This is a genomic window from Sphingomonas sorbitolis (genome assembly GCF_036663875.1).
Taxonomy (GTDB): Bacteria; Pseudomonadota; Alphaproteobacteria; order Sphingomonadales; family Sphingomonadaceae; genus Sphingomonas.
On the sequence record NZ_JAXOJS010000011.1, the window covers coordinates 1 to 56,177 of the forward strand.

The 56,177-nt window shown below is 63.1% G+C and carries 56 protein-coding genes (1 of these 56 running past the window's edge); 27 read left to right on the top strand and 29 right to left on the bottom strand.

Annotated features, from left to right (window positions below):
- The first annotated feature begins 116 nt into the window (after window positions 1–116).
- Window positions 117–917: a serine hydrolase domain-containing protein gene (locus tag U1763_RS21155; protein ID WP_443026946.1), complete on the top strand. Its 801-nt coding sequence runs from the start codon at window positions 117–119 to the stop codon at window positions 915–917.
- A 255-nt stretch (window positions 918–1,172) separates the two neighbouring features.
- Here the strand turns inward: U1763_RS21155 and glsA are convergent, their stop codons facing one another.
- From glsA to U1763_RS19850, 7 genes are all read right to left on the bottom strand, one after another.
- Window positions 1,173–2,084, bottom strand: a complete 912-nt coding sequence (gene glsA / locus U1763_RS19820) for a glutaminase A (RefSeq protein WP_332756649.1) — start codon at window positions 2,082–2,084, stop codon at window positions 1,173–1,175.
- Between the two features lie 108 nt (window positions 2,085–2,192).
- Window positions 2,193–3,227 (bottom strand): potassium channel family protein, encoded by a 1,035-nt coding sequence (locus U1763_RS19825; RefSeq protein ID WP_443026947.1) that lies wholly within the window; start codon window positions 3,225–3,227, stop codon window positions 2,193–2,195.
- Window positions 3,228–3,345: 118 nt separating this feature from the next.
- Window positions 3,346–3,564: a hypothetical protein gene (locus U1763_RS19830; RefSeq protein ID WP_332756651.1), complete on the bottom strand. Its 219-nt coding sequence runs from the start codon at window positions 3,562–3,564 to the stop codon at window positions 3,346–3,348.
- A 247-nt stretch (window positions 3,565–3,811) separates the two neighbouring features.
- Complete coding sequence (locus U1763_RS19835; protein WP_332756652.1) at window positions 3,812–4,636, bottom strand: TauD/TfdA dioxygenase family protein; 825 nt, start codon at window positions 4,634–4,636, stop codon at window positions 3,812–3,814.
- Between the two features lie 23 nt (window positions 4,637–4,659).
- Window positions 4,660–5,088, bottom strand: coding sequence for a DUF2147 domain-containing protein (locus U1763_RS19840; RefSeq protein ID WP_332756653.1), 429 nt, complete (start codon window positions 5,086–5,088; stop codon window positions 4,660–4,662).
- A 145-nt stretch (window positions 5,089–5,233) separates the two neighbouring features.
- A complete protein-coding gene (locus tag U1763_RS19845) occupies window positions 5,234–6,379 on the bottom strand; it encodes a sensor histidine kinase (protein WP_332756654.1) in 1,146 nt (381 codons plus the stop codon).
- Window positions 6,364–7,059, bottom strand: a complete 696-nt coding sequence (locus U1763_RS19850) for a response regulator (protein ID WP_332756655.1) — start codon at window positions 7,057–7,059, stop codon at window positions 6,364–6,366. The genes U1763_RS19845 and U1763_RS19850 overlap by 16 nt, the downstream gene beginning before the upstream one ends.
- A 177-nt stretch (window positions 7,060–7,236) precedes the next feature.
- Here U1763_RS19850 and U1763_RS19855 point away from each other — a divergent pair, with 177 nt between their 5' ends.
- From U1763_RS19855 to U1763_RS19870, 4 genes are all read left to right on the top strand, one after another.
- Entirely contained in the window at window positions 7,237–7,911 is a 675-nt protein-coding gene (locus tag U1763_RS19855) for an outer membrane protein (RefSeq protein ID WP_332756656.1), read from the top strand.
- A gap of 83 nt (window positions 7,912–7,994) precedes the next feature.
- The gene (locus U1763_RS19860; RefSeq protein ID WP_332756657.1) at window positions 7,995–8,507 is read left to right on the top strand and encodes a DUF2141 domain-containing protein; all 513 of its coding nucleotides are present in this window, start codon (window positions 7,995–7,997) and stop codon (window positions 8,505–8,507) included.
- A 452-nt stretch (window positions 8,508–8,959) separates the two neighbouring features.
- On the top strand, window positions 8,960–9,475 hold the full coding sequence (locus tag U1763_RS19865; RefSeq protein ID WP_332756658.1) for an amidohydrolase family protein: 516 nt from the start codon (window positions 8,960–8,962) through the stop codon (window positions 9,473–9,475).
- Complete coding sequence (locus U1763_RS19870) at window positions 9,472–10,614, top strand: hypothetical protein (protein WP_332756659.1); 1,143 nt, start codon at window positions 9,472–9,474, stop codon at window positions 10,612–10,614. The genes U1763_RS19865 and U1763_RS19870 overlap by 4 nt, the downstream gene beginning before the upstream one ends.
- 443 nt (window positions 10,615–11,057) lie before the next feature.
- Here the strand turns inward: U1763_RS19870 and U1763_RS19875 are convergent, their stop codons facing one another.
- On the bottom strand, window positions 11,058–11,519 hold the full coding sequence (locus tag U1763_RS19875) for a PaaI family thioesterase (protein ID WP_332756660.1): 462 nt from the start codon (window positions 11,517–11,519) through the stop codon (window positions 11,058–11,060).
- Complete coding sequence (locus tag U1763_RS19880) at window positions 11,516–12,100, bottom strand: TetR/AcrR family transcriptional regulator (RefSeq protein WP_332756661.1); 585 nt, start codon at window positions 12,098–12,100, stop codon at window positions 11,516–11,518. The genes U1763_RS19875 and U1763_RS19880 overlap by 4 nt, the downstream gene beginning before the upstream one ends.
- Before the next feature lie 105 nt (window positions 12,101–12,205).
- On the opposite strand from U1763_RS19880, the gene U1763_RS19885 reads away from it, so the two are divergent.
- The 5 genes from U1763_RS19885 (at window position 12,206) to U1763_RS19905 (ending at window position 17,686) form a co-directional block, all read left to right on the top strand.
- Complete coding sequence (locus U1763_RS19885; RefSeq protein WP_332756662.1) at window positions 12,206–12,985, top strand: SDR family NAD(P)-dependent oxidoreductase; 780 nt, start codon at window positions 12,206–12,208, stop codon at window positions 12,983–12,985.
- 36 nt (window positions 12,986–13,021) lie between these two features.
- Window positions 13,022–14,122, top strand: coding sequence for an alkene reductase (locus U1763_RS19890; protein ID WP_332756663.1), 1,101 nt, complete (start codon window positions 13,022–13,024; stop codon window positions 14,120–14,122).
- Window positions 14,119–15,123 (top strand): NADP-dependent oxidoreductase, encoded by a 1,005-nt coding sequence (locus U1763_RS19895; protein WP_332756664.1) that lies wholly within the window; start codon window positions 14,119–14,121, stop codon window positions 15,121–15,123. The genes U1763_RS19890 and U1763_RS19895 overlap by 4 nt, the downstream gene beginning before the upstream one ends.
- Window positions 15,124–15,208: 85 nt before the next feature.
- A complete protein-coding gene (locus U1763_RS19900) occupies window positions 15,209–16,063 on the top strand; it encodes an alpha/beta fold hydrolase (RefSeq protein WP_332756665.1) in 855 nt (284 codons plus the stop codon).
- Between the two features lie 591 nt (window positions 16,064–16,654).
- Complete coding sequence (locus U1763_RS19905) at window positions 16,655–17,686, top strand: GGDEF domain-containing protein (RefSeq protein ID WP_332756666.1); 1,032 nt, start codon at window positions 16,655–16,657, stop codon at window positions 17,684–17,686.
- Between the two features lie 360 nt (window positions 17,687–18,046).
- Here the strand turns inward: U1763_RS19905 and U1763_RS19910 are convergent, their stop codons facing one another.
- A complete protein-coding gene (locus U1763_RS19910; RefSeq protein WP_332756667.1) occupies window positions 18,047–19,246 on the bottom strand; it encodes an MFS transporter in 1,200 nt (399 codons plus the stop codon).
- 14 nt (window positions 19,247–19,260) lie between these two features.
- On the opposite strand from U1763_RS19910, the gene U1763_RS19915 reads away from it, so the two are divergent.
- Together U1763_RS19915 and U1763_RS19920 are read left to right on the top strand one after the other, a co-directional pair.
- Window positions 19,261–20,229 carry an alpha/beta hydrolase gene (locus tag U1763_RS19915; protein ID WP_332756668.1) on the top strand — a complete coding sequence of 323 codons (969 nt, stop codon included), beginning with the start codon at window positions 19,261–19,263 and terminating at the stop codon, window positions 20,227–20,229.
- On the top strand, window positions 20,226–21,230 hold the full coding sequence (locus tag U1763_RS19920; RefSeq protein ID WP_332756669.1) for a LacI family DNA-binding transcriptional regulator: 1,005 nt from the start codon (window positions 20,226–20,228) through the stop codon (window positions 21,228–21,230). The genes U1763_RS19915 and U1763_RS19920 overlap by 4 nt, the downstream gene beginning before the upstream one ends.
- On the opposite strand, the gene U1763_RS19925 is transcribed toward U1763_RS19920, so the two are convergent.
- Window positions 21,227–22,246, bottom strand: a complete 1,020-nt coding sequence (locus U1763_RS19925; RefSeq protein ID WP_332756670.1) for an alpha/beta hydrolase — start codon at window positions 22,244–22,246, stop codon at window positions 21,227–21,229. The two genes, U1763_RS19920 and U1763_RS19925, sit on opposite strands and share 4 nt — an antisense overlap.
- A 96-nt stretch (window positions 22,247–22,342) precedes the next feature.
- On the opposite strand from U1763_RS19925, the gene U1763_RS19930 reads away from it, so the two are divergent.
- From U1763_RS19930 to U1763_RS19970, 9 genes are all read left to right on the top strand, one after another.
- On the top strand, window positions 22,343–24,592 hold the full coding sequence (locus U1763_RS19930; RefSeq protein ID WP_332756671.1) for a TonB-dependent receptor: 2,250 nt from the start codon (window positions 22,343–22,345) through the stop codon (window positions 24,590–24,592).
- Complete coding sequence (locus tag U1763_RS19935; RefSeq protein WP_332756672.1) at window positions 24,585–25,541, top strand: alpha/beta hydrolase; 957 nt, start codon at window positions 24,585–24,587, stop codon at window positions 25,539–25,541. Before U1763_RS19930 ends, U1763_RS19935 begins: the two co-directional genes overlap by 8 nt.
- Window positions 25,538–27,175, top strand: coding sequence for an AMP-binding protein (locus U1763_RS19940; protein ID WP_332756673.1), 1,638 nt, complete (start codon window positions 25,538–25,540; stop codon window positions 27,173–27,175). The genes U1763_RS19935 and U1763_RS19940 overlap by 4 nt, the downstream gene beginning before the upstream one ends.
- A complete protein-coding gene (treF, locus tag U1763_RS19945) occupies window positions 27,172–28,773 on the top strand; it encodes an alpha,alpha-trehalase TreF (RefSeq protein WP_332756674.1) in 1,602 nt (533 codons plus the stop codon). Before U1763_RS19940 ends, treF begins: the two co-directional genes overlap by 4 nt.
- Window positions 28,774–28,976: 203 nt before the next feature.
- On the top strand, window positions 28,977–29,969 hold the full coding sequence (locus tag U1763_RS19950; protein ID WP_332756675.1) for an alpha/beta hydrolase: 993 nt from the start codon (window positions 28,977–28,979) through the stop codon (window positions 29,967–29,969).
- A gap of 2 nt (window positions 29,970–29,971) precedes the next feature.
- Window positions 29,972–31,603 (top strand): AMP-binding protein, encoded by a 1,632-nt coding sequence (locus U1763_RS19955; RefSeq protein ID WP_332756676.1) that lies wholly within the window; start codon window positions 29,972–29,974, stop codon window positions 31,601–31,603.
- Window positions 31,600–33,294 (top strand): acyl-CoA dehydrogenase family protein, encoded by a 1,695-nt coding sequence (locus U1763_RS19960; RefSeq protein ID WP_332756677.1) that lies wholly within the window; start codon window positions 31,600–31,602, stop codon window positions 33,292–33,294. The genes U1763_RS19955 and U1763_RS19960 overlap by 4 nt, the downstream gene beginning before the upstream one ends.
- A 71-nt stretch (window positions 33,295–33,365) precedes the next feature.
- On the top strand, window positions 33,366–34,520 hold the full coding sequence (locus U1763_RS19965) for a lipid-transfer protein (RefSeq protein ID WP_443026950.1): 1,155 nt from the start codon (window positions 33,366–33,368) through the stop codon (window positions 34,518–34,520).
- Window positions 34,521–34,581: 61 nt separating this feature from the next.
- Window positions 34,582–35,382: an SDR family NAD(P)-dependent oxidoreductase gene (locus U1763_RS19970; RefSeq protein ID WP_332756679.1), complete on the top strand. Its 801-nt coding sequence runs from the start codon at window positions 34,582–34,584 to the stop codon at window positions 35,380–35,382.
- Here the strand turns inward: U1763_RS19970 and U1763_RS19975 are convergent.
- Together U1763_RS19975 and U1763_RS19980 are read right to left on the bottom strand one after the other, a co-directional pair.
- On the bottom strand, window positions 35,339–35,689 hold the full coding sequence (locus U1763_RS19975) for an SDR family NAD(P)-dependent oxidoreductase (protein ID WP_332756710.1): 351 nt from the start codon (window positions 35,687–35,689) through the stop codon (window positions 35,339–35,341). The genes U1763_RS19970 and U1763_RS19975 overlap by 44 nt on opposite strands.
- Window positions 35,690–35,948: 259 nt before the next feature.
- The gene (locus tag U1763_RS19980; RefSeq protein ID WP_332756680.1) at window positions 35,949–36,803 is read right to left on the bottom strand and encodes an acyl-CoA desaturase; all 855 of its coding nucleotides are present in this window, start codon (window positions 36,801–36,803) and stop codon (window positions 35,949–35,951) included.
- Window positions 36,804–36,964: 161 nt separating this feature from the next.
- Between U1763_RS19980 and U1763_RS19985 the strand changes: the two genes are divergently transcribed.
- On the top strand, window positions 36,965–37,282 hold the full coding sequence (locus U1763_RS19985) for a metalloregulator ArsR/SmtB family transcription factor (protein ID WP_332756681.1): 318 nt from the start codon (window positions 36,965–36,967) through the stop codon (window positions 37,280–37,282).
- Between the two features lie 244 nt (window positions 37,283–37,526).
- Window positions 37,527–38,513: an amidohydrolase family protein gene (locus tag U1763_RS19990; protein ID WP_332756682.1), complete on the top strand. Its 987-nt coding sequence runs from the start codon at window positions 37,527–37,529 to the stop codon at window positions 38,511–38,513.
- A 190-nt stretch (window positions 38,514–38,703) separates the two neighbouring features.
- Here the strand turns inward: U1763_RS19990 and U1763_RS19995 are convergent, their stop codons facing one another.
- The 5 genes from U1763_RS19995 to U1763_RS20015 are packed head-to-tail and all read right to left on the bottom strand — an operon-like array spanning window position 38,704 to window position 43,307.
- Window positions 38,704–39,315 (bottom strand): DedA family protein, encoded by a 612-nt coding sequence (locus U1763_RS19995; protein ID WP_332756683.1) that lies wholly within the window; start codon window positions 39,313–39,315, stop codon window positions 38,704–38,706.
- Entirely contained in the window at window positions 39,312–39,689 is a 378-nt protein-coding gene (locus U1763_RS20000; RefSeq protein WP_332756684.1) for a hypothetical protein, read from the bottom strand. The genes U1763_RS19995 and U1763_RS20000 overlap by 4 nt, the downstream gene beginning before the upstream one ends.
- Window positions 39,686–40,936 carry an arsenic transporter gene (locus U1763_RS20005; protein ID WP_332756685.1) on the bottom strand — a complete coding sequence of 417 codons (1,251 nt, stop codon included), beginning with the start codon at window positions 40,934–40,936 and terminating at the stop codon, window positions 39,686–39,688. Before U1763_RS20005 ends, U1763_RS20000 begins: the two co-directional genes overlap by 4 nt.
- Window positions 40,933–42,012 carry a metallophosphoesterase family protein gene (locus U1763_RS20010; RefSeq protein WP_443026948.1) on the bottom strand — a complete coding sequence of 360 codons (1,080 nt, stop codon included), beginning with the start codon at window positions 42,010–42,012 and terminating at the stop codon, window positions 40,933–40,935. The genes U1763_RS20005 and U1763_RS20010 overlap by 4 nt, the downstream gene beginning before the upstream one ends.
- Window positions 42,013–42,056: 44 nt before the next feature.
- Window positions 42,057–43,307 (bottom strand): MFS transporter, encoded by a 1,251-nt coding sequence (locus U1763_RS20015; protein WP_332756687.1) that lies wholly within the window; start codon window positions 43,305–43,307, stop codon window positions 42,057–42,059.
- A gap of 692 nt (window positions 43,308–43,999) precedes the next feature.
- On the opposite strand from U1763_RS20015, the gene U1763_RS21160 reads away from it, so the two are divergent.
- Together U1763_RS21160 and U1763_RS20020 are read left to right on the top strand one after the other, a co-directional pair.
- The gene (locus U1763_RS21160; protein WP_443026949.1) at window positions 44,000–44,536 is read left to right on the top strand and encodes a J domain-containing protein; all 537 of its coding nucleotides are present in this window, start codon (window positions 44,000–44,002) and stop codon (window positions 44,534–44,536) included.
- A gap of 414 nt (window positions 44,537–44,950) precedes the next feature.
- Window positions 44,951–45,412 (top strand): VOC family protein, encoded by a 462-nt coding sequence (locus U1763_RS20020; protein ID WP_332756688.1) that lies wholly within the window; start codon window positions 44,951–44,953, stop codon window positions 45,410–45,412.
- Window positions 45,413–45,459: 47 nt separating this feature from the next.
- Here U1763_RS20020 and U1763_RS20025 read toward each other — a convergent pair whose 3' ends face one another.
- The 4 genes from U1763_RS20025 to U1763_RS20040 all read right to left on the bottom strand — a co-directional run bounded on the left by U1763_RS20025 (window position 45,460) and on the right by U1763_RS20040 (window position 50,500).
- A complete protein-coding gene (locus U1763_RS20025) occupies window positions 45,460–46,893 on the bottom strand; it encodes a S41 family peptidase (RefSeq protein ID WP_332756689.1) in 1,434 nt (477 codons plus the stop codon).
- Between the two features lie 90 nt (window positions 46,894–46,983).
- Window positions 46,984–48,063 carry an AraC family transcriptional regulator gene (locus tag U1763_RS20030; protein WP_332756690.1) on the bottom strand — a complete coding sequence of 360 codons (1,080 nt, stop codon included), beginning with the start codon at window positions 48,061–48,063 and terminating at the stop codon, window positions 46,984–46,986.
- Window positions 48,064–48,486: 423 nt separating this feature from the next.
- Window positions 48,487–48,981, bottom strand: a complete 495-nt coding sequence (locus U1763_RS20035; RefSeq protein ID WP_332756691.1) for a nucleoside deaminase — start codon at window positions 48,979–48,981, stop codon at window positions 48,487–48,489.
- A gap of 58 nt (window positions 48,982–49,039) precedes the next feature.
- A complete protein-coding gene (locus tag U1763_RS20040; RefSeq protein ID WP_332756692.1) occupies window positions 49,040–50,500 on the bottom strand; it encodes an aminotransferase class I/II-fold pyridoxal phosphate-dependent enzyme in 1,461 nt (486 codons plus the stop codon).
- A gap of 203 nt (window positions 50,501–50,703) precedes the next feature.
- On the opposite strand from U1763_RS20040, the gene U1763_RS20045 reads away from it, so the two are divergent.
- Window positions 50,704–50,910: a ComEA family DNA-binding protein gene (locus U1763_RS20045; protein WP_332756693.1), complete on the top strand. Its 207-nt coding sequence runs from the start codon at window positions 50,704–50,706 to the stop codon at window positions 50,908–50,910.
- Between the two features lies 1 nt (window position 50,911).
- Here U1763_RS20045 and U1763_RS20050 read toward each other — a convergent pair whose 3' ends face one another.
- The 4 genes from U1763_RS20050 to U1763_RS20065 form a co-directional block, all read right to left on the bottom strand.
- A complete protein-coding gene (locus tag U1763_RS20050; protein WP_093401120.1) occupies window positions 50,912–51,262 on the bottom strand; it encodes a response regulator in 351 nt (116 codons plus the stop codon).
- Between the two features lie 91 nt (window positions 51,263–51,353).
- The gene (locus U1763_RS20055) at window positions 51,354–52,844 is read right to left on the bottom strand and encodes an HWE histidine kinase domain-containing protein (RefSeq protein WP_332756694.1); all 1,491 of its coding nucleotides are present in this window, start codon (window positions 52,842–52,844) and stop codon (window positions 51,354–51,356) included.
- A gap of 118 nt (window positions 52,845–52,962) precedes the next feature.
- Window positions 52,963–53,397 carry a response regulator gene (locus tag U1763_RS20060; RefSeq protein WP_332756711.1) on the bottom strand — a complete coding sequence of 145 codons (435 nt, stop codon included), beginning with the start codon at window positions 53,395–53,397 and terminating at the stop codon, window positions 52,963–52,965.
- A 29-nt stretch (window positions 53,398–53,426) separates the two neighbouring features.
- Complete coding sequence (locus tag U1763_RS20065) at window positions 53,427–54,527, bottom strand: histidine kinase dimerization/phosphoacceptor domain -containing protein (protein WP_332756695.1); 1,101 nt, start codon at window positions 54,525–54,527, stop codon at window positions 53,427–53,429.
- 392 nt (window positions 54,528–54,919) lie between these two features.
- Here U1763_RS20065 and U1763_RS20070 point away from each other — a divergent pair, with 392 nt between their 5' ends.
- Complete coding sequence (locus U1763_RS20070; RefSeq protein WP_332756696.1) at window positions 54,920–55,105, top strand: hypothetical protein; 186 nt, start codon at window positions 54,920–54,922, stop codon at window positions 55,103–55,105.
- Window positions 55,106–55,188: 83 nt separating this feature from the next.
- Here U1763_RS20070 and U1763_RS20075 read toward each other — a convergent pair whose 3' ends face one another.
- The 3 genes in view from U1763_RS20075 to U1763_RS20085 are tightly spaced (at most 26 nt apart) and all read right to left on the bottom strand, a layout consistent with a single transcriptional unit that may run on beyond the window.
- Window positions 55,189–55,479, bottom strand: coding sequence for a DUF1488 family protein (locus U1763_RS20075; RefSeq protein ID WP_332756697.1), 291 nt, complete (start codon window positions 55,477–55,479; stop codon window positions 55,189–55,191).
- 5 nt (window positions 55,480–55,484) lie between these two features.
- On the bottom strand, window positions 55,485–55,772 hold the full coding sequence (locus U1763_RS20080) for a hypothetical protein (RefSeq protein WP_332756698.1): 288 nt from the start codon (window positions 55,770–55,772) through the stop codon (window positions 55,485–55,487).
- A 26-nt stretch (window positions 55,773–55,798) separates the two neighbouring features.
- Window positions 55,799–56,177 carry the 3' portion of an SOS response-associated peptidase gene (locus U1763_RS20085; protein ID WP_332756699.1) on the bottom strand. Its footprint extends 293 nt past the window's final position, so only the last 379 of its 672 coding nucleotides appear in the window; its start codon lies beyond the right edge, outside the window — the gene reads right to left on this strand; it ends in the stop codon at window positions 55,799–55,801.

Below are 56,177 nucleotides of genomic sequence, written 5' to 3' on the forward strand. Positions count from 1 at the left end.
CCATCGGCAACATCCCGCCTGCCGAAGCTGAAGATCAATATTATGCTGCCGCGGACAATATCGATATGGCAGCGTGACTCACAACCCAACGCCTCCGGTAGACCCGGCGCGGTTCAGTGGGCCTCACATGTTCGAAGGCGGGCGTATCGGGAATTATCTCGCAGGGCGAAGATGGCGCGATTCTCGATCCGTCGTTCCGTTGGCACATCGGTTCTAATACCAAGGCGATGACAGCCGCCCTATACGCTCGCTTGGTCGATCGCGGGCGGTGCCAATGGGGCATAAGCGTACCTAGTCTCTTCCCGGCAATCGCATCGCATCCGGCCTGGGTCGACATACGTGTCGAGGAACTATTAAGTCATTCAGCAGGCCTAACTGATACCTTTGTTGACCCTCGGTGGTTGGACGCGAGGCGCGCCGATTCAAAATCTGCCAATGAACAACGGCGCGATCTGGTTAAGCGCGTTCTTAGCAGTGCTCCGCCGGAACGGCGGGGTGTCTATCGCTACGGCAATCTGAACTACGTGATGGTGGGCGCAGCTATTGAAGAGGCGGTCAATGTTACGTGGGAGGAGGCACTGCGGGGCGAAGTTTTTGGAGCTCTGCGTATTGCGGAAGCGGGGTTTGGGGCACCTCCTCGAACGGGGCCGTGGGGGCGGGAAACTAATGGTGGCATCTTGAAACCCATTGACCCGGCCCTTGGTGAGGCTGACAATCCGGCGGTACTATGGCCATCCGGCGGCGTACACATCAGTGCCTCGGGTTACGCGCAATTCCTGGCCAGTTATTTGGGCGGCGGGCCACCTTTTCTTCGTACAACGACGCTAAATCACTTGCTTACACCAGCCCAGCCGGATTTGGCTACGCCGGGGGCTGGAGTCTTGACGGACCATCCGACTCTCCGGCCAGCAGACTAACGCACGATGGGTCGAACACCCTATGGTTTGCGAGTGCGATTATCGACCGCAAGTCCGGTCATGGGTACGCGGCGCTTACCAACTGCGGCGGCGAACGCGGGCGCGCGATTACATCGCAGATCCTCGAACGCATCTCCCTTAGACCACCAAGCACCTAGCCAGATCAAAGGGCGGGCCGATGAATGAGCGTCCGAAGATGGGAACCGTCTTCGTACCATTGAATGGCGGCTTGTGGGTCAGGTCGCGTTCTTCGGTTCAAGCGGAAGCAGGTCCGAACACAGACCAGCCTGTCCGTGCTGCCAGCATCTCAAGTGCTCGAACACCAAGGATCGAGTTGCCGTGCTGGTCAAGGTTCGGCGACCATACTGCAACGGATGCCCGCTCCGGGACGATTGCGAGGATTCCACCGCCAACGCCGCTCTTGGCGGGAAGGCCAACCCGAACTGCGAAGTCGCCAGAGCCATCATAATGGCCACACGTCATCATCAAAGCCAGGATGGTACGCGTGCGCTGGGCACGTTCCGCCTGATTGCTACCTCTCTTGCCGATCTTCGTTTTCGTCAGGAATAAACCGGTTAGCGCGAGGCCGGCGCAGTCGATGCTGATCGCACACTGTTTGGCGTACGCGTCCATGATGCGGTCGATGGGTGAAACGATGTTGTCATGATGTTTCATAAAACTAAGCATAGCTCGATTCAGGTCGCCGCCTTGCGCCAGTACCTCGTCGTCGAGTGCGACTGTGCCGCCCTTAAGCTGAGCGCGCACGAATTTAACGACAGCATCATCATCGTGCGCGCCCGCTATCACTACATCAACGACGACGAGAGCGCCGGCGTTGATGAAAGGGTTACGGGGAATGCCGCGCGTCCGCTCGAGATCGATAACGGAGTTGAACGGATCACCAGAAGGCTCGCGACCGACCCGCTTGAACACCGCGTCGCCGACGCAATGCATCGCAACTTCAAGTGCCAATACCTTGGAGATACTCTGGATTGGGAAGGCGGTGGTCGCCTCTCCGGCGGTGAGGACGGCGTCCTCGGTCGCGATCGCTATGCCGAACGGTCCCGGCCGAACACTCGGGTCCTTGGCGTCCGCTGCCTGCTCGATTCCAACGGCGTGCTCCGCAATCTCGGCTGCGATCTCGTCAATTATATTCTGCAAATCCATTACACGTGAACGCAGCGCTTCAGTTGTGTTTCCCTCGTTCTTTCAGGCTCAAAGCGGCCCGCAGGCTAACGTCGGTGACTTCCCCGATAATCCGTTACAAAATGTTGCTTAAGTGGCGGGTTCGGCATGAACCCGCCGCACAGCCTCAACGATAAGATCGCCCGGTTCGAGCCGCTGCGTTTCTGCCTCCCAGAACCCAAAGCTTCGATTGCCCCGGTAGATCCGGTGACCGAGGCCGGTGCGGATTTCCGACAAGGGGATGCCCACCTCTGCCGAGGTTACCGCTCGTTCGTGTAAGACGACCTGACCGTCGGCCGCAGCAAGATCGACCAGATATGACGCGATATGAGCGCCGTGGGTCGATCCTGCCAACAGGACCCCGGCAAGGCTTGCGGGATTGATCACGGTATCGGCCCCGGCTTGCCGTGCAATCGCTTCGTTGTCGTGCGACTTTATGACGACGCTAATGGGCACGCGTGGGGCCAGTCTTCGCGCGGTCAGGACAATCAGGATTGATGTGTCGTCTCGCCCGGCCGCGACGATCATCGCACGCGCACGAGCGAGTTGCGCGGCTTCCAGCGCCGCATTGCGCGTCGCGTCGCCCTGCATGACGGTTGCGCCCCGCGCTTCAGCGGCGTCGAGCGCGACAGTCCGATCGTCGATGACAACGATAGTCTCGGGATCAGCACCACGCTTGACGAGCTCGTCGACGGCTTCGGCGCCACTGGTGCCGTACCCGGCGACGACGACGTGACCATGGAGATGACGCTGGATGATGGTCATGCGCCACTTGTCCCAAACATTTTTGAGCAGGAAGTCATACGCCGTCCCCAGAAAGATGATCCATACAAAGAGCCTGACCGGTGTGACGACGAACGTGTCGAACATGCGCGCCTGGGTGGTCACGGGCACGATGTCGCCATAGCCGACGGTAGTGACCGTGATCATCGTGAAGTAGAGCACATCGAGGAAGCTGATCGCGCCGTCGATGTTGTCGCGCAGCCCATCACGGTCGAACCAGTGACCGAATAGCGCGATAGCTATGAGCGCGGAGGCAAGCCCCACCCGCCATAGCAGCCTGAGCCAGACCGGCATTCTGCCACGCCGTCTCAGGGTAAAGCTGGGTCTATGTGGACGGGTCATAGCTTGGTCTACGCGCCGTACCGATCGACCGGAAGGGTTGCCGATCACGTTTGAGCATCGCGGTTGCGAGCCAAGGCCAATGGATCAAGCGTGCATGAGTGTCAGACGTCGTGTCGGCCTACCGGACGCCGAACCCCGCAGTGCTGTTTTCGCCATCATCGGTCCGCTCGCGACCGGCGAGGACGTTTTCGAGTTCCGCTAATGAATGAGGTACGTCGAGGTGTTGCGCGCCAATGAACAACCGTGACCCATTACCTTCGGGCACCGCATGGGTCAGCTTGTCGATATCCACCAGCGCCTTGCCCTGCGGCAGTATCTCGATCTGAACAAATCGCATGTTATTTCTCATTTTGCGTCTGACGGCCGGATTGCCACGCGGTCGGTAACGAACCGCTGAGCCCTGAGGGTGCGGCATCAACTCGCGTCATCTGATAGCGTGGCCGAATTTTGCTTCGAGCGAGATGAACGAATGGCCGAAGTTAGGGAACGAAAAGTGCAGTCTGAATGTCAGCAAGTGGGTCATCGGCCAGACGCGCCATGGAACTTGGTTCAGAATAAACCATGCGCGAATTTACCTCGTAATATCAGGCAAATGGTTCGTCACCCTCAAGCTTCGTGCGAAGCATCAGGCGGCCGCATGCGGAGTCATAAGGTTCGGCGCGGTGCATGGTGCCGGTGTTGTCCCACATGACGAGGTCACCGGTCTTCCAGGCATGGCTGTAGCTGAACTCGTCGCGCGTCGCCCATTCGCGCAATCCGACCAGGAGCGCGGTGCTGTCCTTCGGGTCGAGCCCGACCACGTTGCGGGCGGTGCAGCCGAGGATGAGCGACTTGCGTCCCGAGGCGTGCGTCCACACCAGGGGCAGGTCCTTTTCGCCGAGCGCCTGCATCGTCTTCAGCATGTCGAGGCTGGGCTCGGGGCGGTAGTAGAACAACGATGCCCAAGGTGCATGCACGACTCGCAGAGGGTCGTACTCAGCCTGTCGGGTGGCGGGCAGGGCGTCATAGGCCGCATAGGTATTGCAGAAACCGGTGTTGCCGCCGCTCGGTGCCGGCACCACGCACGACAGGAGCGAAGCGAGGATCGGGACGTCGCTGTTTGTGCCGTCGATATGCCAGTAGAGCGAACCTTTCAGGAACTCCGCCGTCGCCGGGTTCTGCTTCGCATCGAGCGAGATCTTCGCGGTAGTCCTGCCATCGCTTCCTTCCGACGCCGGCATGCCGAGCGTCCGGGTGAATGCGACTTGTTCGGCTTCGGTGAAGTGAACCTCGGGAAAAATCAGCACGCCACGGGCCTCAAGCCGCGCGCGGATATCCTTGGCGAGATGGCCCGCAAGTAGGTCGGTCTTGTCGTTGAGGACGCGGCTGGCAATGGCGTCCTTCACGATCTCGGTGCGTAGCGTCGTCATGTCATGCTCCTGCGATGCGGGGGTCAGCGGGCGGGCTGCCACGTCGGTCCGCGGCACAGGAATGCGACGCATCCCTCGACCTTCAGCGTGCCGTCGGGGTTGCGGGCGAGCTTCGCCGTGTAGGTCTTGCCGCTGTCGGGATTATAGATCTTGCCCTTCCAGACCGATCCCGCGTCGGTGAACCCGGTCAGGATGAAGCTGCCTTCGATCGGGTTGCGGCGTTTGGACGGGTCGGGGTTGGCGATGTCGGTGGTCGGCTTGCCGGGCTCGTGCTTGAGGATCTTGACGATCCTGCCGCAGACCGCCGGGCCGCACGGCTCGATCCGGACCAGCGCCTTGCCCTCGTCGGTGATCCAGGTGCCGGTCACCGGCGTCGCGGCGATCGCGCCGGTAGCCGAGCCGATCAGGAGCGCCGCGAGCATGCCTGCGCCGAGCGTATGGAATTTCGCCATCATTCTATCTCCCAAGCGCCGCCGCCCGGACTAGCCAAAGCGAGGCGCGCCGTTTGTCGACCGGGACGATCCCGGCGGTCCGTACAAAGCAGTGGGTGATGGAGGCGCGATGGAGCGACGATGTCGAAACCGCGAACGCGTCAGGTCAGAGGGGTAGCCATACCGAGAAGCAGGCGCCGGATCGGTCGACGCGGTTCTTCGCCATGATGCGCCCGCCATGCGCCTCGGTGATCTTCGCGGCGAGCGTCAGGCCGACGCCGCTGCCGGGGCGACCGGCCAGCCTGTCGCTGCCGGCGCGCCAGAACGGCATGAACATGCGCGCCTCGTCGTCGATCGCAAAACCGTCGCCCTCATCGGTCACGCTGACGATCGCGTGGCCGGACGCGCTGAAGACGGCAACGTCGATCCGGCTGCGATCGGGGGCGTGCTTGATCGCGTTGGTAAGGATGTTGGTCATCACCTGCATCAAACGGACCGGGTCGCCGTTCACCAGCACCGTTTCGCTGGACTCGACGATGGCGACGTCGCGCTCGCTCGCCGATCCGCGCAGGTCGCCGACCGCTAGTCCCAGCAACACCGCCAGATCGACCGGGCGCCGGTCGAGATCGAGTTCGCCCGCATCGGCATGCGCTAGAGTCCGCAGATCCTCGACGAGATGCGACAGGTGCTCGACCTGGCGGAGCAGTCGGTCGGCCTCGCCGGTCGCGGGATCGATCACGCCGTCGGCCAGCCCGTGCAGCCGCCCCTTCAGGATCGTCAGCGGGGTGCGCAGTTCGTGGGCGATGCCCGCGGTCAGGACGGTGCGTTCGCGTTCATACGCGTCGATGTCCGCGGCCATCCGGTTGAAGCTCTCGATCAGCTCGCCGGTTTCGCCCGAGGTGCTGCCGCGCTCCACCCGCACCGACCGGTTTCCGGCCGAAACGCGCGCGGCGGCGTTCGCGACGGCGGTGATCGGTCGGCTGATCCGACGCGCGAATACCATCGCCACCCCGCCGCCGACCAGGATCGAGACCAGCGCGATCGTCGCGACGAACCCCAGGTCGGTGAGCGCGGGGGCCTTCGCGCCATAGCGATCGAACAGGTCGAAATAGCGATCGCTGCCCTCCTGATGCGTCCGCACCAGCAGCTCCAGCTGCTCGCGTGCCTTGGGCGGCATGTGGTGCGTCGTGACGCTCAACCGGTAGCGGATGGCGGCAACATAGGCGACCATGCCGAGCAGCATCGTGATGATCGTCGTCGCCGCGGCGAGCACGACCATCCGCGTTACGATGCGGTTCAGGAGGCGGGCCACAGGCGATATCCCATTCCGCGCACCGGTTCGATCATGTCGATGCAGCCCGCCGCCCCCAGCTTCTGGCGCAGTTTAGACAGATGGCTGTCGACCACCCGGTCATAAGCGTCGCTGTCGGGCGACGCCGCCTCGAGCAGTTCCGCGCGCGAGAAGGCGCGGCGCGGCTGGCGTGCCATGTGCGCGAGGATCTCGAACTCGCTCGGGGTCAGCGGGATGCGGACGGGCTCGTCGCCGTCGGCGTTGCGGCAGCTGACGACGCGCGCGTCGAGTTCGATCAGCAGCGTGCCGACCGACAGCGTCCGCCGGTTGGTCGCGCCCTGCGCCCGACGCAGTACCGCACGGATGCGCTCGACGACTTCGGACGGGTTGAACGGCTTCACGACGTAATCGTCCGCGCCGATCCGCAGCGACGACAGCTTGGTCACTTCGTCGTCGTGCGCGGTGATCATGATGACCGGCGTGTCGGCGCGGCGGCGGATCGTCGTCAGCACGTCGAGCCCATCGCCACCCGGCAGGCCGATATCGAGCAGCATCAGCACCGGGTTAGACTGGGCATGCGCGCGGATCGCGTCCTGTACGGTACCCGCCTTCACCACCTCGAAGCCGGCGCGCTCGACATAGGCCGCGAGCAGCTCGGCGATCTCGCGCTCGTCCTCGACGATCAGGATACGGTCGGTCACTCGGTGTTCCTCGGCTCATTCGATTGTCAGGGCTTTTGCCGCGAAGTGTGGACGAACGATGGAGGGGGCGCTCCATCGTTCGTCCATCATACCCACGACGCGTCTTCATCGCCGTCCGCCATCAGCCTGTTCGACCCCGCCAGCCCAAGGCGGGAACCACTCGAAAGGCCTTATCCCATGACTCGTTTCGTTTCCGCCAGCCTGATCGCTCTTGGCGCGGCCGCGTCGCTTTCGTCCGTCGCGCAGGCGCAGGACGAACCCGCGCGCGGTATCTACGCGGTGGCGCGCGCCGGTGCCTCGGTCAATTCCGAGCAGAAGTTCGACGTCGACTCGCTGCCGTCGCAGTTCGACAACAAGACCAAGTACAAGACCGGGCTGACCGGCGAGATCGGCGGCGGCTACGACTTCGGGATGTTCCGCGTCGAACAGACGATCGGGTACAACGGCAACAGCCTCAACCTGAAGAACCTCGGCACGGACAATCTGCCGGCGTCGGGTCGCACGCGATCATACAACGTCAGCGTGTCGGGCTATGTCGACATCCCGCTCCATGCCGTGTTCGTGCCGTATCTCGGTGGCGGCATCGGCGCGTCGCGGGTCGACGCAAACCTCTCCCGGACCGGCGCGAACGGTCTGAGCAGCAGCTATGCCGGCAAGGACTGGGGCATGACGTGGCACGGCGACGCGGGCATCGGCATCAACGTCGCGCCGAAGACCACGATTGAGGTCGGCGGCCGGTATTCGCAGACCAGCAAGCTCGCGTTCGAGGGGCAGGATGCAGGCGCGGCCACTCGTTACGAACCCAAGCTGCGCACGCTGTCCGGCACGATCGGCGTCCGCCACATCTTCTGAAATACCGAAGGTCTCGCCCGGCTCGCAATCGAACGCGAGCCGGGGGCCGTCGTCCGTAATATTCGATTTGAAGGATCAGGCGTATGCTGATGCCGATCCTGCTCGCCTTGACGGGTGCGCAGCAGGAGCCCGTAGCGACGATCCCGAACGCGGCCTCGCTCTACGACTGCGCAGCGTCCGAGCCCATTATCCGTATGACGGTATCGGGCCTGCGCGATCAGAGCGGCCGGTTGAAGATGGAGCTGTATCCAGCGGATGAGAGCGATTTCTTCGCCAAGGACGATGCACTGCTGCGCGCTGGCAAAGTGTTCCGCCGGGTCGTCGTCGCCGTACCGCCCCACGCACGAGGTCTATCGCTCTGTGCCAACGTCCCGCGACCCGGTCGCTACGCAGTCCTCTTCATCCACAAGCGTAGCGGCAATCGAAGCTTCAGCATCGACGATGATGGCGTGAGCCTGCCCGGCAGCCAGCATATCGGTCGTCGTCGCCCACCGTTCGGGCAGGCGATCGTCACCGTGGGCGACGAGGTAACGACGGTCGCAGCGCCGATGCAGTATCTGCACGGCCTTGCCGGCTTCGAGCAGATGTTACCGTGAAGCGCAGGTCGGTCGGTGTAACAACGCTATCGGTGCGGCGCGGTCACCGCCAGCGAACAGTAAATGCAGTTTGTATTCTCGCATCTCTCGCTACTGCGATCATCACGGAGAATTGGTTGGCAGAGCTGTTCGACGATCATTTGGTCGCAACAATGCTCATGCTCATCGCCGGTATCGTCACAATTGCACTAGTCTTGCCATTCGTCACGCGCGCCCGGTAATCACCGTCATATTGAGTCGCGCGTCGATGTGAACGAATGGCCGGAACCGAGCGCGCGGACGAACGCTGCGAACGACCGGTTGTGGGTCACTCCAGCCCGCGGTTGTGAGAGGCGCGAAGGAGGCTGGCCGCTTTTACAGGTCGCGCTCCGAAAGTGGTACGACTGAAAAGCCAGCGGACCTAACTCGTGTCATGCCAGTTCCCGTCTCGTCACTGTCCGGAGAGCAAATCCATGCGCCTGATCGCAATCGAAGAACGCATCCTCCCGCAGGAGGTGCGCGACGGATGGAGCGCCGCGCCGCTGCCGCTTGATCCGGTGTCGGCCTTTGCGGATGGCGGGGACAACGGAGCCCGCCTTGCCGATCTCGGCACGGGCCGCCTCGCGCTGATGGACGAGCAAGGCGTCGACGTGCAGGTCCTGTCACTCACTACGCCCGGGCTCCATAATCTGGCTCCTGGCGTCGCGGTCGAATTCGCGTACCGGGTAAACGACCGGATCGCCGAGACCTGCGCCCGCCATCCTGATCGCTTCCAGGAGTTCGCGGCGCTGCCGACGCCAGATCCCGAGGCCGCGCCGCGCGAACTCGAGCGCGCTGTCCGTGACCTTGGCCTGAAGGGCGCGTTGCTGTGCGGTCGGACGCGCGACCGGCACCTCGATCATTCCTCCTTTCGCCCGATGCTGGCTAATACCGTCGTCACCAATGAAAAGGGTCATGTCGTGACGGTGATCCCGGGGCGACAGCGATGAGCGTTGCGGGCGCTGCAATCCTGTCGAAAATGGAGTCCGCCCTACGCCGTTTCATCCCCGATGAGGCAGCCGTCACGACCGAACTGCTGCTGCGCCTGAGGGACGCCCTGGAGCCGGGCGACGAGCAATGGTTCGATCAATTCGACAGCCATGTCATGACGCTCGACGGCGCCAGTACCTATCAGCCGCAAGGCAACACGGAGCGATTTGCTTTCGCCCACGCCCTGCAAGCTGCGTTGCTCGCGCTGCATGAGCTTGTTCGCCGACGGCGCGAGGGTGAGGTGACGAAGCCGCCTTCGAATACCGACGAAGGCAATCGTACCGACGTTGCCGGGCGGGGGCCGTCCGAACGCGACCGGCTCCTCCACGCTGTGCAGGACACCCTGTTCATACTTACCCGGACGGCTCGCGCACCCGCCCGTTTACTCAACGACGTCGAGGATCGTTCGGACTGGAAGGATCTGGTTCTATGGTTCGTCGAGGCGCTAATCGGGGAAGGTCTCGCGACGATCGAGGGTGGAGATCGTACGTCGACATCCCACCTCAAGCATCTTCGCGACCATCCATACGATAGGGGTGGCGATGATCAGGCGTGGGAAACGCTGCTCGTGTCGCTCACCGGACTCGGTGTCCTGTTTACAACCGAGATGGGGATCGTCACTCTGGGCCAGCCGCTCAGTACCTCATTTACCGCGAAAGCGGAGGGGTGGGGTATCGGTGAGTGGACGGCGCCGGCGCACCATGTCGATGCCGCGCCGTCCCACGGCACGTCGTCGGACGTTTCGGCTGCGATTGCGGATGGGCGGTGGACCATCAACACCCGAGTGCTTCTCGATGACGGCGGACAGTTGGTAGTCTTTCTGTCGGACAATGCGAACGACCCGACGGTATCGGCGATTGTCGGACGCGAGGTATTCCGCTGCGACTTACGTGGCGCGCCTATGTGGCAGATCGCAGCTGAGGCCGGGACGACCGATTCCAGAACGCATCCTTTCGATCACGCGACCGTGACCAACGAGCCTTTCGTCAGCGTGTTCGAGGCGGAAGGAAACTATTACGCCAGCCGCTGGAACGGCGACACATTCGTGATTGATATGTCTAGCGGAAAGGCATCGTACTCGGGTTGGGCTCGGACGTGATGACGGTCGCGGTATATCTGGTGTGAATTTATAATCCGGCTTCTTGTGCGCTGATCGCGGCCGCGTCTCAAGAATACCTAAGCGACGTTGCCGCAACTGACGATTTTCGACCCTTAGTCGCGACAGATGCAACCAAATTTGACGTTGGCACGCTAAATTTCGGCGCGAACCAGAAAGCGCATGCCATCTTCTTGATGGTACGGAACAAGTCACGCCGCCTTGATTTGAGGTCTGGTTGCGCGTTGCGACGTTCCCTGATCGGGCTCCCCGTTTTCTCACCCAAATCCGCCAAAAAAATTGTCCAGCGTACTGAGTGCGGCCGTACGAACGAGATGAACGAATGGCCGAAGTTGGAAACATGAAAAGTGGTCGCTAATGGCCGAAACTGGGGCATTTGGAGCCGCTCTGTTTTCAAGTGCGGTCGTCCCTTCCATCCGCCAGCGTCAGCTGGCGGTGGCGTTAAGCGGAAAGATCAGCAACGTCGACGTCGCCGAAGCGCAAAGCCGCCCCTGTGCATCGATCAGCCGACCTTCCGAGAAGCCAACACGACGCCCTATGGAGACGATCTTGCCCTCGGCACGTACGGGGCCACTCGTGTCGGTCAATGCCCGGTGATACGAAACCTTGAGTTCCAGCGTCGTGTAGCCCTGACCGGCGGGCAGGCTCGAATGGACGGCGCAGCCGCATGCGCTGTCGAGCAAGGTCGCGGCATAGCCGCCATGTACCGATCCGATCGGATTGAAGACTTTGTGCGACGGCGAGCCTTCGAATACCACGCGGCCGCGTTCCAGCTCGACAAGCGAGAACTCCAGCGTATCGCCGATCGGCGGATTACGGTTGGTCGCCATCAATGCGGCCAGCTGGTCATGGCCATCAAGGCCTGCATGATCAGTCAGCACGTTCATGCGCGTGCATCCTCTTTTTGATCGACTTGAACAGCGGGCTGCATTGCCGCGATCCACGCCCGGGTTTCCCGCAACAGCTCGTCCGACAATGCGGTGTCGTCGATGGCGCGTGACAGTATGACGGCACCGACCATCGCCGCCCACCGGCCGATCGCAGCCTGACGCCGCTCAGCATCGGTGTTACCCGGCAGGCTGCGCGCGAAGCGATCGATATGCATGCTCAACCCATGCGTCATGGCAGCGCGCGCCTCAGGTGTTTGGTGGCGCATCAAGCCGGCGAGACTAGCCATCGGACATCCCTGGTCCGGATTCTCGCGGTGCAGCGGTGATAGATAGGCGTCGGTCCACGCATCGATATCGTCCATGCCGGCGCTCTCGCCCGCCAGAGCGTCAGCGACCGTCGCGACGATCAGGTCGTCTTTGGAGGCGAAGTGGCCATAAAAGCCGCCATGCGTCTGCCCAGACGCCTTCATGACATCGGCAACCGTCACCGCCGCGAATCCGCGATCGCGGAAAAGCCGGCTAGCCTCCTGCAGAATGCGACGACGGTTCCCGACCATCTGCTCGCGACTGACCTTCATCGAAATAATCTCCGTCTGCCCGTTGACGTTTCATGACGGCTATCACATTTAGCCATTCATGATGCATGTCATCAATATAGCGATGCGTTTCGAAAGGGCAATCCGATGACCAAACCTGCAGTTCTTATTACCGGCGCTTCCACCGGCATCGGTGCCACCTATGCGGACCGCTTCGCCCGCCGCGGCCATGACCTCGTTCTGGTGGCCCGCGATGCTGCGCGTCTCGATGCGCTGGCGTCGAAGCTCAGAGGAGAGACCGGCGTCGCGGTGGACGTGCTGCCCGCCGACCTGACGAACCTCGACCAGATGGCCGTCGCCGAGGCGCGTCTGCGCGACGACGACCGCATCGGCATTCTCATCAACAATGCAGGCGCGGGGCTCGGGGGCAGCTTCGTTGATCAGCCGACCGAAGCCGTCGATCGCCTGATCGCGCTCAACACCACCTCGGTTGCGCGGCTCGCCAGTGCGGTGGCACCACGCCTTGCCGCACGCGGGGATGGGGCAATCATCAACATCAGTTCGGCCGTAGGATTGGCGCCGGAATACGGGATGACCGTCTACGGCGCTACCAAGGCGTTCGTGCTGTTCCTGTCGCAGGGATTGGCGCTCGAACTGGGGCCCAAGGGCGTTTACGTGCAGGCTGTGTTGCCAGCGGCGACCCGCACCGAACTCTGGGGCCGCGCCGGTGCCGACGAGGCATCGCTGCCTCCGATGATGGAGGTGGGCGAAATGGTGGACGCAGCGCTTGCCGGCTACGACGCCCGCGAAGGCGTGACGATCCCGCCGCTGCACGACGGCGACCTGTGGGACACGTTCCAGACTGCGCGGCGGTCGATGCTGCCGGGCTTCGGCGAGATTCATCCCGCGCCGCGCTACGCCGCCTGATCCTGTCCAGATATTTCGAAACGAAAGACCCGCACCATGTCCGCATCCAGCCTCTTCTCACCCTATGATCTGGGACCTGTGACGCTCGCCAACCGCCTTGTCATGGCCCCGCTGACGCGCAATCGCGCCGGTGCCGGCCTAGTGCCAACCGACCTGATGGCGGAGTATTACGGCCAGCGCGCGTCGGCGGGCCTCATCATCACCGAAGCGTCGCAGGTGTCTCGGCAGGGGCAGGGGTATCAGGATACGCCGGGCATCTACACCGACGCGCAGGTCGCGGGCTGGCGCAAGGTGACTGATGCGGTCCACGCGAGGGGCGGGAAGATCTACTTGCAGCTCTGGCATGTCGGCCGCGTCAGTCACGTCGACTTGCAGGAGAATGGCGCCGTGCCGGTCGCGCCGTCGGCCATTCGTGCCGAAACGAAGACCGTGGTCAATAACGGCTTCGTCGACGTGTCCGAGCCACGCGCGCTGGATATCGACGAGATCCCGGGGATCGTCCATGACTTCCGTCGTGGTGCGGCCAACGCGATCGCAGCCGGCTTCGATGGCGTTGAGGTGCACGGCGCCAATGGCTATCTGCTCGACCAGTTCGTCAAGGACGGCGCGAACCACCGCACCGACGCCTATGGCGGCGCGATCGAGAACCGTGCTCGCCTGATGATCGAGGTCACCGAAGCAGTCGCCGACGAAGTCGGGCCGGAGCGTACCGGTATCCGCCTATCACCGGTGTCGCCAGCGAACGGCATCGCGACCAGCGACCCGCAGCCGCTGTTCGAGCACATCGTCGAAAAGCTCGATGCACTGGGCATCGCCTACATCCACGTCGTCGAGGGCGCGACCGGCGGCCCGCGCGACGCAGCGCCGTTCGACTATGACGCGCTCCGCACCCGTTTCCGCGGTGCGTACATTGCCAATAACGGCTTCGACCAAAAGCTTGCCGAGACGCATCTGGCGGACGGCAAGACCGACCTGATCGCGTTCGGCCGTCCCTTCATCGCCAATCCCGATCTGGTCGAGCGGATGAAGGCGGGTGTGCCGCTCGCGCCGGTCGATCCGCAGACGCTCTACGGTGGTGGCGCCAAGGGCTATACCGATTATCCCGTCGCGACGGTCACCCAGGAGAGCGCATCATGAAGGCATATCAGCTTGAGCGGTATGGCAAGGGGCAACGGCTGAAGCTCGCCGAACTGCCCGATCCCGTACCTGCGTCCGGCGAGGTTCTGGTCGAGATCCATGCGACCGCGATCAACCAGCTCGACGGCAAGATCCGCGACGGCGCCTTCAAGCCGATCCTGCCCTACAAGCCGCCCTTCATCCTGGGGCATGATCTGGCCGGCATCGTCACCGCGGTCGGTACAAACGTGCGCCGCTTCAAGGTCGGCGATGCGGTCTATGGCCGCCCGCGCGACGGGCGGATCGGGACCTTTGCCGAGCGCATCGTGGTCAGCGAAGCCGATCTCGCCGCGAAACCTGCTAGCCTGTCGATGGCGGAAGCCGCGTCCCTCCCGCTCGTCGGTCTGACCGCGTGGCAGGTACTGGTCGAGCGCGCGGGCCTGAAGTGCGGGCAGAAGATCCTGATCCATGCGGGCTCGGGCGGCGTTGGCACGATTGCGATCCAGCTCGCCAAGCATCTCGGCGCAACCGTCGCGACCACGGCAAGCGCCGCCAATGCCGATCTGGTCAGGCGCCTCGGTGCAGACGTCGTCATCGACTACAAGACGCAGGATTTTTCCGAACTGCTGTCCGGATACGACGTCGTCCTCAACAGCCTCGACGGGAAGACGCTCGAAAAGTCGCTCAAGGTCCTGAAGCCGGGCGGCAAGCTGATCTCGATATCGGGACCGCCCGACCCGGCATTTGCCAAGGCGCAGGGCCTGAATCCGGTCATACGGCTCGTCCTGCGCCTGATGAGTGCGGGCATCCGGCGCAAGGCGAAGCGCCAAGGCGTCGCCTATTCGTTCCTGTTCATGCACGCCGATGGCGGGCAATTGGGCAAGCTCGGCGCGCTGATCGACCAGGGTTCGCTCCAGGCCGTCGTCGATCGGACCTTCGCGTTCGAAGGCCTGAATGAGGCGGTGGACTATGTCGATTCCGGCCGCGCCAAGGGCAAGGTCGTCGTGACGGTTCGCCCGTAACGGGGCGGCCGTGGCGTTGCGTCCGTATCGGGACGTTGACCTGTATCCAGCCTATGCTCTCGATCCGGAAACCGAGGACTTTATGATGACCACGACACAATCGGCCCGGGGGGCGTGGGCTACCGTCGCCACCCGCACGGTGGCGGCTGCGGGTACCCGCTTCGCCTATCGACAGCTCGGCAGGGGACGCGGCGTACCCCTCGTGCTGCTCAACCACTGGGGCGCCAATCTCGACAATTTCGATCCGTCGATCGTCGAGGCGCTGGCCAAAGGGCGACCGGTATTCACGTTCGACTACCGCGGTGTCGGCGCATCGGGCGGCGATGCGCCGCTCACGGTCTCGACCATGGCGGACGACATGCTCGCGGCGATCCACGCGCTCGGGCTCGATACGATCGACCTGATGGGCTTCTCGCTGGGCGGCTTCGTTGCGCAAGACATAATCCTGAAGCGTCCAGAGCGTGTTCGCCGGCTGATCCTAACCGGTACCGGGCCGGCGGGCGGCACCGGCATCGAGAAAGTCGGCTCGGTATCCTGGCCGCTGATCGTCAAGGGCATGCTGACGTTTCGCGATCCGAAGACGTTCCTGTTCTTTACCGCGAGCAAGCCCAGCCGTCACGCGGCACAGGCGTTCCTCGCGCGCCTGAAAGTCCGCGATGCTGACCGCGATGCCGCCGTCACGCCGAAAGCCTTCCTGCGCCAGCTTAAGGCGATCACGGCTTGGGGAACGCAGCCCCCGCAGGATCTGGGCGTCATCCGCCAGCCGGTGCTCATCGCCAATGGCGACCACGATATCATGGTGCCCAGCGAGAACTCACGGGATCTCGCGCGCCGCATTCCGGGTGCCGAACTCGTCCTTTACCCCGACGCCGGCCATGGCGGCATCTTCCAGTATCCCGAACTCTTCGCCGACCGCGCAATCGCGTTTCTTGACGCCTGAGGTTTCTTCGCGACGTCGCGAGCATCGGGGAAGGAGCAGCGCAACTGAGTTTCCCAATTTGCGAGCGGGTAGCTGGAAGTCGAAGCGGCCCTCTTGCGAAAATGAACGAGCGTCCGAAGTTGGGAAGCGAAAAAGGGCGCCTGAATGTCTGAAAGTGGGTCAACGGCTCGCCGGTCGCCAAGGATAGATCCTCGGTATAAAGGCAAGCCGCGATCACGGCAAAAGGACACCGTCGTCATAATCGATCATCTCGCACCTGACGCTTATGGCCTCCTTATCTTAGCACCTGAGATTGCCCTTGGAAGTGGCTGGCTTGGCGGCGACAGGGTCGTCGGTCGCGCAGCCATCCGTGACCTGTTAAAGAAGGCCGCTCGTTTCAACGGAGAGGAACGGCAGAGACTAACTATCCATTTGCCCAGCAGAGCACTCACGCTCCGGTTGGATGAGGTCGAACGATACTGCGGAGCGTAACACTGCTCCGCGATGGGAGCCTAAGGGATGCCCGTTTCCGAATAGCACTGTCAGTAGGCCTAAGTGGCTGGAGTTGTGTCGTCGCTCCACGTACCTTCCTCGACGGACCCATCGCCGCCCGTGGTCGATGGCGTTTCGATGTGGATGGGATTAGTGCGGGGGACAAGACCGTCCTTCGAAAGAACTTCAGCCTTCCGATCGGAAACCGACATCCACGACGACGCAAATCATGAGCTTCGCAATTTGAGACTGCTGAGCGAGCATTGCGGCGACGTGTTCGCAACGGTCGGGCCGGACATGAGGTTTCGCTACGTCTCTTCGTCCGTAACGAGGATCTTGGGATGGCCGATAGAGTCCGCGATTGGTCGTGCAGTCACCGATTTCGTCGTGGACGAGGACGTGCCAATTATTGGGGCTGCGACCTCGCAACTCCGCGCCGGACTCATCAGAAGCGCGATCGTCACCGTTCGCGTCAGGCATCAAGACGGAACGATCGTGTGGGCCGAGATCACCTCCCGTCCCATTGGCGAACCCGGTTCGGCTGACCTCGGTGAGCGGGCCGTCGTGATACGGGACGTCACTGAGCGCAAGGCGTTGCAGGATGCCCTGACCTCCATGGCGATGAAGGACGGTTTGACCGGCCTTGCCAATCGCCGTGCCTTCGATATCGCACTTGCGGACGCATGGTCAAAGGTGAGGGCATCGCGAAGTCAGATGTCGCTACTGCTGATCGACGTGGACTTCTTCAAGGAGTTCAATGACGCCTACGGACATCAGACTGGGGACGACTGCCTCCGCGCGATATCGACAGCGCTTCTCGGGCTGCCTCTTGCGGTGGGCGATGTCGTAGCGAGGTATGGCGGCGAAGAACTGGCAGTCATCCTGCACCGCTCCGGCGCCGCGGAGGCGGTGGAAATGGCGGGGCTGGCGTGCGACGCGGTGCATCGTCTGCAGCTTCCTCACAGGAGGCCCCCGACGGCCGATGGGATACTGACGATCAGCGTCGGAGCAGCGACCGTTCTCTGGCGAGAAGGCGGGTCTTCAAACATGCCCCACGCCCTTATCGCCTCGGCCGATCGCGCGTTGTATCAAGCCAAGAGCAACGGTCGAAACCGAGTATCGACCGGCCTAGTGCTGGGCGCGTCAGCCTAGCCGGCGGTACAGACCAAAGAGTACACGCATGCTGCTGAATCTCATGGAGACGAGGCGTGAATGCTGTTTCTTATCCGGTCGTTTAGTGCGCCAGCATGAAGATGAATGAGTGGCCGAAGTTGGCGAGGGCGAAAGCCTCATGAGCGTCCACATCTGGGTCCCATCCGTTGCGCGTCGCGCTACGCTCTGACGGAACGTTGGATCATGCCGATCACCTCGCTTAGCGTCGCGACATCGACATTGAATGGGGATTTGGAGCCGGGCTGGTATCAAAGCCAGTGTTCCACTTCGATGAATGGCTCGGACAGCCGTTCGAACCGCAACGGCCGGCGTTTGATCGAGCGTGACGGTTCCATCGGGTTACTTGGCGGTGGCAAGCGCGTTGGTCACGGCTAGGAGAGGCATGGCCATCAACGCCAAGGTCAGCATCGCACCATAGGCGACGAGCTCCCCGAGCTGCCAGATCATGCCGGACAAGGCGGTCACCAGCGCCAGTAATGCACCAAGCAGCACGGCGTTGAGGCCCTGAGCGCTGGATGACAGGCGGTTTGGAACACGCGCGGCAATGATCAGCATCGGCGCCAAAATCGCCCCCGTCGCCGAAAGGCCTTGCAGGAGTTGCGCGCCGCACAATGCTATTATTCCCGGCCCCGTTGCCATGATCGCCCAGCGAAGGGCCGCAGCGAAGCTGGCCACCGCGATCATCATACGGGGATCGCGGCCGGAAAGAACTCTCGCGCCAAACACGAAGGCGATGATTTCGGACGCGACCGCGAGCGCATTGAGCAGGCCGATCGTGCGAGGCGGTATTCCGCTGGCAGTCCACTGGATCGCACCAAAGCTGTTGATCAGCCCGTGACTGCCCATGACCATCGAGGCAGCGACGAGGGACGCCATGAGTTGTCGATCGGCGAACAGTTCACGCCAACCGCTGTTGCGGCCCGGCAATTCGCGCATCAGCAGCCGGTCACGTGGTAGGATCGGGACGATCAAAACGGGTATGAGAAGCAGGACGGCGATCAGGACGGGTAGGATTCTGATGCCGGCAACGCCCAGAGCCCATCCGGCGGCTGCATTCGAGGCGACCACCGCGATCGATCCCCATACGCGCATCCGCCCGAAATCCAGCGCGTGGCTGCGGACGGCCATCACGGCATAGGCATCGACGAGCACGGGGATCTGATCCCACACGATCGCAAATGCCACGACCGAAACGACCCGCCCAATATGCCCCGGCGCGATGAGCAGCGTCGTGACGAGGATCGCTGCGACGATCGCAGTAACCGCGATGCCGTCGCGAACACGACCTCGCCGGCCGCACCAGGCCGCAAAAGGCGCCACGGTGGCGAGACGCAGGATCAGTGGAATGGCCATGAGAACGCCGATTTCGGTCGACGTCGATCCGGTCGCGTTGAGCCAGACGGGCAGAAACGCATAGAAGCCGTAGTGAAGGTACAAGCCACCATACAAGGCGGATACGCGCCGCCCCAGATGTGCGACCCGTGCCGAACCGGCCCCTCCATCCGATTTGCTGGCCGCTTCAATCGGAACGTCGTGCATAGCAGATACCCTCGTTGCGCAGCGTCGATGACATCGATACCATAACTGATAATCAGGGAGATGATATGGCTTTGCACACGGATCTTTCGGCATTGGTACAGGGGGCTGCGACACAAGCGCCTCCGCTGGACCTGGCAGCCGCCCTGCCGGCCATGCGCGCGCAGATGCGCGCCGTCGGCGACGCGTTCTCGCGGCCCGACGCGGTCGAGACGCAAAGCATCGACTTGGGCGCGTGTCCCGGTCGGCTTTATCGTCCGGCGGATGGCCCGAGTAGCGCGCTGCTGCTGTTCATTCACGGGGGTGGATGGATATTTGGCGATCTCGACACCCATGACGCGATGTGCGCGCATATTGCGCACGAGGCGGGATGTGCAGTGCTGGCGGTCGGATATTGCCTCGCGCCCGAGCACCCGTTTCCCGCAGGCCTTGACAATTGCGACGATGCCTATCGCTGGGGTGTCGCCAATGCCGAGACGTTGGGCATCGATCCCGCGCGCGTAGCGATCGGCGGTGAGAGCGCGGGCGCCAATCTTGCCGCTGCGGTTACCTTGCGGCGCCGCGCGCGTGGGGAACCGCAACCGCTATTCCAGATTCTGGTTCATCCGCTGACGGACTTCCGTTTAATCGCGCCATCGATTGCCGCAATCGAGGGGCCCGGCATCACCAGGGATCAGATGGTCCAGATGCGAGCGATGTATCTCGGCGCCGATGGCGATCCCGCCGATCCCGAAGCGTCGCCGTTGCTGGCGACGTCCCATGCCGATCTGGCGCCCGCCATCGTGCTCACCGCCGAATGCGACCCGCTCCGCGATGACGGCGAGGCGTATGCGCTTGCCCTCGCTACCGCTGGCGTGGAGACACTGATCCAGCGTCTGCCAGGCCTGCCGCACGGTTTCCTGTTCCTGCCAGCCGAAATACCGGTGGTCGCCGATGCTTATCGCTTGCTGGGGTCGCTGATACGGCGATATGCGCAAAGACGATGAACAAAAACGCCGGTGGACCCGTCCGCCCGACCATGGCGGCAATCGCCGAACTTGCCGGCGTCTCCAAGATCACCGTCTCGCGCGCGCTGAATGGGAGTGAGCTTGTCAGGCCCGAAGTGCGTGAACGCATCGCCGAGGTGGCGCGGGCGGCCGGGTATCGCCTGAACGTCGCCGCCCGCAGTCTGCGCACGCGTCGCAGCCGCACGGTTGCGGTGGTCGTGGAAAAGCTGGTGGATGGCGCTCGCCCCATCGCGGACCCGGTCCTGCTGCTGCTGCTCGGCGGACTGCTCGAGGTCCTGACACCCGCCGATCACGCGATGCTGGTGACGACACGCGACCATTTTCTCGGTTCGCTCGGGATCTCCGCGGACGGGATCATCATGATCGGCCAAGGTCAGGATGGCAGTCGCGTCGGCGAGATCGCCGCTTCGGGGTTGCCGATCGTCATCTGGGGCGCAGGCGAAGCGGGCAGTGCGAACGTGATCGGCAGCGACAATCGGCTTGGTGGCTATCTCGCGGCCGAGCACATGATCGCAACGGGGCGGCGCCGAATCCTGTTCGTCGGCGACCCTGCGCATCCCGAGGTCGCCCGGCGCCTAGACGGTGTGCGCGACCGGTTGGCGGCGAGCGAGTCGATGCTGATCGCGGTTGCCAAATGCGAATTCTCGCGTCCCGGTGGGGCGCGGGCGGTCGAGGATGCATTAGCCTCGGGGACAGTCTTCGACGCCGTTATCGCGGTTAGCGATTATATCGCCGCGGGCGCGTGCGACACGTTGATCGGCCGGGGTATGGCAATACCCGGCGATGTCGCGGTCATCGGCTTCGACGACGTCGCGGTCGCCGCGAACCATCGTCCGCCGATCAGCTCGATCCGTCAGGATTGGCATGCTGCCGGCCGCGCGCTGGCCCAAGCACTGCTCGCCCAACTCGGCGAAAGCGGCGAAATGGCGGAAACCTTGCTGCCGGTCGAATTGATCATTCGCGAATCGACCGCCGGCTAGACGGTCTTCAGATGGTTCGCGAAGAAGCGTGCCATGATGTCGAACGTCTCGTGCGCCTCGGGCAGGTCGGTATCGACATGATGCGCGTGCCACATCCCGTCGAACACGACGAGATCGGCGCTGGCACCCGCGGCGAGGAGTCGACGGTGCATCACCGTCAGCGAACTCGCGGCGAAGTCGCGCGTCCCGGTGATCAGCAATGCCGGGGGAAATTCTGTTAAAACCGCCGCATGGTTGCCCGGAAAGACGCGGGGATCGTGCTCGTCCGCTTCGGCCAGGAAGGGAAGGGGCATCAAGCGGCTAACGACGTCTGCCTCCGCGACGCTGTTCAGCACCGGTGCGAGCGCAAGCGAGTCGCCCCCCAATTCCAGGCCCGTCGCATGCAGCATGGCGATCGCCCCGGGTAGCGGCAGGCGTTCCTCGATAAGCCGTGCCACGGCCTGCGCCGCCAGGACGCCGCCTGCCGAACAGCCATAGATGCCGATCGAGGCCGGTGCCCGGGTTTCGGTCAACGCATGATAACATCGCAGTACGTCGTCGACCGCCGCGGGATAGAGGTATTCCGGCGCGAGCCGGTAATCGACGGCGATGACGAGGCGCCGCGCGATGGCCGCGAGCGGGACCGCCTCGATCAATGCGCCGGCTCCCGCGCCCCACATGAATGCCCCGCCGTGCAGGCTGAGCAACGCACCGTCGTCGATGACGCCATCTGTGGGCGTAACCATCGCGACGGGAACACCGCCCAGAACTGTCTGCTCGATCCGGACGTCGAACCTGCGCAGCGCGACGTCGAGCCGCCGCCTGTTGATGGCGTCGTAGTGGTCGCGGGTGTCGATCAGGGTGCCGATCGGCGTCGCGGCGCCTTGGACGCTGGTGGCGAAACGTTCACGTGCTGCGGTGCTGACCCAGTCGGCCAGGTCAAACGGGTTGTTTGGTTCGTCAATCACATATGTATGGTATCGATTATCATTGAGCTTAACAATCCCAGAAATGGAGAGTGAAACCACAATTGACATCGATACCATTTCACGGCAGATGAGGGTGATGGCCCGTAAGTGGCTGGGAGGATGATCGTGACGCTATATCGACATACATGTTGTTCAGCGCTGGCCATGGCAGTGGCCTGCATCGGTGCAAGCGCCCATGCGCAAGTTCAGGCGCAGGTGCAGGGGGGTGAGGCGCAGGCCGCAGTCGCTGAGGAGCCGGCCGCGGCTGGCCTCGCCGATATCGTCGTCACCGCGCGGCGCCGGGCGGAAAATCTTCAGGACGTGCCGCTGTCGGTGACGGCCTTCACGCCAGAGACGCTGGCGCAGAGCCGGATCCAGGACCGGACGGATCTCGCCAATTTCACGCCTTCGCTGATTTCGATCACGGGTGGCTACCCCAAGGAGTTCGCGTTCTTCGCGTTGCGGGGGCAGGGGCCGGCGTTCGGGTCGACGCCGGGCGTCGTCAGCTATTTCGCCGAAGTCGCGGCGCCGGTGTCGATCGACGGTCGGACAGGAACGTATTTCGATCTCGCCAACGTCCAGGTGCTTGCCGGTCCGCAGGGCACTCTGTTCGGCAAGAACGCGACCGGCGGCAACATCCTGTTCGAGCCGCAGCGTCCTACCACCCGGCGCGAAGGCTATGTGCAGCTCGAATACGGCAATCTGCGCGACGTCCGTACCGAGTTCGCGGTCAACCTGCCGATCGTCGACGACAAGGTCCTGCTGCGCGTCGCTGGCGAAGTGGGTCGCCGCGACGGCTATACCAAGGACGTCGGTCCGACGTTCGCGGGGAAGGATTACGACAATCTCGATTACCAGAGTGTCCGTGCCAGCCTGATCCTGCGTCCCGTGGCCGGTCTGGAGTTGTACACGGTCGGCCGTTACTATCACTCCGATACCAACGGTCCAGGCACGATCCTCGAGCAGTTCAATCCGGCGCTGGGCGCGGGCGTGCTTCCCGCAACTTCGATTTTCCCAGGCCTTGCGACTGCCGTGGCAACGCAGGACGCGTTGGGTATCCGTCGCGTCGCCTATGACCTCGATCAGTTCTCGAAGACCGATTACTGGCAGGTCATCAACCACGCCACGCTGGAACTGTCGGATCACCTGACGCTGAAGAACGTCGTCAGCTATTCCGAGATGACCTATCGTTATGGCTATGACTATGATGCGACGCCGTTCCCCATCGGTGGTCAAACCAGTCGTACGGGCAACCCGACCCAGGCGCCGACGTTCTTCACCGAGGAGCTGCAGTTGCAGGGCCGTGTGCTGAACGATGCCGTCAATTTCACCGCCGGCGGCTATTACGACCGCGGCGGCCTTCGCCGCAGCCAGGGCGGATTGTTCACACAATATCCGCTGAGCTTCGTCGTCGGCCAGATACCGGCGCGCTTCGACAATCGCAGCCGCAGCTATGCGGCGTTTGGGCAGGCAACGATCGATCTCGGCAAGGCCGGGCTGCTCGACGGGCTCAGTCTGACCGGCGGTCTGCGCCATACCTGGGACGAGACCGAAAGCGAGACCCAGATCCTGACGCTGCCGGTCACCGGCGGTGCCGCCAAATTCAAGTATCTGAGTTACAATGTGAGCGCCGATTATGCGTTTGGCGAGGGCGTGCATGTCTATGCGACCAGCCGCGACGCGTACAAGGCCGGCGGGGTCAACGGGCCCGTACCCGAGGGGTCGGTGTTCCGCAGTTTCCCGCCCGAACGCCTGCAGGATGTGGAAATCGGCCTGAAAAGCCAGACCGTGTTCGGCGGGGTGCCCACGCGCTTCAACGTTGCCGCCTATCGCGGCAACTACACCAACATCCAGCGCACGACGATCGAACCGGTCGGTGGTGCGTTCCTGAACGTGACGCGCAGCGCGGCGAAGGGGCGGATCCAGGGCGTCGAGGTTACGACGGCTATCGTGCCGTTCACGGGGTTCACGCTGACCGGCAGCTATTCCTACACCGAGTCCAAATACACGCGGGTCGAAAGTGCGAGCGCGGGGGCGTTGCTGCAGGGATCGGCGTTCCCCTACACTCCCAAGCACAAGGCGACGGTGGGCGCCGCGTACGAGGCGCCTGTCGACGGCGTGGGTACGCTCGCGCTGTCGGCAACGTACGCGTATCAAAGCCGCTTCTCGACCGCGCAGAACAATCTCGCCCAAGTGCCATTCTTGCCGGGCTACGGAACGCTCGCGCTCCGCGCCGGAGTGCGCGACATCGGCGGCCAGCCTCTCGACCTGACGGCGTTCATGGCAAACGCAACCGACAAGGACTTCGCGACCGGTTTGCAGGACCAGTATAACATCGGTGGCGGTACGGTCACCTATACCTATAGCGAGCCGCGAACCTATGGTCTCCAGCTGCGCTATCGTTTCGGTGGCTGATAGCGTGACGATAGCGGTCGACACCCGTCCACAACCGCCGCTCGCCGTAACCGTGAGCGAACAGGCGCGCGCACAGATATCGCCGATGCTGGCGGCGGCGGCACAGCCGATGCCCGCGATGTCCGTCGCAGAGATGCGCGGGCTCGCCGAGGTCGTTGGTGCGCCGATCATCGCTGCCCGCAAGGCGCGCTACGACGTCGTCAGCGAGCGGCGCGCACTTGGCGGCGTGCCGGTCGAATGGGTCGAGGCGGTGGGCACGACCGCGACGCCAGACGGGCGGCTCCTGATCAATTTTCACGGTGGCGGCTTTACCGTGGATTCGGGATCGCTGGCCGAGACCATCCCGATCGCGGGACTGACCGGGCTCCCGGTCGCCGCATTGCTGTATCGGCTGGCGCCCGAACATGCCTATCCGGCGGCGGTCGATGATGCGCTCGCCGTGTATCGCGGCGCACTGTCGACGCGCGCGGCGTCGCGGATCGCGATCTTCGGAACGTCGGCAGGGGCGATCCTGACGCTGCAGTTGCTCGCGCGTATCGCGGCCGACGGGCTGCCGATGCCGGCCGCGGCGGGGCTTTTCTCGGGTAGCGGCGACCTGCTGCGTCCTGGTGACAGCGAGGGCTATCTGCCGGCGCTGCTGCCAGGCAAGACCGCGCCGCAAGTGCTGGCGGACTATCTCGGCACGGCTGATCCGCGCGATCCTGCGGTATCGCCCGTGTTTGGCGATCTTCGCGGCCTGCCGCCGACGTTGCTGATGACGAGTACACGCGACCAGTTGCTGAGCCAGACGGTGATCCTGCACCTGGCGATGCTGAAGGCGGGGGTGGCGGCCGAACTCCAGGTCTATGAAGGTTTGCCGCACGCCTTCTGGTCCTATCTCGACGCGCCTGAAACCGACGACGCGCTGGCGGCACAGGCCGGGTTCCTGAAGCGGCACGTCGGCGCATGACGGATCTGTCGTACGCAATCGGTCCTGCCATCCCGGCGGTCCCCGATGGGACGATCGGCATGTGGCTGGATGCCGCCGCGGACGGGACGCCCGATGGCGACGCGCTGGTGATGCCGGGCGTCCGCTGGACATGGGGCACGCTCCGGACGCGGGTCGAGCAGATCGCACGCGGGTTCCTGTCGCTCGGGTTGCAACCCGGTGACCGGGTCGGGATATGCGCGCCCAATTGCGTCGAATGGGTGCTGACGCAGCTGGCGACCGCACGAACCGGGCTCGTGCTGGTGTCGATCAACCCTGCGTGTCGTACGCACGACCTCGCGCATGCGCTGAGGCTATCGGGTACGCGCGCGATCGTGACGGCGTCACGGTTCAAGTCGTCCGACTATGTCGCCATGCTCGCCGAGTTGATGCCGGCTGTCGCGGGTGAGGGGCCTCCACCGCTGTTCGACGCGGCGCTGCCGGATCTGCGCTTCGTCATCGAGATCGGCGGCACGACCGCGAGCGCGCGGATCGGGTTCGACGATCTCGTCATACGGGGGAACGGCATTGGATTGCCGCCGCAACCGAGCGATGCCGACGCGGCCATCAATATCCAGTTTACCAGCGGCACGACCGGTGCGCCCAAAGGGGCAACGCTCAGCCATCGCAATCTCCTGCATAATGCCACGGCGACTGCGGCGGGCATGGGGCTGACCAGCACCGACCGGCTGTGCATTCCGGTCCCGCTCTATCATTGTTTCGGCATGGTGCTGGGTGTGCTCGTCTGCCTCGTCTCGCGTGCGACCATGGTGTTTCCAGGTCCGGCGTTCGATGCGGGCACCGTGCTCGCGGCGATCGAGCGCGAGCGCTGCACCGGTGTCCACGGCGTGCCGACGATGTTTCTCGCGTTGCTCGAACATCCGGAGTTCACGCGCTTCGATCTGTCGTCGCTGCGGACCGGTGTTGCCGCCGGCGCCTTGTGCCCGGCGCCGATGATGCGGCGGATGATCGCCGAGATGCACCTGCGCGACATCACGATCGGCTACGGCATGACCGAGACGAGCCCGCTCAGCACACAGACCAGACCCGGTGCCGATATCGAGACCCGCACGGAGACCGTTGGACAGATGCTGCCGCATGTCGAAGGCCGCGTGATCGACGAAGAGGGTGCGGTGGTGCCGCGCGGCGTGGTCGGTGAATATTGCGCGCGAGGGCCGGGTGTGATGATCGGCTATTGGAACCAGCCGGACGCGACCGCCGCGGCGATCCGCGACGGCTGGATGCATTCGGGCGACCTCGCGACGATGGACGATACCGGGTGCATCCGCATCGTCGGCCGGATCAAGGACATGATCATCCGGGGCGGGGAAAACATCTATCCGGCGGAGATCGAGGCCTTTCTACAGAATCACCCCGACGTGATCGACGCGGCGGTCTTCGGCATTCCCGACGATCGGCTGGGGGAGCGGGTGTGCGCGTGGGTACGCGTACGCGACGTCATCGAGGGCAACGCCCTGCGTGACTGGTGCCGCAGCCAGATCGCCCATCACAAGGTGCCGTCGCTGATCCGCCAGGTCGATGCGTTTCCGATGACGGTGACCGGCAAAATCCAGAAGTTCGCGATGCGCGACGCCGAGATGGCTGCGGCGAGATGACATTTACGGCAGCGGCGATGCCCCGTTCGAGCCCGGCGGACCTCTACGGCGACCTGCTCGCCGAGGTACAGATGCGGGCGCTATTCGGCGACGGAAAGACTTTTGTCGACGCGATGCCGCGATTGCCCGCCGCCGACATCGTCGCGGCGTTCCGCGATGTGCCGCGCCACGATGCGACGGTTGCCGACTTCGTCCGGACCTGGTTCGATCTGCCGGCTGCTGCCGAGGTGCCCGACGCGCGGGTTGGCCGACCGCTGCGCCATCATATCCATACGTTGTGGAGCGAACTCGCACGCGGACCCGACGACGCGATGTTGGCCGGATCGGCGCTGCCGCTACGCCACCGCTATCTCGTGCCCGGCGGACGATTCCGCGAGCTGTATTATTGGGACAGTTTCTTCAGCATGCTGGGGCTGGTGCGCGACGGGCACCGCGAACTGGCCGAGCAGATGCTCGACGGTTTCACCGACCTGATCAAGCGTTACGGCCATGTTCCGAACGGTTCGCGCAGCTATTATATCGGGCGCTCGCAGCCACCCTTCTATGCCGCGATGGTCGAGCTGCTGCCGCATCCCGATCCTATGGTCATGCGCCGTCGGCTCGCGGCGATGGAGATCGAACACAGTTTCTGGATGGCGGGTGCGAACGGCCTGCCGCCGGGCCTGTCGCGGGCGCGCGTGGTCGCGATGCGCGATGGCGCCATTCTCAACCGGCATTGGGACGAGCGCGACACGCCGCGCGACGAATCCTTTCGCGAAGACGTCTCGACGGCGTCCGCCGCGCCCGGTCGCGATCCCGCAGGCGTCTACCGCGACATCCGCGCGGCCGCGGAGAGCGGCTGGGACTTTTCGTCTCGGTGGTTCGACGAGAATGCCGGGCTCGAGTCGATCCGCACCACATGTATCGTGCCGATCGATCTCAACGCGTTCCTGTACCGTCTGGAAGGCACCATCGCGCGGGTCGCCCGCGACCTTTTCGAGCATGCCCGCGCTGCTCGGTTCAGGGATCTGGCACGGCGGCGTCGACGCGCGATCGTCGACCATCTCTGGTCGCCTGAGCTTGGCGTCTTCGTCGATTACGATCACGAGCGCGGCCATCGCCGGCATCAGGTCACCGCGGCCGCACTGACCCCCTTGTTCGTCGGGCTGGCAAGCCCGGCCCAGGGCGCCTCGACCGCGCATATGGTCGAGGCGCGTTTGCTTGGTCCGGGCGGGCTTCGCACGACGACGATCGAGACGGGCGAGCAATGGGACTGGCCCAATGGCTGGGCGCCGCTGCAATGGATGGGGTTTGCGGGACTCGATCGCTACGGACATTCCAGGCTCGCAGGCGAGATCGCCGGGCGCTGGTCGGGCATGGTCGGTACGGAGTTCGACCGCACCGCCTGGTTGCACGAGAAATACGACATCGAGCGCCGCACCGCAGGGGGCGGCGGTGAATATGTACCGCAGCATGGCTTCGGCTGGACCAACGGCGTCACTGCCGCCTTCATGGACCTGGCGGGCGTCGGATCGTCGAGCTTCGATCGCGCGGATGCTGCGCGGCTTGACCCGCCTGCCATCCCGGCGGGGTTTGGGCTCGAAGGGCATCTGCGATGATGCGCGACGTGACCGCGGGCCGGGCGGCTCGTGTGCCGGAAGCAGCTTTTTGTGCTCGATACCCGATGGCGCCCGCATCGATGGACCGGGCCGAGAAAAGGGAATGAGGAATGACCATTTTTCAATACCGCGCATCGTCTCACCGCTGCATGTCGTCCCAGGGCGGCACCTCAAGACGCAGGGCAGTCTGGGGGGCGGCGGTGATGGCCATCATGGCTAACGTCGTGCCCGCCGCAGCGCAGACCGCGTCGACGCCGGTGCGTAACATGGCGGTCTGGCCGCTGCCCAACACGCTCAGCGCCGAAGGGCGCGCCATGGCGGCAGCCATGGCTGCGGCCCCGACGCCGAACCCGATGCCGCCGATCGCGGCGCAGCGGCAGTTCATCGACGCGCTCCAGTCGACGATGGGGGCCCAGATGACGAAGCGCGACGGTGTTCGCGTGGAGGAGACGTCGATCGCCGGCGTCCCCGTCCGGATCATCTATCCCAAGGGCGTGACCGCGCTGGGCAAGGGGCCGGTGCTGCTCAACCTGCATGGCGGAGGATTCCAGCTCGATTCCGGGTCGCTCACCGAAACGATCCCGATTGCGGCACTGACTGGTATCCCCGTGGTCGCGGTATTGTATCGACTTGCGCCGGAGCATCCGTATCCGGCTGCGCTGGACGATGCGCTCGCGGTCTATCAGGCGCTCGAAAAGGATCGCAAGGCGTCGCGGATCGCGGTCTATGGGACGTCCGCAGGCGCGGCGTTGAGTGGTCAGCTCGTGGCGCGTCTCACGCAGCTGAAGCGTCCGATGCCCGCCGCGATGGGGTATTTCTCCGGCAGCGCGGATCTTGCCACCAGCGGAGACTCGGAATCCTGGATGCCGCTGCCCGGCGGTGCCAAGACGATGGCGGAAAGCGTCGCCAGTTATGTCGGCAAGACTTCGCTGACCGACCCGGTCCTCTCGCCCATCCACGGAGACATATCGCGCTTTCCGCCTACGCTGCTGGTGACCAGCACGCGCGACATCCTGCTGAGCCCAACGTCGATCTTTGCCCGGGCGCTGCTCGAAAAGGGTGTCGATGCCCGCCTCGTCGTCTTTGACGGGCTGCCGCATGCCTTCTGGGCCTATATGGACATCCCGGAAACGCAGCAGGCCAATGCGGTGATGGCGCGGTTCCTCAAGGCGCGTCTCGGGGCATCGGGTAACTGATCATGTACTCGGGTGTATCGGATCAGCGGCGGTGGACCTTTCCGGCGGTCATCGAGGAACAGGCCGAGTCGCCCGGCGAAGCGCCTTTCGTGGCGATGACGACCGGCGAGGTCCTGACCTACCGACAGCTGCGCGACCAGGCAGCGCAGGTCGCCGGGCTTTTGGCGTCTGCGGGCGTTTCGGCGGGAGACCGGATCGCCATCATGTTGCCGAGCGGGCTCGACTTTTTGAGAGCCTGGGCCGGGGTTGGTCGATTGTCGGCGACGGCGGTCATCCTGAACGGCGAGCTGACCGGCGCATTCCTGGCACACCCGCTGGCGGACGCAGCGCCGTCGATCCTCATCATCGATTCCGCGTACCTCCCGCGGCTCGACGGGCTGGATGACGCGCTGTCGAGTGTAAGGACGATCTTCGTCGTCGGAGCCGACGCGCCGACGTCGGGGCTCCCGTTCGAAACCTGGCGAACGACGGCGCCATTGATCGCGCCGTTGCCGAGCGCCGCCGATATCGCGAGCATCATGTACACGTCCGGCACCACCGGAGCGCCGAAAGGGGTCATGATGCCGCACGCGCACTGCCTCCTCTTCGGTCTGGGTGTGGTCGAGAATACGGGCGTATCGGGCGACGACCATTATTACGTCTGCTTGCCGCTTTCCCACGCCAACGGCCTGCTGATGCAGATCGGCGCAGTGCTGATCGCGGGTGCCACGGCGACCCTGCGCGCGCGTTTCTCCGCCGCCGCCTGGCTCGGCGACCTGCGCAGCTCCGGCGCGACGCTGACCAATACGCTGGGCGCCATCAGTGCATTCGTGATTGCGCAACCGCCGAGCGATACGGACCGCGACCACCGGCTCCGGCTGATCCTCTCCGCGCCCAACCAACCCGATCACGACCGCGTCTGGCGCGAACGGTTCGGGATCGCCGAGGTGCTGGGCGGATACGGCATGACCGAGACCAACATTCCGCTGTATGGGCAACGCGGCGAGGCCCGTCCGGGAACCTGCGGGCGGCCCTACGCGCGGTTCGAGATCCAGATCGCGGAACCCGATACGGATATCCCGGTCGGTATGGGCGACGTCGGCGAGATCATGGTCCGGCCGCGCGTTCCGCAGGGCTTCATGGCGGGATATCTCAACCTGCCGGACAAGACGGTCGACGCCTGGCGAAACCTGTGGTTCCATACGGGTGACGCCGGCAGGATGGATGCCGACGGCTATGTCGTGTTCGTCGATCGCCTCAAGGATTGTATCCGCCGTCGTGGCGAGAATATCTCCGCGACCGATATCGAGCGGACGCTCGCCGAGCTGCCCGGCGTCGACGAGGTCGCGGCTTTCGCGGTGCCGTCCGACATCCCGGGCGGGGAAGACGAGATCATGTGCGCCATCGTGCCGCGCGCCGGTGCCGTCGTCGATCTCGTCGCGCTTGCCGCGCACGCCCGTGCCCGGATGCCGCGCTATGCGCAGCCGCGCTACGTCGAGTTCCTCGCCGCGTTGCCCAAGACGAGCACCGAGAAAGCGAAAAAGGCCGACCTGCGCGCCCGCGGCGTCACCGCGGATACGCTGGATCTGGAAGCGATCCTGCGGGACGCCGAACCCCGCCGCACCACCGTCGACGATCGGAAATCCCGGACATGACCTTCAAGCCTGCCCTATTTGAGCAACGCTTCGTTCTCGACCATATCGTCGGCCTGTCCGGGATCGATGCCGATGCCGCAGAACTGGCCGACGCCGTCCTCGAAGGGGCAGGGGACTTCGCGGCCGGCACATGGGCACCGCTCGACCGGCTCGGCGACGTCGAGGGGCCGCGCTGGACGGCGGCGGGCGTGACGATGCCGGCGGGCTTTGCCGACGCCTATCAGGCCTATGTCGACGGTGGATGGGGAACGATCGGTTCACCCGTCGAATTCGGCGGGCAGGGGCTTCCCGTCAGTCTTTCTGTCGCGGTCCTCGAGACGCTGGGGACCGCGAACATGGGCTTCGCGCTTGCGCCCATCCTCACCGCAGGGGCGGTCGAGGCGCTTCTCCATCACGGCAGCGCCGCTCAGCAGAATGCCTACCTCCCACACCTCTGCACGGGCGCCTGGACCGGGACGATGAACCTGACCGAACCGCAGGCCGGGAGCGATGTGGGCGCGGTGAGAACCAAAGCCGACCCGGTCGGCGACGGCCGCTTCCGGATCAAGGGCACCAAGATCTTCATCTCGTTCGGCGATCACGACATGGCGTCGAACATCGTCCATCTGGTCCTGGCGCGCACACCCGGCGCGCCTGCCGGTACCAGGGGGCTATCGCTGTTCCTCGTGCCCAAATACCGGCTCGAGTCCGACGGGCGGCCGGGGGCTGCCAACGACATCCGCACCGTGTCGATCGAGCACAAGATGGGTCTTCATGCCTCGCCCACCTGCGTGCTCAGCTTCGGCGACAACGACGATTGCATCGGCGAACTGATCGGCGACGAAGGCGGCGGTATTCGCGCGATGTTCACGATGATGAACAATGCTCGGCTCAACGTCGGCCTCCAAGGCGTGCAGGTCGCGGAGCGGGCGACGCAGCGCGCGATCCTGTATGCCAGCGAGCGCATGCAAGGCGCTCGTGCAGGGGCCCAGACCGCAATCGTCGAACACCCCGATGTTCGTCGGATGCTGTTGCGCATGAAGGCGCAGACGCAGGCCGCTCGCGCGTTGGTCTATTACGCCTTTGGCCAGCTCGACCGGGCCCAGGCAGGCGACGCGATGGCTGGCAGGCGCGTGGATCTGTTGACGCCGCTCGCCAAGGCGCATGCCACGGACCTGGGCAACGAGGTGGCCAGCCTTGGCCTTCAGGTTCACGGAGGCATGGGTTTCATCGAAGAAACCGGTGCCGCGCAGCATTTCCGCGATGCGCGCATCACGCCCATTTATGAAGGTACGAACGGGATCCAGGCGGCCGATCTCGTCGGTCGCAAGCTCGGCATGGACGACGGTGCGACGCTGTTCGCGGTGCTAGCCGACATGCGGGCGGAATCCGACCATGGCGAACTTCTTCGTCTGATCGACTCCTGCGAGAGGGTCGCGCGTCACCTGCTTGCGTCATCACCTGACGACAGGCTGGCTGCGAGCTATCCGTTTCTGACGATGGTGTCGGTGGCGGTGGCCGGCTGGCTGATGGAACGGAGCGGCACGATCGCGGCGGCAGGAGGTGGCGATCCGACATTCCTGCGCATGAAGCAGAGCTGCGCGCGTTTCTATCTTGAACAGATCGTGGCGGAGGCCGCCGGGCTCGCCGCGGCAGCCATGGCCCCCGCCGCGGCGCTCTACGAGATCGATGCCGAGACACTTGCGGCATAGCGCCGCGGAACCGTGCAGCCTTCGCAGCGCAGGAGATTGAAGTGACCAGAACCCGTATCGCCGGCGTCGGCATGAGCCCGTTCACCAAACCGGGCCAGAGCGAGGACTGGGACGTGATGGCGGAGCGTGCGATACGACTTGCCCTCGCGGATGCCGGCGTTGGGTACGCGCAGGTGCAGCAGGCTTTTGCCGGCTACGTCTACGGCGATTCCACCGCTGGCCAGTCGGCACTCTACCGGGTAGGCGTCACCGGCATCCCGATCATCAACGTCAACAACAATTGCTCGACGGGATCGACGGCGCTGTACCTCGCACGGCAAATGGTCGAGGCGGGCGTTGCCGAGTGCGTGCTCGCCGTGGGGTTCGAACAAATGCTGCCGGGTGCGCTCGGCATGGTGTTCACCGACCGAAAGCGGACGCTGGACATGGCGCTGACCCGCCAAGGCGAGCTACAGGCGCATGACGACCATTCGCCATTCGCGGCGCAGCAATTTGGCGGGGCGGGGCTCGACCATCAGGCGCGCTATGGGACAAGCGACGAGGCGTTCGGCCTTATCAGCGTCAAGGCACGCAGGCATGCCGCGAACAATCCGATGGCATTGTTCCGTAACGCGATCAGCCTCGAGGAGGTGATGGCCTCCAAACACCTCTACGGTCCGATCACGCGCTTCCAGGCCTGTCCGCCGACCTGCGGGGCGGCTGCCGCGATACTGGTCTCGGCCAGCTTCGCGGCCAAGCACGGGCTCGACGCCCCCGTAGAGATCGTCGCGCAGGCGCTCACGACCGATGTCGCGGGCACGTTCGAGGACCGCGGCATGATGAGTGTCGTGGGCTACGATATGACCCGAGAGGCGGCGCGGCAGGTTTATGAGGACGCGGGGATCGGCCCTGACGATATTCAGGCGATCGAGTTGCACGACTGTTTCACGCCCAACGAGTTGATCACCTACGAGGCGCTGGGCCTGACCCCCGAGGGCACGGCCGAGCGCTATATCCGCGACGGATCGAACACCTATGGCGGCAAGCACGTCACCAATCCTTCGGGAGGCTTGCTGTCGAAGGGCCATCCGCTAGGCGCGACCGGCCTCGCCCAATGCTATGAACTGACCCACCAGCTACGCGGCACCGCGGGTGGGCGACAGGTAGATGGCATTCGGTTCGGTCTCCAGCACAATATCGGCCTCGGCGGAGCCTGCGTCGTGACTCTCTACGGCAATGCCCGCTGACGCGAGGCAATCAGGTCGCGACCGCCCGGTACGCGGGCCACTAGGCACGGGGAACATGAACATGCGCAGACTGGACGGCAAGGTCGCGATAATCTCGGGGTCCGGCCGCGGCATCGGTCGCAAACTGGCGCTGAAGCTCGCGGAACACGGCGCGAGCGTCGTCGTCAACGATCTCGATGAACAGCACGCCGATGAAGTCGTCGGCCAGATCCGGGATGCCGGTGGAAAGGCGATCGCCTGCGTGGGGGATGTTACCGCCCCGGATTTCGGCGAACGCTTCGTCCATGCCGCTCTGACCACGTTCGCCGGCATCGACATCATCGTCAACAACGCCGGCTACACGCATGATGCCGTCATCCAGAAGCAGACGGACGCGCAATTTCAGGCGATGCTCGACGTGCACGTGACCGCCCCCTTCCGCATCCTGCGGGCTGCCGCGGAGCCTCTGCGGGCCATGGCCAAACAGGAGGCTGCCGAGGGTCGCGAGGTCATCCGCAAAGTCGTCAACATATCGTCGATGGCGGGCACGCACGGGAATGCCGGACAGGTGAACTACTCTTCGGCCAAAGCGGCTCTGGTCGGTATGACCAAGACGCTTTGCAAAGAATGGGGCCGCTTCAAGGTTTGCGTGAACTGCATCGCGTTCGGGCTGATCGACACGCGCCTGACGCAACCGGACGGGGACCCGGCGTCGCAACCGGCAATTCCCTCATCCGTTCGAGATGCGCTGATCGCCGGCATTCCGTTGGGACGCGCAGGAACGGCACGGGAAGCTGCGGACAGCGTGTATCTGTTCTGCATACCGGAAAGCGATTACATTAGTGGGCAGACGTTGATCGTGTCCGGGGGGCTAAGTCTGTAAGTCGAGTGGCAGCATTCGGTGGAGTGGCTGCGCTTGCGGTTCTATTCAGCCTGCGCTTCCATTCCCGCGAGAATATGCAGACGGCGTAGTGCCTACCTGTCGTGCGAACGCCACGCTGAAGCACGGCCTTCATCATCGCGACCGGCCCATACACGTTGGCCGCAAATTGACGCTGAAGATCGTCCATAGACGATTCCTCCAACGCACCTTCGTGACCGTATCCGGCATTGTTCACCAACACTTCGACCGCACCGGCGTGCCGCTCCGCTTTGGCCACGGCGGCTGGGATCGCTGCGAAGTCGGTCACGTCGAGGATCAGGGGATATGCACTGCCCGCTGCTGCGAGCGCGGCGAAACTTAGGAGATTTGCGACAGGAGCGGAGGCCTTCGGGTCAACCGCCGAGCTGAAGCTCTTTTTGCCTGACCGCCTATCTGCGCCGGTATGCAGCCAGCCAATCGGAGCAATATCGAAACATGAACAAGCGTCCGGTTTCAAGCGACGCCAAGTGCGGCGTGAACGTCCACTTGTGGGTCAGCGAGACAGGCTGCTTAACCGGCTTCTGCCATCACCTTGATGTCAGCTCTGCTGGGAATGCCGACGCTGCTACTCGGCGCAGCCCCTCACGAGGAACAAGCATGCCGGGCTCCTTCAGCCCCCAAACCAGTCCTGCTCGCCGCAAGGCCAGCAGCATCCACCAACCCGGGTCGCGCTGGCCTGGCTCAATGCCAAGCCGGGCGGACTCGGGCCATGCATGGTGATTACCGTGCCACGCTTCTCCGAACGTGATCAGCGCCGCTGCAGGTAGGTCATGGCCCTGGACTGCCGTGTCGTCGATGCACCATCCTTGCGGACCACGCCGATGGGTGATGTGACCGACGAGCCAGTGGCCGGTGACTCCGACCGCCACACGCACCGGCACCCCCCAGATCAGCCACGGCAATCCGCCTATCCACCAGAAGAGCAGCGCCCAAGGGACCTGCTGCGCCATCCACGTCCGCTCAAGGAAGCCCAGCACCTTGTCATCGCGCAGTCGGGGCTCAAGTTCGAACTGTGGCGGATGGGCAAGCTCGAGGCGACAATGCATTTGCCACCATGCATCCCGCAACAACGGGCCCCGGTGCGCATGCAGGTTGTGGCACTCGGCTTGTCTCTGCGCCCAATCGCGCGTGTCGTGCATCCTGATCATACCGAGTGGACCTGCCATGCCGACCAGCGTGCCGAGATAGGCTAGCAGGCGCTCGAACCAAGACGAGGCTTCGAGGCTGTTGTGGATCAGCAGCCTATGGAGCCCGATCGAATGACCAAGACAGAGGGTCACGGCTGAAGTCAGCAGCCAAAGCAGCACCGCACCTGGCGTGACATATAAGGGCGCCAGGATCAGAGCAGTTATCGTCATCCCGAGCATCCAGAGCGAGCGCATCGGTGACCATAGCACTTTGCCCACTAGAGCGTCGCTAAGCGGGGACGCGATCATGCGGGCGGTCGACAAGCAGGCCATAGGTTCACCCTTCGGTAATTAGGACAATACCTAAATGAAGGATGGAGTTTGTCAACGCTTAGCTTATTGCCTAAATGCCAATCATGCAGCGCGTGTTTGAAGCCTTGTCGTCGTCCGTCCGACGCAAAATTCTCGCCTATTTAGCCCACACGGAGCTGAGCGCAGGAGATATCGCTTCCCGGTTTTCAATGTCGAAGCCGTCGATCTCGCAGCACCTTTCGGTTCTTGAGGCTGCCGGGTTGGTCGTCAGCGAAAAGCGCGGTCAGTTCGTCTTCTACCGGCTCGTGCCTGAAAGCCTCGCCAACACACTCAACGGCTTTGTCCAAGAGGTCTGCCCGGTGTCGCGCCCCCTTAAGCGCGAGAGCGCCGCGCTAGCGACGAAAACCGATGGTGAGCCGTAATCGAATAATGCTGCTAGGGCGCCAAATCTCATCTGGCCCGCGATGAACAAGCATCCCAAGTTGGGTAGGGGGAGAGGCCCTCTGAGCGTCCACATCTAGGTCACTCAAACCCGCGGCTGTGAGAGGCGCGAAGGCGGCTGGCCGCGTTACAGGTCGCGCTTCGAAACTGGTACGGCGTAAACGCGAGTGGACCTAACTCGTGTCCGGCCAGTTCCCGTCTCGTCACCGTCCGGAGAGCAAATCCATGCGCCTGATCGCAATCGAAGAACACATCCTACCGCAGGAGGTGCGCGACGCATGGAGCGCCGCGCCGTTGCCGCATGATCCGGTTTCGGCCTTTGCAGATGGCGGCGAGAATGGAGCCCGCCTTGCCGATCTCGGCGAGGGCCGCCTCGCGCTGATGGACGAGCAAGGCGTCGACGTGCAGGTCCTTTCACTCACTACACCTGGGCTCCATAATCTGGCTCCCGGCGTCGCGGTCGAAGTGGCGTACAGGGTAAACGACCGGATTGCCGAGACCTGCGCCCGTCATCCCGATCGCTTCCAGGGGTTCGCGGCGCTTCCGACGCCCGATCCCGAGGCTGCTCCGCGCGAACTCGAGCGCGCTGTACGTGACCTTGGCCTGAAGGGCGCGTTGCTGTGCGGTCGGACGCGCGACCGGCACCTCGACCATTCCTTCTTCCGCCCGATGCTAGCCAAAGCAGCGGAACTGCGCGTGCCGCTCTTCATCCATCCGCAGACCCCGCTGCCTGCGGTGCGCGACGCCAATTATTCCGGGATCAACGAGCGCGCCGACCTCGCGCTCGCCGCCTTCGGCCTTGGCTGGCATTATGAGGCGGGCCTTCAATGGGTCCGCATGGCGGCAGCTGGCGTGTTCGACGAACTGCCCGATCTGCAGATCATCCTCGGCCACTGGGGGGAGGTAGTGCTATTCTATCTCGAGCGCATCTCGACCGTCTTTGATCGCGCGCTCGACCTGCGGCGTCCGCTCGCGGACTATGCGCGCGACAATCTGTATGTGACCGGCAGCGGCATGTGGAGCGAGACCTATCTGCAGCGCTGTCTCGAGATCGTCGGGCCCGAGCGGCTGCTGTTCTCGACCGACTTCCCCTATCAATACCGGGAAGGCCGGGCACCTCGGCACTTCCTTGAGAGCTCCGCCCTCGACGATGCCGCACGTGAAGGGTTCGCGCATCGCAATTGGGACCGCCTGACTGGCAGCGGCGCTTAGCGTCTCGTTGTTAAAACGTTTTGGGGAGAGAATGACGGAAAGACAGGGCTCCATGACATTCACGCAGCCCTGTCGCCTACATGAATGGATGTCGGAAGTTGGGGATTTCAAAACTGGCCGCGAATGTCCGCATCTGGGTCGTCTGACGTTTTTCGCCGAGCCGTTTAGACCGACCGTGGATAATCGGTCTTCAAACCGTTACTTCCGAAGTTACTTCTGCTTTTCTTTTCCCGAACAGCTTCCATCCCAGAAATCCTGCGGCAAGAAGGCCTACGACGACCCAGGTGAGATTGCCGAGTAAGCTCGCCACGGTCTGAACCTGATCGCTAAATTGGCGTCCCAGCGAGACGTATATGAGAAGCCAAAGCAGTTCGCCGGCAACGTCAAGCAGGATGAACCATCCCCAGCGGTATTGCGTGAGGCCGCTTGTCACGTTGATCCAGGGTCCGAGCGGGCCGATCAGCCAGCGGCTGAAGAAGATACCCCAGCCTGCCCATTTGCGCGAATAGGTCTCCGCTTGCGCCACCTTGTCAGCGCCCCCGATCCGCGTCGTCACGGCAGCAAGAAGCGGGCGGCCCCCGTAACGACCAAATGCATAGCCGATCTGGTCGCCGAGCACGGCGCCGCCCGCACCGGAAAGCACGACCGGCCAAAAGCTCAGTTCGCCCTGCGCAACGAACGATCCCATTGCGATGAGCGTCAACGAACTGGGGAAAGGAAGCCCCGCAGCCGCCAGCACCATCGCGCCAAAGAGGGCGGGCAGGCCGTAGGTTGTCAGCAGTTCGAGCAGCTGGTCGGTCACGGCTTCGCGCTCGTCGGCGGGGAAGACCGTGAAGGCGGGGCGGGGGGCGGGTAGGGCGGCCGGGCGTGGACGATCGCGTAGGTGAGCTTGCCGTCGATCTGCGTCATTGTTTGTCCGGTGTCCTGCGCGATGCGGCCGAGCGGACGGCGATCGGGTGCCGGGGGCAGGTTCAGCGCGCGGTGCAGGACGTGGGGTGGCACGTGGTACGAATGCGCGACGTACCCGATCGTCATCCAGCGCTCGATCGGTTCGTCGCGGTGCGCGTTCCAGTAGATCGCGTCGCTGACGGTGCGCGCCGCATGGTAGCCGGTGAACGCCACCAGGGCGACGAACATTGCGATCAGCAGGCGACGCCACAGCCGATCGCGCGTCATCCGAGGGCAATCCTGACACCAAGGGCAGCGATCAGCGCCAGCGGCATCGCCACCGCGCCGACCTTCAGGAACCGCCAGAACCCGATGTCCTCACCCTCCCGCCGGATCGCCTGCAACCACAATATCGTCGCCAGGCTGCCGGTGATGGACAGATTGGGGCCAAGGTCGACGCCGATCAGCAAGCCGTCGACGACCAGCTTCGGCGGCTGGGCCTGAGCAACCGCGGTGCTGGCAACCAGGCCTGCGGGCAGGTTGTTCATCAGGTTCGATCCGAACGCCAGGATCGTCCCCGATACCGCCGACGCCTGCGCCGGATCGGCCGACGCGGTGCGGATCGCGTGCGCGACCCACGCGATCACGCCGGTCAGGTCGAGCGCCTCGACCAGGACGAACAGTCCCGCGACCAGCGGCAGCACGCTCCACGAGATATCGCGCAGCAGCGCGACCGGCGACGACCGGGCGATCGTGCAGACCGCCAGCGTCGTGACGATACCGGCGATCGCGGTCGGCAGGCCGAGTTCGATATCGAGCGCGGATACGGTGAGCAGCACGATCGCGGTGGCGACGATCCCGACGAACGCGGCCTTGCCGCCCGCCGTCAGCGGGGTACGCTCGACCGCGCTGGTGCAGCTACCTGCCAGCCGCGTGCGCTCGAGCCAGCGCAGCACGGCGAAGGTGACGACGATCGACGCCAGCGACGGCAGCGCGAACGACGCGAACCACTGGCCGAGCGGCGGCATCTTGCCACCGTAGAGGACGAGGTTGGCGGGGTTGGAGATCGGCAGGACGAAGCTTGCCGCATTGGCGATCAGCGCGCAGGCGAACAGCAGCGGCAGGGGGTCGGCCTTCGCCTTCTTTGCCGCGGCATAGACCGCCGGGGTCAGCACCACCGCAGTCGCGTCGTTCGACAGGAAGGTCGTCGTGACGATCCCGGTAACGTAGACCAGCGCGAACAGCCGTGCGGTCGATCCCTTTGCGTGGATCGCCGCGGTCGCCGCGACCCAGTCGAACAGCCCTTGCGCGCGGGCCACCTCGCTCAGCAGCATCATGCCGATCAGGAACAGATAGACGTCCATACCCTTTTCGACGGCATGGAGCGCTGCGGGGAAGGGCATCAGCCCGAACAGCAGAAGCAACGCTGCCCCTGCCACCGCCCAGATCGCCTCCGGCCAGCGGAACGGTCGTGCGATCACCGCAGCGGTCGAGGCAGCGCAGATACCCCAAGTGGCGCCGGTAGTGAGGATCACCAGTGCTTCCCGTTCTTGTTCGGGCCGAGCTGCGTGCCGGCGATGCCGTGCTCGAGCCACGCGCCGATGCTGTGAAGATCGCGACCCGGCGCGATCGGCACGCCGCGCCGCGGGATATCCGCTTCGCCACGGACCAGGATTTCGACACTGTCGCGGTCGGTGCCGACGCTGGCCGCAACGCGGTGGAGGCCGGCGTTGAGCGTGATGCGCAACGACCAGAGCGCCGTGCCCGACACGGCGAGCATCGGCTGGGCGATGGCGTCGTCGACCGACAGCATCACCGGCTGTGTCGTGCCGCCGAACAGCTTGGCGACAATCTCGACCTCGCCCGGCCGTGGGACCTGGGTGGCATCGGCTGGCCGCGTTACCAGCCGGATGTCGGCAGGCGCGACGATCTGGACGAACGGCCAGTTGCTGCTGGTCTCCTTGAACCGCCAGCTCGGCACGCGGCCGTGGACCGTGACAATCGAGAAACCGGGCTTGCCGCCGTCCTCCTCGATCTCGCCGGTCGAACGCGTTGCGCCGTAGACGACCCGTCCGTCGTTGAGCAACTCGTTGTAATGCGTATGCCCGGTGTCGACAAAGGCGACGCGGGCGTCGGCGAAAATGCGGGCGATATCCTCGCCATCCGCGGCAAGGTCGCCGGGATAGGCATGCATGAACACGAGCGGCGTTTGCCGCTCCGCCTCGGCGCGCGCGAGTTCCTCTAGCAAGCGATTGCGGTGGTGCATCGTCAGCCGAAAATCGGGGCCGCCCGCACCCGCCGAGATGATGTCGAGGAAGATGCAGCGATGCCCGGCGATGACCTCGACCTCGGGCCGGTTCGCTCCGGCAAAAGCGGCGTCGTAATGCGCGAGATCGCCAAGTTCAAAATCGTGATCGCCGGGGATGACCCGGTAGGGCAGGCGCAGCGGGGCGAGCGTATCGGTGATGACCCGGTATTGTTCGACCGTCGCGTGATTGGCATTGTCGCCGGGCAGGTAGACGAAGTCCGCAGCGTCGCCGATATGCGCATTGATCTCCGCGACGATCGCGGCAAGCCGGTCGCGGGTCTGCCAGCCGTTCGCCTCGTCCATGTGCAGATCGCCTATGTGCACCCACGTGATGGAGGAAGGGTAAGTCACTTGTGTGTCTCTGGCATGGCGGTGAGGTACAGCACGAACCCCGCCGCCGCGATTCCGGCTAGCGTCAGGAAGCTTGCACTGTATCCGGCCCAGACGATGATCGATCCGGCCAGCGTTGCCGACAATGCCGCCCCCAGGCCGAACACGCTCGACACGACGCCCTGGCTGACGTTGAACCGGCCGGATCCCTTGGTCAGGTCGGCGACGATCACCGGGAACAGGGCGCCGAAGATCCCCGCGCCGATCCCGTCGAGCGCTTGTACGCCGACCAGCCACCACGGATCGTTCGACACGGTGTAGAGCGCTCCGCGCGCCGCCAGGAAGCCGAACGCGACCAGGAAGATCGGCTTGGTGCCCCAGCGTTCGGTGTTGCGCCCGACGACGATCGCGACCGGCACCATCACGAGCTGCGCTGCGACGATGCACGCGGCGGTCAGCGACGTCGCCTTGTCGGTGCCGACGGTGCGACCGAGCAGCTGGCTGACCGAGGTTAGCATTGCTGCATTGGCGAGATGGAAGGTGAACGCGGCCGCCGCGAAGATCATCAGCGGGCGATTCTCGATCAACGTCTTCCAGCCGCTCGGCTCCTCGCAGCCTTCCTCCGGCTCGCAGTCCAAGCCGCGCGCGACCGCATTGTCGATGTCGTCGTTCTTCAGCCGCCCCGCGACGACGACGCTGGCGACCGTTAGCCCCGCCATCAGCCAGAAGACGACGACCGGACCGAACGACCAGGCAAGGACGCCGGCAAGCGCTGCCGACACGGCATTGCCGGCGTGGTTGAACGCCTCGTTGCGACCGACCCGTTTGGCGAACAGCTTCGGCCCGACCAGCCCCAGCGTGATCGCCGAGATGGCCGGCGCAAAAATCGCGCCCGCCGCAGCCGCGATCGACTGGGTAATCGTTACCATCGTGAAGCCCGAGACGATCGGCAGTGACAGGCTGCTCAGCGTCACCAGCAGGGCGCCGGCGATGACGATGCGCGGCTTGTTCTTCGCCCGGTCGATCAACCCGCCCGCCGGCGTCTGCGACAACAGGCCGACGATCCCGGCGATGGTCAGCACGAGGCCGACCGTCGCCTCGTTCCAGCCATGCGAAGGCCCACGTACGACCAGCAGATAGATTGCGAGATACGGCCCGAGCCCGTCGCGGACGTCCGCCAAGAAGAAGTTGAGCGCGTCGAGCGCACCGGTAGGCACGCTGCGCTGCGCCGGGTCTTTCGTCTCGGGGATGGCTGCCGCAGAGGCCATCGGGTGTCTCCAGATTTCGCGTAAAGAAAGGTGAACCGCGCAGTAAAGCGCTTCAGAGGCGGTAGCCTGAACGATGCCGTTCAGGTTCGATTTGCAATGGCTTGAAGCATGCCGGATTAGCTGAGCAATATCGTTTCGGAGCTCATACAAGTTCCGAAGTGGACCGATATTCGTAAGAAATAACCACAGATGACAGTATGTTAAAGCTTCTATGAATCGGATTTCACAGTTTGGTAGAGTGCGTTGACGATGGGGAGCGTTCCACGAAATGTTGATCGGCATGCCTTTGGATCGGCAAGCTATCATTCGAGAGAAATCCGAAGGAATGTCCCGAGTCTGACGAGTATGGGCAATGTGTCGAAGTGGTCTGTTGTTGAGGAAAGCGACAGTTGTGCAGCCGACGAACGGACCCGGCGCGGTGCGCCTGATGCCGGGGGCACGCAAGGCGGTCATGGTGCCGAGATGAATGGATGTCCGAAGTTTGGGAGCGGGCGAGGCCGCCTATGCATACGGATGAAGGTTAGCGCCCGGGGGGGCGTCGTGTCATCGAAAGCAGGAAGTTGTGGATGGGGATGGTAGCCGCCTGACTGTTGGCGCCCAAAGCCGCCCTTTGGATCACCGAGAAGGCCTGGGTAAGATCACGGACCAGGCGGACTTTTCTTTTTCGCGTTTTAGCCGCAAGAAACGGCTAGATGGCTCTCTCACCCGACTATTATTCTGTTCTAGGGGTGCCCTCGACGGCAAGTCGCGACACTATCCACGCCGCGTGGAAAGCGCTGCTCCGTCAATATCACCCCGATGCCAATCATGGTGCGGACGTTTCTGCTCGCGCAAAAGAGATCAACGAGGCGTATTCCGTTTTGGGGAAGAAGGAAGCACGCGCCGCCTATGATCGGTCGCAGATCAGGACGTCTGCCCACCGAGCGACTACGGACCGCCCGTTTCACCCCAGGAAAGCCGGCAGGCGCCAGATGCGACCTAGCCCGTCGATGCAGCCCAGCGGTAGCGTCTCGCAACCGCTACAGCCCAACGAATGGCTAATGGGTCTTTTCTTGCTTATCCTCACCGCCGCACCGATCGCTACAATCCTGGTTCTGTGGAATGAGGAATCCGGATTGGCACCTACGGTTCGACGTAGCGTCACCGCTCATCCCGTGCCTGAGCCACCTGCAAAAGCCGTCCGCAGCTCATCGGGCACAAAACTCGGACTTGGACAGCCTGCTTCCTAAACTATTGCCCAGTCGCGACATTCGAGTTCGCAGGGTCAGGCGCCAAAAGCGGTCGTAACGCGGAGATGAACGAGCGGCCGAAGTTGGGAAACGGGGAAGGGCGCGCCAATGGCCGACTATAGGTCGTGAGGCCCCCCAACACCTCGCTGTCTGGGAATGCTGAAACATTCCCATAACTCCAACTTCTTTCTGCAATTTCAGGAAAGAGCAATCGGCAACAGATTTTGAAAAAAAGGGCCGCAGGGCTTCCATCGATGTGATTGTCGCGGACGCATTCGCAATACGGGTTCCTTTTCGAGAAGAAGCTCAAGCGTTAAAGCGTCACCATGAAGATCATGTCCGCCATGCTGTTGGTGTCGGCTGAAGCCAGCGCAGGCCCTGACATCGCAAGCACGACCAAGTAAGAGTGAAGTAATGACAGACGCCGCAAACGTTATTGCCGTGGACCACACAGGCTTCGCCGTATCGTCTTTAGACAAAGCCGTTCGCTTCTGGACGGAAGCGCTCGGTTTCACACTTGAGCGGCAATCGGAGATGGGGGGCGATTTCCTGCATCAGGTAACCGGTGTCGATAACCCTAATGTCAAAACGGCGATCGTCAGGGCACCGGACGGCTATGTGGTCGAACTGTTGCAATATTCAAAAGGGCACCAGAACGGTGCGGTGCCCAACAGCGCGGGGGCGATCGGTGCGGCCCACTTGGCTCTGGCCGTAAACGATATCCATGCCGCTATTGCCCGCGTCGAGGCAGCAGGATGGAAGGCGAAGGGTAGTCCGTTGCCGATCGCGGGTGGGCCAAGGAAGGGAACGTTGGTGGCCTACGTTTCAGGCCCAGATCATATCACGATAGAGCTTATGCAGCCGCCAGCCCGTTAATGGGCCGGCGGACGTTTTCCCGCTTCACCATCGGGAAGGCTGATCGTTCAACTTACCACGACGACCGCCCGCATTAACGCGGTATCCCGTTCGGCTTGAATATCGGCATTCCGGGCCGACACGGTGATGTCGGGCATGATTCCAGCATCCGGCTGCGGCGTCTCAGGCCAATAGGCGATCAGAGGCAGATCGACCTCGACGCCTGATGCCGGCAACCTGACGAAGAAAAAGGCACCGCCGTTAATGCCACGGCGGTTGCCGCCGGTCTGCTCGCCAACCAGCGTTCCCAGCCGCTGGCGCTGCATGAGGCCTGCGAAGCCGAAGGTAGCCGAAGCGTTCTTCGGGCCGACGAGAACGGCGACCTTGCCGGCGAACCGGCGACCCTTGGGCTGAATAGTGTCGACGTCGGACGCGTCGCCGGGACGGGTGAGAGTGTAAAAGCCGGCCGCGTCAGGACCAATTGCCGACGCTCCCCAATCCTTGAAGCTGCGATCCCAAGTTTTGAGGTAGGGGGCAAGCCGGTCGGGTATCTTGCGATAGCGTACATGGCGGGAATAGATGTCGGCGGGCAGCGGCGCTTCGATCAGGCGAGCGATGATTGCCGCCCCGCAATCGAGTCCCCCCCCATTGTCACGCACGTCGATGACGATGCCCGAGAGTTGGCGATCGACCGCGGTGTCCAGACTGGCGTCGATGAAGCCCTGCCAATCCCATTTTTCGTGAAAAACCGCCCAGGTCGGCATGGTCAGGATGCCGACTTGGCCGCGCACCACGAACACCCAGTCATAGGGGGAATCATTGGAGGGACGGCGCAACGCCGAGTTGCGCGCTGCGGCTGTCATCAAGGGGCAAGCGATCGTCTCGGCTCTGCCGGCGATCCGCACCACGACACGGGCCGAGGGGGCGGACGATGGGAACAGCAGCGCCCGTAGCACTTCGAATGTCGGCTGATCGGCATCGCCGGGTATGCCGAGGTCGGCCACCTTGCGCGCATCGTTGCTGCCGTCGGTGCGGGTATAAAAGAGCATCTTCGCCAGCATGTCGCGTGCGCTGATACCGTCGATCGCGACGACCTCGCTTCCGATCGGCAGATGATGCCCGCTGCCGAGATCGGCAGTGACGATCATGCGCCGGTCCAGCCATCTGAAGGCGAACGGTAAGCGATCGGGCTTGCCGAACAGCGCCGACGCGACGGCCGGAGTCTGGTTGGCGGGATTAGGAAAGCTGTGACCGCACCGGACGCTTGCGGTAAACGACGACAGCGCAAGGTAGAAGTCTCCCAGCGTATGGGGCGTCGCGGCGAAGCGATCGAGGCGCTGGCGCTGGCGCTGGAAGTTCGCCGGGGTCAGATAGCGATAGAGGCCGGGATGCAGGCTGGCATAGGCGTCGCACAGGATGGCGATATCTGATCGCATAGCCGCAGGTGACAGCAGCGTATCGCTCGCCTTGGCGGGAGCGGGCAGAAAGGCGGTTGCGACCAAGCCAGACGCTCCCGTCAGAAGGTGCCGGCGATCGAGATGTATCATGGTCTTGCTCCGAGCGGATGTGCCCCAAGCCGATGCCGATGCCAGTCAGGTGGTGCGCTGCAAATCCGGGCGTTCCGCATCATTTTTGTTGGTTGAGACGCGACGATAGGCCGAGGGTGTGACGCCGAACCGCTCCTTGAAGACGCGGTTGAAGGTCGCCTTAGATCCGAAGCCAGCATCAATCGCGAGCGTCAGGATATCGCCATCGGCGCCGTCCCGCAGACGCGCGGCGACATGCTCGACGCGCAGCCCGTTGATCGCTTCGGCGAACCCTAGCCCCAGTCCCTCGTTGAGACCGCGTGACAGATAGGCGGTGTTGGTCCCAAGCCTGCGGGCCAGCTCGGCAAGATCGAGGTCCGGATCACGCCACCATCCATGCGCTTCGATCTGGCCCATCCACCCGGCCGCGATCGGCCGCCAGTCGCGCTCGATCGGTTCCACGATCGGCTGCGGTCGGGCGTCCGCCTGCCGCCAGCCCTCGATCGCCATGTAATTGCCGACGACTGCCAGCACGACGTAGAAACCGAACATATCGAAGTAAGAGAGCGGCGCGATCAACGCATCAGCGATCAGGTATCCCGTCCGCACCGTCACGATCGCGGCATAGGCGATCAGCACGGCCTGCACGCGCCTTGCCGCCGCGAGGTCGGATCGGCGCGCCACGAGCCAGCATCGATGCCGGCGCAGCGCACGCAGGGCTGCGACGGCATATCCGACCATTGACGCGAGCAGCAGCGCCGCCAGGATTGGATCAAGCCAGGGGCGTTGCACCTGTCGGTCGAACGCGCCGCGCAGATCGAGCGGCAGGCAGAAAGCGACAGCCTGATAAGCGAACTGGGCCACCGGTAACGCGGCGTGCCAACGGGGTATCGGGCGATCGAAGATCAGGCCGTTCAGGTGCGCGTAGAGCAATGGCCCGATCGCCAGAGGAACGGCGAACGGCGCGAACGAAAGCCACGGCCATCGATCGTAGAAACCTGCATAGCCGATAGTGAACGGCGTCAGCACGCCGCACAGGACGATCAGCAACGCTCCGAGAGAGCGTCGCGCCATCCCGCCCCGCCTGATGATGGCAGTCGCCAGCACAAGCATTTGTGCCTCGAACAGACCGAGGATGAGGGACATGGGACCGATGCTCACATGACCATCAGCCCCGCCCCATCGACAACGTCAATAGGTGATCGAGGTTGACAGGCGGAGGCGCTATGGTTCTCGAAATACGAAGCTGGGCGGGTTGCGAGAACGCTGGCGTTTTTTCTTCTCCCGATCCTTTTCGACAACGACGGCAATGCCGTGCAATGTCGGCTATCGACGTCTGCATCGCCCAAAGCGGACCGTCTGCAATCCTGCCTCATCACGACATTTGCGAGCGGATAGCTGGGCTTCAAAATCGGTCATTCCCAAGGATGAACCAGCGTCCGAAGTTGGGAGGCGGGGCAGGGCGCCTGAACGTCCACTTGTTGGGTCGTCGGGGCTGCTTCGAGGAGGCTTTGCGTTACCCTCGCGCTTACAGCCGCAAACAGTCGACGCCTATGACGTGCTGTGTGCTTATAGGTTGGCCTGTTCCTCTTTGTTTAAGTCAGCATCGGGACCGTAATAGAGTTCAGCGCGCGCGTCGCGCAGGCAGCCACCCTCGATCTCGATATCGTCCCGATAGGCGTCCCCGATGAAGCCGAGAGTGTCGACGTGCTTTGCCTCAAAATACATCGGATGCACATCGTTGCGACCAGCGCCGTAAACGACGCGGCCGACTTTCGACCAGATCGATGCCATCGTGCACATGCCGCAGGGCTGGAGTGTCGAGTATAACGTCGCCCCGCGCAGCTCCAGTTCTCCGGTTTGCTCACAAGCCCGACGGATCGCCATCATCTCGGCATGAGCGGTTGCATCAGGCAACTCCTTGGTCCGATTGTGTTCGGCGGCAATCACCCTCCCGTCTAACACGATGACGCATCCAAGCGGGGAGGTCGAGGGATCGAACCCTTTGGAGCGCGCGACGTCTATCGCCATTTGCATCCAGTGTTCGTCGGTATCGGTCTGCATTGCGTTTCCACCTGATTGCAGTTGCTGTTAGATTTGGCGTGTCGATCCGGTTGCTGCGTCAGCTCTGAACCACCCTGACGGTCGCTTCTGTGGGATCGACCGGATCCATCACGAAAGCCCCGGCATCACGGTTCGCAACAAGCCATGCGACGTGTGCGGCAGTGATGCGCTGGCCCGGCACCAGTCGAGGTACGCCCGGCGGCGCGGGCGCGATCATCTCGGCTGCGATCCTTCCCTCAGCCGCCTCGTAGGCAACCATCTCGGCTGAGCCGTAGAGTGCCGCAGGCCCAGGCATCGCCATGTCAACGGAAAGGGTGCCGATCCCGGGCACAGGTGGGATTGCCGGCAGGATGGAGGGATCGGAACTGAGCTGATTCACGAGATCCTGCAAACCACGGACGAGTTTGCGGAGATCGGACCTGGTTGTGCCCAAGGACAGAACAGCCAGAATATGCCGGGCGTCGGACAGCCCCATGCTGATCCGGTGATGCTCGTAGAGCCAGTCATCGATAGCATACCCCGATACGCTCAGCGCCGAGACGTCGATCAGCACTTTCGTGACGTCCAGACTGGCATCTGGCGGCAAATGATCATGACCGAACACGCGCAGGGGGGCGATACCGGCAATCTTCCTGCGGACCTTCTCCGCCAGCGCAATGACGCCGTTCCACATCTGCTCTCCGTTCAACGCGTGATCTCGCCGGGTCGCGTCAAGCGTTGCTAGGATCGGTACCGATGGGCTGGTGGTCTCGAACAGCTCATAGGCCATCCACAATCGCTGGCGATCGATCAGGTCGCCCTTGGCGACGATTACCGATCCCTGCGCGAGGGCCCCCATCGTCTTATGGGCGCTATAGACGGCGGCATCCGCCCCCTTGGTCAGCGGATCGTCAGGCAGTCCTTCACAAAATGCGAACGCACCACCCCAAGCGGCATCGACGATCATGGGAATACCGTGATCGTGACAGACAGTGGCGAGTGCCGCGATATCGCTCGTCACGCCGTAATAGGTTGGGCTGACGACGATGAACGCCTTGGCGGTTGGATTGGCCGCCAAGGCGGCGTTCAGCGCCTGCGGCTCAACACCATGCTCAATGTCCCATTCCCCGTCGATCTGGACCGGCACGATGGCGGCATTGAGCCCCGTCGCGAGCGCGTAGGTACGCTCGGCCTTATGGGCATTCGCAGCGACCAGAATAGTGTCACCTGGTCCGGCGACCGAGGCCATAACCGTGTGAAGACTCTGGGTGGATCCGCCGGTTACAAACCGGCAGAAGTCGGCATTCCAGGCCTCCGCCGCGATCTCGTGCGCACGTTGAAGGGCCAGCTTGCCTTCGGTACGGTCGTCGAGCCCCTTCGGCGTCAGCACGTCGGCTTGGAAAACGCGCTTGCCGAGCAGTGCCTTCATCCCGCCAGGAATGGCTGCACCCTGGTTGTGGCCCGGCGCTCCAAATCCGATGACCGGCCTCTTCTCGATCGCCGCCAACGCATCGGCCAACGGCGCACTCTTCTGATCCATGCCGAACCCTCTCCTGATCGAGTGGGTGAAACGCACGGATACTGGAAAGCCCCTCCGCGATGGTTGATCTTCTTTATCAAACAAGCAGTTATCCGCCGAAGGCGGACATCAATCAAACCTTCCGCCTAGCTGGCTAGGGCGGTCATCGATAGCAAAGCCCTTTTCCAACATTCCGTCACCAAGGGTACGAAAGAGGAAGAGCTATGAGGAACGAGATGCCGATCAACGTCAACGCGGCGAGTGCGGCGGAGTTGGACGCCATCCCGGCGCTAGCGGGGCACGGGTTCGAGATCGTCCGCTATCGTGAGGAACGTGGCGGGTTCAGTGACCTGAGACAACTTGATGAAGTACCCGGTCTTAGCGGTAAGGCCGATGGGGCGACTGCTTCACTGACCGTCGGCGATTGCTGACTCAGGCGGGCGCCAGACTTTGGAACGCCGCGATAAGAGCCTGTTCGTTGATCGGTTTGTCGAGAACGATCATCGATGGCCGACTTACATGGCATGCTTCGCGCGTGCCGGTCACGAAGATCACGGGCGTCGGCCCATGCTCCAAGATAATGGCTTCCACAGCGGCAGGACCGGTACCGGCTGAGAGATTGACGTCGGACATGATGATGGAGGGAGGCCTCAATCTCGCAGCATCGATTGCCTCATCTTGCGAGGCAGCCTGGTCAAAGGATGTGCCGCCAGCCCGCTCGATCAGCTGGATGATGTGGTCGGCGATGAGGAAATCATCCTCGATGACGAGCACATGGCACATATGACAGATCCCGATAAGCTGAGCTTTTAACCAATGTGGTCACGCAATGGGCCCGCCACGGCGTTAATAAATGTCAGACAAGGTCGAGAGCTTAGATCGGCGCTTCGATTGCGAAGCGAACACCTTCCGGCAAATATTGGATTTCCGCCTTGCCGCGGATGTGGCGTGACAGGACGCGCTCAATCATTCGCGTACCAAATCCAACACGTGTTGGCATAGCAACGATAGGACCATCCTGCTCTGCCCAAGAGAAGGTAAGTCGACGTTCCGTCGCATTGCCGTTCAGGTCCCAGCGTATGCTCACCTGACCCTCCGGTACCGAGAGCGCTCCATATTTGATCGCATTGGTCGCCAGCTCGTGCAGCGCCATCGACAACGCAAGTGTCACTTCCGGGGTCAGCCGTATCGTCGGGCCGACAGCGGAAAAACGTCGACCGTTGCTGTCCATGAAGGGCGCGAGCACCCGCTCGACGATCTCACCGATTGCCGCGCCTTCGATCTCGTCCTTCAGCAGAAGTTCGTGGGCAGACGCTAGGCTGGCGATGCGGCCCGACACAGCATCCCGAGCCTCAGCGAGGGACGCAGCATCGCGTAGCGTCTGGCTGACGACGGCACTGACTGTCGCAAGCGTGTTCTTCACGCGGTGTGTCAGTTCATGTGCTAGAACCGACCGTTGCTCCTCGGCAAATTTGCGCGCTGAAACATTGCTCGAAAAGCCCGAAACCGCCAACGGTGTGCCATCCGCGCGACGCTGCAGCGAGCCTTGGGAATGGATCCAGCGTTGCTCGCCTTCAGGTGTTAGAATGCGGTATTCGACGTTATACCGCGTGCCATGCTCGACAGCGCTGTTCAGCGAGTTCGTGAGGAGGTCTCGATCCTCTGGATGAACGCATGCCAACATACCTTCCATCGACAACTTTTCGCCGAGAGGCCGGCCAAAGTTCGTCAGGCAACTTGGCGAGTAGCTGAGCCGCCATTCTGGCAGGTCGATGGTCCAAGTGCCCAGTCCGCCAGCATCGAGCGCAAGTGCCAGGCGGGCCTCTCGTTCGGCTAGCGCAACTTCGCGCTTCGCAAGCTCGGCACTCAGCGTGTCGCGGTCGCGTTCCAACTGCAACAGCCCGTGCCGCTCGAGTGTGACATCGAGCTGAGATGCCACGAAGTAGCGTAGGCTGCCGGTCGCGTCATGCACGGGCGCGACCATGAGGCGGTTCCAGAACGGCGTGCCATCACGACGGTGATTCAGGAGGTCGATATCGATCGGCTTACGGAGAGCAATTGCGTCCTTCATGCGTTGGACGTCGGCCTGATCGGTCAACGGTCCCTGCATGAAACGGCAGTTCCGGCCAACGACCTCGACCGCCGAGAACCCCGTCAGAGCCTCGAACGCACGATTGACGTAAACCAGCGGGTTATCCGGTAGCGTTGGATCGCTGACGACCATCGGCGTAATGCAGTGATCGAACGCCGCAACGAAGGGGTCATGCTCGTTTAGGCGGGACGCAAAGGCGTCGACAGCCTCGCGTACGACACCTGAGGCATCGTGCGGTCGAATAGGCGAAGGTGGGAGTGGCTGACGGTCCAAAGCGGGAACGTCCTAGCGGTAAGACGTTGATGGATCAACGTAATCGAATTTATGTATAACTTCTGTCATCTGTCGTGCCACTTCGTGAAGCCGTGGATTGTCGCTTATCACCCGGAAATCAGGGACTGGTCTGGGACCACTCTGCGGCAAACGCGGGCGCCGCAATGAAGCTTGCTGGCTGCGGGGATACGGGCGGCGGATCGCAGACACCCTCTTCGATGTAGCGCATTGCGGACATCAGACCATTCCGGGAGAAGGGCTTGGGTATGACGCCATGGCCACCGGCAAAGTCGGCTGGGATCTTAAGTGGGTTTGCAGTGACGAAGACGACTATTGCGTCCGCCCATCGCTTCCGGATCAGTGCACAGACATCTAGGCCGCTGGTGCCTTTCGCAAGCTGTATGTCGACAAAAGCCAAGTCCGGATGGAGATCGCTTGCCAGGTCTTCAACTTCGTAGAGAGACGCGGCCTCGCCGACGACACGGTGACCGGCGTCTTCGATCATCGCTTCAATATCCATCGCCAAAAGAGCTTCGTCCTCGACGATCAGCACGTTCAACGGCGGTTGGGCACGTACACTCATTAATCGTCCACCGGGAATGAGAGAGATACCCGAACACCGGGGGCGGCGTCGGACCACACGACGTCGGCCCTGACTTGCTTGGCGAGGCGGGAGATAAGCATTTTGCCAATGCCGCCCAGCTGAACGTCATTGCTGGCTAGCCCATGCCCATCATCGGTGATTTCGATCATAGCATGATTGTCTTCTAGGGCGGTGCGGACAGAAATCGTACCGGCTCGCCCGTCGGCAAATGCATGCTTGATGGCGTTGGTCGCTATCTCGTTGAGGATCAACCCAAGCGATGCCGCCTTACTGGACGGCACCTCTATTTGCGAAATGTTCGAAACCACCTTGATGTCGTTGCGTCGGCTGGCACCAACGACGTCGCTGATTAGATTTTCGGTAAACGCCCCGACATCGAACCGGGTGACGTCGTCCGACTGATAAAGACGGCGATGCACTGTCGCCAGAGCATCAACCCGTTCGAGCATGGTTTCAAGTTTTGATGAAACGGCCGGGTCTGATACGCTACGCGCCTGCAAACGCAGAAGCGAACCAATCATTGTAAGGTTGTTCTTTACGCGATGGTCGACTTCGTGAAGCAGTAGGGTTTTTGCATCTAATGCGGCCTCCAGGTCTGACGTGCGCGCCTCGACTTCCTGCTCGACCAATAACTTCTGCTTTGAAATGATAGCCTGCGCCTTGACGCGGTCGGTAACATCGAGCTGGGAGGCGAAGAAGAACACAACCTTGCCAGCGTCATTGCGTACAGGACTCAGATACAACGCGTTCCAGAACGCAGATCCATCCTTTCGATAGTTTAGAAGGTCCACGGCAATGTCGGTCTGGGCGTCGATTGCCTGACGCACCTTAGCCACCTGCTCTCGGTCGGTGTCGGGACCCTGCAGGAAGCGGCAGTTACGGCCGATGATTTCACTTCGGTCGTATCCCGACAGCGTTTGAAAGGCTTCGTTGCAGAAGACGATCGGGTTATCGGTCTGCGCGGGGTCCGTAATGACCATAGGCATTCGGGTAGCCCGAACAGCCGCAGCAAAGGGGTCCGCTCGTCCGTGCTCGTAATCGAGTGCTTCCGTCAGATGCCAATCGTCCCGCTGTTTCATCACGCCTCCGTGGAGCGTGCCGACCAGCCGAACTCCGTGCCGGGACTAAATCGTTTTGATCGTTTTCCGTTCCGCTTAGAGATCGAGTTCATCTCATTGAGGCATGACCATTGCGCGGCATGGTTTGCCCGTACAAAGCCTCCTTTGGGTTCGAAAATCGGCGACGCGTGTGCAGGCTGGAAGCTGAACGAATGGCAGACATGGGGAAAGCGGAAATGGCTCGTGAGTGTCCGCTTGTGGGTCCATTCGACTATCGGTCCTCTGACGCTACGCCATCATCGAATTCGTCAGGAGCGGTAACGCGAGCGCTTGCGGGCGGGTGTCGGGTATCGTCCGCCGGTTCGCAACCGAGCGGTTTCTTGGATCGTTCGGTGTGGTGAAGGAGAGCAAGCATGATGACCACCCCGAAATCGGAAGACCCTGGTTTTGAAACCGACGTCAATGAACTTCCGGACGACAACAAAGGGCCGGAAGATACCTTAGAGGATAAGTCAATCGCTGACGAACAAAAGCCAAGCGATCTTGAGGAAGCGCAGAAGGAAGGCGCGGAAGAGCGAGAAGAAGGCGGCTTATATTAAAATAAGCATGTAGCCGACGTAGGCCCGGAGCGTTAGCCGCCCCGGGCCAATAGCCCGCTCGGATTGCAACCGTGCTTTTGGCACTAAAGCGCTACATCTGCAGTCGTAAGCAGGATTGGTGGCTCACCACCGAGGCGTTTCACAAATTCGCGCTGGGCGATGCGATGAATGTCGCTTTCAAATTCGATGAAGACCTCGACCGCAGTTTCCGGGTCAATTCCTTCCAGCTCTGGGTTCAGCATCTCGGCCAACGCTTCGCTGGTGATCAGAAACTCAACGGGGCCAAAGTCGGTCGCGCCGGTGAAGCCGATGCTGTCACGCTCGGCCACCCAATATCCGTCACCGCGCTCGAACCGGACGCTGGATTTCGCCATAGCTATTACTCCTTTTCGCTTGGGATAGGTGGCAGGTGCTCGGCAATTGCTGCGATAGCCTCGCCAGTGAACGTCGTACTGGAAACTCCTTCGATCTGAACGGGATGATCCGTGGTCAAGGTAGCCGTGTCTCTATGTTCAGGATCCAGCCTGACCCAATCCCGCACCGCGCGCTCAAGGTTCGTCACCTCGGCAATATCAGTTTCACCACGGGGCACGTTTTCCAATGACGCACTCTTCCGCCAGTTGATGTCCGGAGTCTTGGCGCTTTCGCCCCATGTCGCTTCTGTCATTGTCAGTCACCTTACAGGTTTAACGGCTAGAATAGCACAGGCGATCGGGCATGGTCCGCGTCTGCCGTGACCAAGCCTTCAACCCGCATCAATTGCGAGGGGTAGGCCGCGACCAAGTCCTTCAGATCGTCCCAGGGGGCGGTAAGCCACCGATCATAATCGTCGTCGTGTAGGATGACCGGCATGGCCTTGGGGTGGACGAGCGCCACGATCGCGTTCGGCTCAGTGGTCAAGAAGCCATAGGCGTTGTCGCGTTCGGTCGGTCGCCAGATGCCTGCAAACGCAAAGATTGGACGGCTCGGCACGTCAAACCAGTGAAGGGGCTTCTTGCCGTCTTCGCCGGGTGCCAATCCATATTCGGAAAAAGCTGTGACCGGAACGAGACAGCGTCGCGCAGGCGTCATC

Coding starts and splice junctions, on each gene's coding strand:
- glsA (WP_332756649.1), bottom strand. CDS start 2,084: ATGGATTTGCAGAATATAATTGACGAGATCGCAGCCGAGATTGCGGAG.
- U1763_RS19825 (WP_443026947.1), bottom strand. CDS start 3,227: ATGACCCGTCCACATAGACCCAGCTTTACCCTGAGACGGCGTGGCAGA.
- U1763_RS19830 (WP_332756651.1), bottom strand. CDS start 3,564: ATGCGATTTGTTCAGATCGAGATACTGCCGCAGGGCAAGGCGCTGGTG.
- U1763_RS19835 (WP_332756652.1), bottom strand. CDS start 4,636: ATGACGACGCTACGCACCGAGATCGTGAAGGACGCCATTGCCAGCCGC.
- U1763_RS19840 (WP_332756653.1), bottom strand. CDS start 5,088: ATGGCGAAATTCCATACGCTCGGCGCAGGCATGCTCGCGGCGCTCCTG.
- U1763_RS19855 (WP_332756656.1), top strand. CDS start 7,237: ATGACTCGTTTCGTTTCCGCCAGCCTGATCGCTCTTGGCGCGGCCGCG.
- U1763_RS19860 (WP_332756657.1), top strand. CDS start 7,995: ATGCTGATGCCGATCCTGCTCGCCTTGACGGGTGCGCAGCAGGAGCCC.
- U1763_RS19865 (WP_332756658.1), top strand. CDS start 8,960: ATGCGCCTGATCGCAATCGAAGAACGCATCCTCCCGCAGGAGGTGCGC.
- U1763_RS19870 (WP_332756659.1), top strand. CDS start 9,472: ATGAGCGTTGCGGGCGCTGCAATCCTGTCGAAAATGGAGTCCGCCCTA.
- U1763_RS19875 (WP_332756660.1), bottom strand. CDS start 11,519: ATGAACGTGCTGACTGATCATGCAGGCCTTGATGGCCATGACCAGCTG.
- U1763_RS19880 (WP_332756661.1), bottom strand. CDS start 12,100: ATGAAGGTCAGTCGCGAGCAGATGGTCGGGAACCGTCGTCGCATTCTG.
- U1763_RS19885 (WP_332756662.1), top strand. CDS start 12,206: ATGACCAAACCTGCAGTTCTTATTACCGGCGCTTCCACCGGCATCGGT.
- U1763_RS19890 (WP_332756663.1), top strand. CDS start 13,022: ATGTCCGCATCCAGCCTCTTCTCACCCTATGATCTGGGACCTGTGACG.
- U1763_RS19895 (WP_332756664.1), top strand. CDS start 14,119: ATGAAGGCATATCAGCTTGAGCGGTATGGCAAGGGGCAACGGCTGAAG.
- U1763_RS19900 (WP_332756665.1), top strand. CDS start 15,209: ATGACCACGACACAATCGGCCCGGGGGGCGTGGGCTACCGTCGCCACC.
- U1763_RS19910 (WP_332756667.1), bottom strand. CDS start 19,246: ATGCACGACGTTCCGATTGAAGCGGCCAGCAAATCGGATGGAGGGGCC.
- U1763_RS19920 (WP_332756669.1), top strand. CDS start 20,226: ATGAACAAAAACGCCGGTGGACCCGTCCGCCCGACCATGGCGGCAATC.
- U1763_RS19925 (WP_332756670.1), bottom strand. CDS start 22,246: ATGTCAATTGTGGTTTCACTCTCCATTTCTGGGATTGTTAAGCTCAAT.
- U1763_RS19930 (WP_332756671.1), top strand. CDS start 22,343: ATGGCAGTGGCCTGCATCGGTGCAAGCGCCCATGCGCAAGTTCAGGCG.
- U1763_RS19940 (WP_332756673.1), top strand. CDS start 25,538: ATGACGGATCTGTCGTACGCAATCGGTCCTGCCATCCCGGCGGTCCCC.
- treF (WP_332756674.1), top strand. CDS start 27,172: ATGACATTTACGGCAGCGGCGATGCCCCGTTCGAGCCCGGCGGACCTC.
- U1763_RS19950 (WP_332756675.1), top strand. CDS start 28,977: ATGGCCATCATGGCTAACGTCGTGCCCGCCGCAGCGCAGACCGCGTCG.
- U1763_RS19955 (WP_332756676.1), top strand. CDS start 29,972: ATGTACTCGGGTGTATCGGATCAGCGGCGGTGGACCTTTCCGGCGGTC.
- U1763_RS19960 (WP_332756677.1), top strand. CDS start 31,600: ATGACCTTCAAGCCTGCCCTATTTGAGCAACGCTTCGTTCTCGACCAT.
- U1763_RS19965 (WP_443026950.1), top strand. CDS start 33,366: ATGAGCCCGTTCACCAAACCGGGCCAGAGCGAGGACTGGGACGTGATG.
- U1763_RS19970 (WP_332756679.1), top strand. CDS start 34,582: ATGCGCAGACTGGACGGCAAGGTCGCGATAATCTCGGGGTCCGGCCGC.
- U1763_RS19980 (WP_332756680.1), bottom strand. CDS start 36,803: ATGCGCTCGCTCTGGATGCTCGGGATGACGATAACTGCTCTGATCCTG.
- U1763_RS19985 (WP_332756681.1), top strand. CDS start 36,965: ATGCAGCGCGTGTTTGAAGCCTTGTCGTCGTCCGTCCGACGCAAAATT.
- U1763_RS19990 (WP_332756682.1), top strand. CDS start 37,527: ATGCGCCTGATCGCAATCGAAGAACACATCCTACCGCAGGAGGTGCGC.
- U1763_RS20000 (WP_332756684.1), bottom strand. CDS start 39,689: ATGACGCGCGATCGGCTGTGGCGTCGCCTGCTGATCGCAATGTTCGTC.
- U1763_RS20010 (WP_443026948.1), bottom strand. CDS start 42,012: ATGGACGAGGCGAACGGCTGGCAGACCCGCGACCGGCTTGCCGCGATC.
- U1763_RS20015 (WP_332756687.1), bottom strand. CDS start 43,307: ATGGCCTCTGCGGCAGCCATCCCCGAGACGAAAGACCCGGCGCAGCGC.
- U1763_RS21160 (WP_443026949.1), top strand. CDS start 44,000: ATGGCTCTCTCACCCGACTATTATTCTGTTCTAGGGGTGCCCTCGACG.
- U1763_RS20020 (WP_332756688.1), top strand. CDS start 44,951: ATGACAGACGCCGCAAACGTTATTGCCGTGGACCACACAGGCTTCGCC.
- U1763_RS20030 (WP_332756690.1), bottom strand. CDS start 48,063: ATGTCCCTCATCCTCGGTCTGTTCGAGGCACAAATGCTTGTGCTGGCG.
- U1763_RS20035 (WP_332756691.1), bottom strand. CDS start 48,981: ATGCAGACCGATACCGACGAACACTGGATGCAAATGGCGATAGACGTC.
- U1763_RS20040 (WP_332756692.1), bottom strand. CDS start 50,500: ATGGATCAGAAGAGTGCGCCGTTGGCCGATGCGTTGGCGGCGATCGAG.
- U1763_RS20045 (WP_332756693.1), top strand. CDS start 50,704: ATGAGGAACGAGATGCCGATCAACGTCAACGCGGCGAGTGCGGCGGAG.
- U1763_RS20050 (WP_093401120.1), bottom strand. CDS start 51,262: ATGTGCCATGTGCTCGTCATCGAGGATGATTTCCTCATCGCCGACCAC.
- U1763_RS20065 (WP_332756695.1), bottom strand. CDS start 54,527: ATGAAACAGCGGGACGATTGGCATCTGACGGAAGCACTCGATTACGAG.
- U1763_RS20070 (WP_332756696.1), top strand. CDS start 54,920: ATGATGACCACCCCGAAATCGGAAGACCCTGGTTTTGAAACCGACGTC.
- U1763_RS20075 (WP_332756697.1), bottom strand. CDS start 55,479: ATGGCGAAATCCAGCGTCCGGTTCGAGCGCGGTGACGGATATTGGGTG.
- U1763_RS20080 (WP_332756698.1), bottom strand. CDS start 55,772: ATGACAGAAGCGACATGGGGCGAAAGCGCCAAGACTCCGGACATCAAC.